The organism is Sphingomonas faeni (assembly GCF_024273235.1).
Classification (GTDB): Bacteria; Pseudomonadota; Alphaproteobacteria; order Sphingomonadales; family Sphingomonadaceae; genus Sphingomonas; species Sphingomonas faeni_A.
Window position 1 is genome coordinate 57,672 of the sequence record NZ_JANBVH010000013.1, and the last position, 56,616, is coordinate 114,287.

General features: G+C 66.0%; 53 protein-coding genes and 1 tRNA gene (1 of these 54 cut by a window edge). 36 read left to right on the forward strand and 18 right to left on the reverse strand.

The genetic code is table 11. From position 1 onward, the window contains the following. Nucleotides 1-161 precede the first annotated feature (161 nt). The 5 genes from rpsA (at nt 162) to NLI89_RS09120 (ending at nt 4,762) form a co-directional block, all read left to right on the forward strand. Nucleotides 162-1,880 (forward strand): 30S ribosomal protein S1, encoded by a 1,719-nt coding sequence (gene rpsA / locus NLI89_RS09100; RefSeq protein WP_055879635.1) that lies wholly within the window; start codon nt 162-164, stop codon nt 1,878-1,880. Between the two features lie 170 nt (nt 1,881-2,050). After that, nucleotides 2,051-2,329, forward strand: a complete 279-nt coding sequence (locus NLI89_RS09105; RefSeq protein WP_187502770.1) for an integration host factor subunit beta — start codon at nt 2,051-2,053, stop codon at nt 2,327-2,329. A 131-nt stretch (nt 2,330-2,460) separates the two neighbouring features. After that, nucleotides 2,461-2,544 (forward strand) — tRNA-Leu (locus NLI89_RS09110). 109 nt (nt 2,545-2,653) lie between these two features. After that, a complete protein-coding gene (locus NLI89_RS09115) occupies nt 2,654-4,234 on the forward strand; it encodes a site-specific integrase (RefSeq protein ID WP_254686752.1) in 1,581 nt (526 codons plus the stop codon). A 132-nt stretch (nt 4,235-4,366) separates the two neighbouring features. Continuing rightward, nucleotides 4,367-4,762, forward strand: coding sequence for a hypothetical protein (locus tag NLI89_RS09120; protein ID WP_254686753.1), 396 nt, complete (start codon nt 4,367-4,369; stop codon nt 4,760-4,762). 105 nt (nt 4,763-4,867) lie between these two features. On the opposite strand, the gene NLI89_RS09125 is transcribed toward NLI89_RS09120, so the two are convergent. Together NLI89_RS09125 and NLI89_RS09130 are read right to left on the reverse strand one after the other, a co-directional pair. Beyond that, on the reverse strand, nt 4,868-5,602 hold the full coding sequence (locus NLI89_RS09125) for a hypothetical protein (protein ID WP_254686754.1): 735 nt from the start codon (nt 5,600-5,602) through the stop codon (nt 4,868-4,870). Beyond that, on the reverse strand, nt 5,599-6,315 hold the full coding sequence (locus tag NLI89_RS09130; protein ID WP_254686755.1) for a recombinase family protein: 717 nt from the start codon (nt 6,313-6,315) through the stop codon (nt 5,599-5,601). The genes NLI89_RS09125 and NLI89_RS09130 overlap by 4 nt, the downstream gene beginning before the upstream one ends. 128 nt (nt 6,316-6,443) lie before the next feature. Here NLI89_RS09130 and NLI89_RS09135 point away from each other — a divergent pair, with 128 nt between their 5' ends. The 8 genes from NLI89_RS09135 to NLI89_RS09170 all read left to right on the forward strand — a co-directional run bounded on the left by NLI89_RS09135 (nt 6,444) and on the right by NLI89_RS09170 (nt 16,558). Continuing rightward, the gene (locus NLI89_RS09135; RefSeq protein WP_254686756.1) at nt 6,444-6,716 is read left to right on the forward strand and encodes a hypothetical protein; all 273 of its coding nucleotides are present in this window, start codon (nt 6,444-6,446) and stop codon (nt 6,714-6,716) included. 739 nt (nt 6,717-7,455) lie between these two features. Then, complete coding sequence (locus NLI89_RS09140; RefSeq protein WP_254686757.1) at nt 7,456-8,265, forward strand: discoidin domain-containing protein; 810 nt, start codon at nt 7,456-7,458, stop codon at nt 8,263-8,265. 88 nt (nt 8,266-8,353) lie between these two features. After that, on the forward strand, nt 8,354-10,768 hold the full coding sequence (locus NLI89_RS09145; protein WP_254686758.1) for a hypothetical protein: 2,415 nt from the start codon (nt 8,354-8,356) through the stop codon (nt 10,766-10,768). Between the two features lie 723 nt (nt 10,769-11,491). Then, nucleotides 11,492-13,006 (forward strand): ABC transporter substrate-binding protein, encoded by a 1,515-nt coding sequence (locus tag NLI89_RS09150; protein WP_368077258.1) that lies wholly within the window; start codon nt 11,492-11,494, stop codon nt 13,004-13,006. Nucleotides 13,007-13,011: 5 nt separating this feature from the next. Continuing rightward, nucleotides 13,012-13,437: a DUF4112 domain-containing protein gene (locus tag NLI89_RS09155; protein ID WP_254686759.1), complete on the forward strand. Its 426-nt coding sequence runs from the start codon at nt 13,012-13,014 to the stop codon at nt 13,435-13,437. A 144-nt stretch (nt 13,438-13,581) separates the two neighbouring features. Continuing rightward, nucleotides 13,582-14,307 carry a response regulator gene (locus NLI89_RS09160; RefSeq protein ID WP_254686760.1) on the forward strand — a complete coding sequence of 242 codons (726 nt, stop codon included), beginning with the start codon at nt 13,582-13,584 and terminating at the stop codon, nt 14,305-14,307. Next, nucleotides 14,304-15,677, forward strand: a complete 1,374-nt coding sequence (locus NLI89_RS09165; protein ID WP_254686761.1) for a sensor histidine kinase — start codon at nt 14,304-14,306, stop codon at nt 15,675-15,677. Before NLI89_RS09160 ends, NLI89_RS09165 begins: the two co-directional genes overlap by 4 nt. Before the next feature lie 89 nt (nt 15,678-15,766). Next, nucleotides 15,767-16,558 (forward strand): EF-hand domain-containing protein, encoded by a 792-nt coding sequence (locus NLI89_RS09170; protein WP_254686762.1) that lies wholly within the window; start codon nt 15,767-15,769, stop codon nt 16,556-16,558. A 112-nt stretch (nt 16,559-16,670) separates the two neighbouring features. Here the strand turns inward: NLI89_RS09170 and NLI89_RS09175 are convergent, their stop codons facing one another. Beyond that, nucleotides 16,671-17,291 (reverse strand): hypothetical protein, encoded by a 621-nt coding sequence (locus NLI89_RS09175; protein WP_254686763.1) that lies wholly within the window; start codon nt 17,289-17,291, stop codon nt 16,671-16,673. Nucleotides 17,292-17,326: 35 nt separating this feature from the next. After that, on the reverse strand, nt 17,327-17,512 hold the full coding sequence (locus NLI89_RS09180) for a hypothetical protein (protein WP_187502775.1): 186 nt from the start codon (nt 17,510-17,512) through the stop codon (nt 17,327-17,329). 204 nt (nt 17,513-17,716) lie between these two features. Between NLI89_RS09180 and NLI89_RS09185 the strand changes: the two genes are divergently transcribed. Beyond that, the gene (locus tag NLI89_RS09185; protein ID WP_254686810.1) at nt 17,717-19,012 is read left to right on the forward strand and encodes a glycoside hydrolase family 130 protein; all 1,296 of its coding nucleotides are present in this window, start codon (nt 17,717-17,719) and stop codon (nt 19,010-19,012) included. Between the two features lie 171 nt (nt 19,013-19,183). Here the strand turns inward: NLI89_RS09185 and NLI89_RS09190 are convergent, their stop codons facing one another. Next, nucleotides 19,184-19,792: an isochorismatase family protein gene (locus NLI89_RS09190; protein WP_254686764.1), complete on the reverse strand. Its 609-nt coding sequence runs from the start codon at nt 19,790-19,792 to the stop codon at nt 19,184-19,186. 82 nt (nt 19,793-19,874) lie between these two features. Here NLI89_RS09190 and pncB point away from each other — a divergent pair, with 82 nt between their 5' ends. After that, nucleotides 19,875-21,179, forward strand: a complete 1,305-nt coding sequence (gene pncB, locus NLI89_RS09195) for a nicotinate phosphoribosyltransferase (RefSeq protein WP_254686765.1) — start codon at nt 19,875-19,877, stop codon at nt 21,177-21,179. A gap of 134 nt (nt 21,180-21,313) precedes the next feature. Here pncB and NLI89_RS09200 read toward each other — a convergent pair whose 3' ends face one another. Both NLI89_RS09200 and epsC read right to left on the reverse strand, forming a co-directional pair. Then, complete coding sequence (locus NLI89_RS09200) at nt 21,314-21,652, reverse strand: DUF2794 domain-containing protein (protein WP_254686766.1); 339 nt, start codon at nt 21,650-21,652, stop codon at nt 21,314-21,316. A 13-nt stretch (nt 21,653-21,665) separates the two neighbouring features. Then, on the reverse strand, nt 21,666-22,358 hold the full coding sequence (gene epsC / locus NLI89_RS09205; protein WP_254686767.1) for a serine O-acetyltransferase EpsC: 693 nt from the start codon (nt 22,356-22,358) through the stop codon (nt 21,666-21,668). A gap of 173 nt (nt 22,359-22,531) precedes the next feature. On the opposite strand from epsC, the gene NLI89_RS09210 reads away from it, so the two are divergent. After that, complete coding sequence (locus tag NLI89_RS09210; RefSeq protein ID WP_439144498.1) at nt 22,532-23,299, forward strand: sulfite exporter TauE/SafE family protein; 768 nt, start codon at nt 22,532-22,534, stop codon at nt 23,297-23,299. Nucleotides 23,300-23,435: 136 nt separating this feature from the next. Here the strand turns inward: NLI89_RS09210 and NLI89_RS09215 are convergent, their stop codons facing one another. Together NLI89_RS09215 and NLI89_RS09220 are read right to left on the reverse strand one after the other, a co-directional pair. After that, on the reverse strand, nt 23,436-23,954 hold the full coding sequence (locus tag NLI89_RS09215) for a carboxymuconolactone decarboxylase family protein (protein ID WP_254686769.1): 519 nt from the start codon (nt 23,952-23,954) through the stop codon (nt 23,436-23,438). A gap of 145 nt (nt 23,955-24,099) precedes the next feature. After that, nucleotides 24,100-24,645, reverse strand: a complete 546-nt coding sequence (locus NLI89_RS09220) for a peroxiredoxin (RefSeq protein WP_128454213.1) — start codon at nt 24,643-24,645, stop codon at nt 24,100-24,102. A gap of 147 nt (nt 24,646-24,792) precedes the next feature. Here NLI89_RS09220 and NLI89_RS09225 point away from each other — a divergent pair, with 147 nt between their 5' ends. The 3 genes from NLI89_RS09225 to NLI89_RS09235 all read left to right on the forward strand — a co-directional run bounded on the left by NLI89_RS09225 (nt 24,793) and on the right by NLI89_RS09235 (nt 27,343). Further along, the gene (locus NLI89_RS09225; protein ID WP_128454212.1) at nt 24,793-25,695 is read left to right on the forward strand and encodes a hydrogen peroxide-inducible genes activator; all 903 of its coding nucleotides are present in this window, start codon (nt 24,793-24,795) and stop codon (nt 25,693-25,695) included. Nucleotides 25,696-25,940: 245 nt separating this feature from the next. Beyond that, on the forward strand, nt 25,941-26,564 hold the full coding sequence (locus tag NLI89_RS09230; protein ID WP_254686770.1) for a fasciclin domain-containing protein: 624 nt from the start codon (nt 25,941-25,943) through the stop codon (nt 26,562-26,564). A gap of 137 nt (nt 26,565-26,701) precedes the next feature. After that, nucleotides 26,702-27,343: a fasciclin domain-containing protein gene (locus tag NLI89_RS09235; protein WP_254686771.1), complete on the forward strand. Its 642-nt coding sequence runs from the start codon at nt 26,702-26,704 to the stop codon at nt 27,341-27,343. A 108-nt stretch (nt 27,344-27,451) separates the two neighbouring features. On the opposite strand, the gene NLI89_RS09240 is transcribed toward NLI89_RS09235, so the two are convergent. From NLI89_RS09240 to pgsA, 3 genes are read right to left on the reverse strand one after another with little or no spacing between them, the layout of a single operon-like run. After that, nucleotides 27,452-27,901, reverse strand: a complete 450-nt coding sequence (locus NLI89_RS09240) for a molybdenum cofactor biosynthesis protein MoaE (RefSeq protein WP_254686772.1) — start codon at nt 27,899-27,901, stop codon at nt 27,452-27,454. Further along, nucleotides 27,898-28,158, reverse strand: a complete 261-nt coding sequence (gene moaD, locus NLI89_RS09245; protein ID WP_254686773.1) for a molybdopterin converting factor subunit 1 — start codon at nt 28,156-28,158, stop codon at nt 27,898-27,900. Before moaD ends, NLI89_RS09240 begins: the two co-directional genes overlap by 4 nt. Nucleotides 28,159-28,160: 2 nt before the next feature. Then, a complete protein-coding gene (pgsA, locus tag NLI89_RS09250; RefSeq protein ID WP_128454207.1) occupies nt 28,161-28,712 on the reverse strand; it encodes a CDP-diacylglycerol--glycerol-3-phosphate 3-phosphatidyltransferase in 552 nt (183 codons plus the stop codon). 114 nt (nt 28,713-28,826) lie between these two features. On the opposite strand from pgsA, the gene NLI89_RS09255 reads away from it, so the two are divergent. Then, nucleotides 28,827-30,152 (forward strand): MFS transporter, encoded by a 1,326-nt coding sequence (locus NLI89_RS09255; RefSeq protein ID WP_254686774.1) that lies wholly within the window; start codon nt 28,827-28,829, stop codon nt 30,150-30,152. 101 nt (nt 30,153-30,253) lie between these two features. Here the strand turns inward: NLI89_RS09255 and NLI89_RS09260 are convergent, their stop codons facing one another. Further along, nucleotides 30,254-30,418 (reverse strand): hypothetical protein, encoded by a 165-nt coding sequence (locus NLI89_RS09260; protein ID WP_254686775.1) that lies wholly within the window; start codon nt 30,416-30,418, stop codon nt 30,254-30,256. 195 nt (nt 30,419-30,613) lie between these two features. Here NLI89_RS09260 and NLI89_RS09265 point away from each other — a divergent pair, with 195 nt between their 5' ends. Together NLI89_RS09265 and NLI89_RS09270 are read left to right on the forward strand one after the other, a co-directional pair. Next, nucleotides 30,614-31,732, forward strand: coding sequence for a DUF47 family protein (locus NLI89_RS09265; protein ID WP_254686811.1), 1,119 nt, complete (start codon nt 30,614-30,616; stop codon nt 31,730-31,732). A gap of 297 nt (nt 31,733-32,029) precedes the next feature. Beyond that, nucleotides 32,030-33,028, forward strand: coding sequence for an inorganic phosphate transporter (locus NLI89_RS09270; RefSeq protein ID WP_254686776.1), 999 nt, complete (start codon nt 32,030-32,032; stop codon nt 33,026-33,028). Between the two features lie 115 nt (nt 33,029-33,143). Here the strand turns inward: NLI89_RS09270 and NLI89_RS09275 are convergent, their stop codons facing one another. Then, nucleotides 33,144-33,590 carry a phasin family protein gene (locus tag NLI89_RS09275; RefSeq protein ID WP_368077259.1) on the reverse strand — a complete coding sequence of 149 codons (447 nt, stop codon included), beginning with the start codon at nt 33,588-33,590 and terminating at the stop codon, nt 33,144-33,146. Nucleotides 33,591-33,721: 131 nt separating this feature from the next. On the opposite strand from NLI89_RS09275, the gene NLI89_RS09280 reads away from it, so the two are divergent. The 7 genes from NLI89_RS09280 (at nt 33,722) to NLI89_RS09310 (ending at nt 42,877) form a co-directional block, all read left to right on the forward strand. Then, the gene (locus NLI89_RS09280; RefSeq protein WP_254686777.1) at nt 33,722-35,023 is read left to right on the forward strand and encodes a UDP-glucose dehydrogenase family protein; all 1,302 of its coding nucleotides are present in this window, start codon (nt 33,722-33,724) and stop codon (nt 35,021-35,023) included. A gap of 64 nt (nt 35,024-35,087) precedes the next feature. Further along, complete coding sequence (locus NLI89_RS09285; RefSeq protein WP_254686778.1) at nt 35,088-35,702, forward strand: TetR/AcrR family transcriptional regulator; 615 nt, start codon at nt 35,088-35,090, stop codon at nt 35,700-35,702. Between the two features lie 353 nt (nt 35,703-36,055). After that, nucleotides 36,056-36,454: a hypothetical protein gene (locus NLI89_RS09290; RefSeq protein WP_254686779.1), complete on the forward strand. Its 399-nt coding sequence runs from the start codon at nt 36,056-36,058 to the stop codon at nt 36,452-36,454. Then, nucleotides 36,451-37,728 carry an efflux RND transporter periplasmic adaptor subunit gene (locus NLI89_RS09295; RefSeq protein WP_439144499.1) on the forward strand — a complete coding sequence of 426 codons (1,278 nt, stop codon included), beginning with the start codon at nt 36,451-36,453 and terminating at the stop codon, nt 37,726-37,728. Before NLI89_RS09290 ends, NLI89_RS09295 begins: the two co-directional genes overlap by 4 nt. A gap of 174 nt (nt 37,729-37,902) precedes the next feature. Continuing rightward, complete coding sequence (locus tag NLI89_RS09300; protein ID WP_254686780.1) at nt 37,903-41,082, forward strand: efflux RND transporter permease subunit; 3,180 nt, start codon at nt 37,903-37,905, stop codon at nt 41,080-41,082. A gap of 11 nt (nt 41,083-41,093) precedes the next feature. Next, the gene (locus tag NLI89_RS09305; RefSeq protein ID WP_254686781.1) at nt 41,094-42,503 is read left to right on the forward strand and encodes an efflux transporter outer membrane subunit; all 1,410 of its coding nucleotides are present in this window, start codon (nt 41,094-41,096) and stop codon (nt 42,501-42,503) included. Nucleotides 42,504-42,586: 83 nt separating this feature from the next. Next, nucleotides 42,587-42,877 (forward strand): hypothetical protein, encoded by a 291-nt coding sequence (locus NLI89_RS09310; RefSeq protein WP_254686782.1) that lies wholly within the window; start codon nt 42,587-42,589, stop codon nt 42,875-42,877. Here the strand turns inward: NLI89_RS09310 and NLI89_RS09315 are convergent. After that, entirely contained in the window at nt 42,868-43,131 is a 264-nt protein-coding gene (locus NLI89_RS09315; protein ID WP_254686783.1) for a hypothetical protein, read from the reverse strand. The two genes, NLI89_RS09310 and NLI89_RS09315, sit on opposite strands and share 10 nt — an antisense overlap. Before the next feature lie 121 nt (nt 43,132-43,252). Here NLI89_RS09315 and NLI89_RS09320 point away from each other — a divergent pair, with 121 nt between their 5' ends. Together NLI89_RS09320 and NLI89_RS09325 are read left to right on the forward strand one after the other, a co-directional pair. Then, entirely contained in the window at nt 43,253-43,417 is a 165-nt protein-coding gene (locus NLI89_RS09320; protein ID WP_254686784.1) for a hypothetical protein, read from the forward strand. A 63-nt stretch (nt 43,418-43,480) separates the two neighbouring features. Further along, complete coding sequence (locus NLI89_RS09325) at nt 43,481-44,527, forward strand: lactonase family protein (RefSeq protein WP_254686785.1); 1,047 nt, start codon at nt 43,481-43,483, stop codon at nt 44,525-44,527. Here NLI89_RS09325 and NLI89_RS09330 read toward each other — a convergent pair. The 3 genes from NLI89_RS09330 to NLI89_RS09340 form a co-directional block, all read right to left on the reverse strand. After that, nucleotides 44,520-44,795 (reverse strand): hypothetical protein, encoded by a 276-nt coding sequence (locus NLI89_RS09330; RefSeq protein ID WP_254686786.1) that lies wholly within the window; start codon nt 44,793-44,795, stop codon nt 44,520-44,522. The genes NLI89_RS09325 and NLI89_RS09330 overlap by 8 nt on opposite strands. 200 nt (nt 44,796-44,995) lie before the next feature. Next, nucleotides 44,996-48,382 carry an autotransporter outer membrane beta-barrel domain-containing protein gene (locus tag NLI89_RS21995; RefSeq protein WP_254686787.1) on the reverse strand — a complete coding sequence of 1,129 codons (3,387 nt, stop codon included), beginning with the start codon at nt 48,380-48,382 and terminating at the stop codon, nt 44,996-44,998. Nucleotides 48,383-48,607: 225 nt separating this feature from the next. After that, nucleotides 48,608-48,757: a hypothetical protein gene (locus NLI89_RS09340; protein WP_254686788.1), complete on the reverse strand. Its 150-nt coding sequence runs from the start codon at nt 48,755-48,757 to the stop codon at nt 48,608-48,610. Nucleotides 48,758-49,091: 334 nt separating this feature from the next. On the opposite strand from NLI89_RS09340, the gene acnA reads away from it, so the two are divergent. The 5 genes from acnA to pstA form a co-directional block, all read left to right on the forward strand. Next, the gene (gene acnA / locus NLI89_RS09345) at nt 49,092-51,776 is read left to right on the forward strand and encodes an aconitate hydratase AcnA (protein WP_254686789.1); all 2,685 of its coding nucleotides are present in this window, start codon (nt 49,092-49,094) and stop codon (nt 51,774-51,776) included. A gap of 659 nt (nt 51,777-52,435) precedes the next feature. Continuing rightward, nucleotides 52,436-53,662, forward strand: a complete 1,227-nt coding sequence (locus tag NLI89_RS09350; protein WP_254686790.1) for an ATP-binding protein — start codon at nt 52,436-52,438, stop codon at nt 53,660-53,662. 46 nt (nt 53,663-53,708) lie between these two features. Continuing rightward, entirely contained in the window at nt 53,709-54,779 is a 1,071-nt protein-coding gene (locus NLI89_RS09355; protein ID WP_254686791.1) for a substrate-binding domain-containing protein, read from the forward strand. Nucleotides 54,780-55,101: 322 nt separating this feature from the next. Then, entirely contained in the window at nt 55,102-56,478 is a 1,377-nt protein-coding gene (gene pstC, locus NLI89_RS09360) for a phosphate ABC transporter permease subunit PstC (RefSeq protein WP_254686792.1), read from the forward strand. Next, on the forward strand, nt 56,471-56,616 hold the beginning of the coding sequence (pstA, locus tag NLI89_RS09365) for a phosphate ABC transporter permease PstA (protein ID WP_254686793.1). It continues 1,153 nt past the right edge of the window; the window shows 146 of its 1,299 coding nt (coding positions 1-146); it begins with the start codon at nt 56,471-56,473; its stop codon lies beyond the right edge, outside the window. Before pstC ends, pstA begins: the two co-directional genes overlap by 8 nt.

A 56,616-nucleotide genomic window follows, 5' to 3' on the forward strand; every position in this document is an offset into this window, starting at 1 on the left:
GACCCTCGAGTCTCACGCGCCGTTTTCGCATTCAGCGTCTACGTCCTCCGCAGCCTCGTGCCGTCCGGATGCCGCGCCGGCGTTCGGTCGTCGCGGCAACGAAGGCCAAGACCAGCGGACCCAACCGCTTGGCCGGAAACAGACTAGGATTACTGAATTCTATGGCAACCCAGGTAATGCCGACCCGCGACGATTTCGCGGCGATGCTGAACGAAACGCTCGGCGACGCCGACAGCTTCGAGGGCCGCGTGGTGCATGGCACCGTGACCGGCATCGAGAACGACATGGCCGTCATCGACGTCGGTCTGAAGTCGGAAGGCCGCGTGCCGCTTCGCGAATTCGCAGCGCCGGGCCAGAAGGCTGACCTCAAGGTCGGCGACGAAGTCGAAGTCTATGTCGACCGCGTCGAGAACGTCCACGGCGAAGCGATGCTCAGCCGCGATCGCGCCCGTCGCGAAGCCGCATGGGACAAGCTGGAAACCGAATTCTCGAAGACGACCCGCGTCGAAGGCGTGATCTTCGGCCGCGTGAAGGGTGGCTTCACCGTCGACCTGAACGGCGCCGTCGCGTTCCTGCCCGGCTCGCAGGTCGATATCCGCCCCGTGCGCGATGTCACCCCGCTGATGGACATCCCCCAGCCGTTCCAGATCCTGAAGATGGACCGCAAGCGCGGCAACATCGTCGTGTCGCGTCGCGCCGTTCTCGAAGAGACGCGCGCAGAGCAGCGTTCGGGCCTGATCCTCAGCCTGGCCGAGGGCCAGATCATCGACGGCGTCGTCAAGAACATCACCGATTACGGTGCGTTCGTTGATCTCGGCGGCATCGATGGCCTGCTGCACGTCACCGATCTCAGCTACAAGCGCGTCGGTCACCCGAGCGAAGTCCTGAACATCGGCGACACCGTCAAGGTGCAGATCATCCGCATCAACAAGGACACGCAGCGCATCAGCCTCGGCATGAAGCAGCTGGAGAGCGATCCCTGGGATGGCGCGATGGTCAAGTATCCGGTCGGCGCCAAGCTCACCGGCCGCGTCACGAACATCACCGAATATGGTGCGTTCGTCGAGCTGGAAGCGGGCATCGAAGGCCTCGTCCACGTGTCGGAAATGTCCTGGACCAAGAAGAACGTCCATCCGGGCAAGATCGTGTCGACCTCGCAGGAAGTCGACGTCATGGTCCTCGAAGTCGATTCCGAGAAGCGTCGCATCTCGCTCGGCCTCAAGCAGGCTCAGGCCAATCCTTGGGAGGCCTTCGCTGCCGCTCATCCGATCGGTTCGACCGTCGAAGGCGAAGTCAAGAACGCGACCGAGTTCGGTCTGTTCATCGGCCTCGACAACGACGTCGACGGCATGGTCCACATGTCCGACATCGCATGGGGTGTTTCGGGCGAGGACGCGCTCAACCTGCATCGCAAGGGTGAGACCGTCGAGGCCGTCGTGCTCGACATCGACGCCGAGAAGGAGCGTATCTCGCTCGGCATGAAGCAGCTCGAGCGCGGCGGGCCATCGGCCGGCGGCATCGCAGCAGCGGGCGACAAGCTGAACAAGAATGCGATCGTTACCGTGACCGTTCTCGAAGTCCGCGACGCGGGCCTCGAAGTGCAGCAGGGCGACGATGGCGCGACCGGCTTCATCAAGCGCACGGATCTGGGTCGCGATCGCGACGAGCAGCGTCCGGAGCGTTTCCAGGTCGGCCAGAAGTTCGATGCGATGGTCACCGGCTTCGATCGTTCGAAGAAGCCGACCTTCTCGATCAAGGCGATGCAGATCTCGGAAGAGAAGCAGGCCGTTGCACAGTACGGGTCGTCGGATTCCGGCGCGACCCTCGGCAACATCCTGGGCGAGGCTCTCAAGGCTCGCACGGAAGCCGAGAAGAAGTAAGGTTAACCCTTTGTGAATGGAAAAAGCCCGGCATGTGTCGAACATGTCGGGCTTTTTTCTGTCCGGGGCACTTTGGTTTTTGACTGAACCGGAATAAGTGCTAATGCCTCGCAGGTTGACCTGTATCAACTTTCACCAACGCGTATATTCAAAGATGGGCGGGGGCTCGAATGATCCGATCCGAATTGGTCCTGAAGATCGCCGAGGCGCATCCGGACCTTCAACCGAACGAAGTCGAGCTGATCGTCAGCACGTTCTTCGACGAGATTTCCAAGCGACTGGCCGCCGATGGCCGGGTCGAACTACGCGGTTTCGGCGCCTTCTCGACGCGCGCACGCGATGCCCGCACCGGCCGCAACCCCCGCACCGGCGAAGTCGTCGATGTCGAGGCGAAGCGCGTCCCGTATTTCAAGCCCGGCAAGGAAATGCGCGCGCGCCTTAACGTGTGATCGCCGCCGTGTGAGCGATACCGTGTGAGTGATACCGCCCCGGACGCCGCGCGTATGGGGCACAGGAATATGCTGCCGACCGATCGAGATGGGTTGACCCGGCGGGCGACCTCGTCTTGTTGGCACTGTGTGCGGACGTGGCGAAACCGGTAGACGCAGGAGACTTAAAATCTCCCTCCCTAGGAGTGCGGGTTCGAGTCCCGCCGTCCGCACCAACCCACCTCCAAGGGCCTGAAAATCCTTAGAAACGGCAGAATACCGTGGCTTTCGTGTCTCTTCCGGTACAGGAAAGAGGTACAAAGCGGGCCGATGAGAATAATTGTCATGCACATCGCAGAGAACGCGAAGACGGGTAGATTGAGCTACCGCAGGGCCTATCCGACCGCACTGCTACCCTTCATTCCGGCTAGCAGCTCCGGGAAGACGTCTGCCGAGTTCAAAGTTTCGCTGGCGACCAAGGACCCACGATCGCAGGAGTTCGACCACAGGCGCCGCGCCGCGGAGGCCCGGTTCGACGCCATCGTCGCCAAGGCCACTAAGGCCGCCACAGGCACCTTCGACATCCTCGACGCGCCCCGGCTGGCCTACCTGGGCAAGGTATTCGAGATCGACCTGCTCAAGCGCGACGCCGCCGCCCTGTGGAATGAAGGGCCCGCACGGGCACACAGGCGCCGCGAGGGCTGGGAAGAGAAGCTAGGCGACTTCCAACGTTGGCAAGGCGAAGGCGCTTCGGAAGCCATAGAGGATTGGTGGTCCCACTCGGCAATCGCGCTGCTCGATACGGAAGGCCTAGTGATCGACCCAGCGGGTGACAACCTGGGCCTGCTCTGTCGGGAACTCAACGCTTCCGCCCTTCGCGCCGCTCCCGTCGCCCTTGCCCAGCTCAACGGCGAAACAGTGTCCCTCCCAGCCCCGCCAGCGCCTGTGGGCCACAAGGAGCGCTCGGCACCTGGGACGTCCCGCCTGCCCCTCCTGGAGACCTTCGACGCCTACACCAGAGCGGCAGGCATGACGCCTCTTACCGCCCAGGACTGGCGCCGCCACATCGTGCATCTCAAGGACTTCCTGGGCCATGATGACGCCGCGAAGATCACGACCGACGATTTGATGCGGTGGCGCGACGAACTACTGAAGGACGGCACGCGGCAGGCAAACACGGTACGGGGCAGATACCTCGGATCAATAAGGGCGATGTTGAGCTGGGCTGTGTCTGAAAGGAAGCTGCCCGTTAACGTGGCGCTCAATATCAAGGTGCATGGCAAGGAGAAGCCGGAACTTAGGTCAAAAGACTTCACGGATGATGAGGCCCTTCGAATACTTACGGCCTCCCTTATACCTCCGGCAAATAGAATACTTCCGACCTATGCACTGTCCCGCAGATGGGTTCCGTGGCTATGCGCCTACACCGGAGCAAGGGTGAATGAGATAACGCAGCTCCGCGGCATAGATGTTACCGAGGAAAAGGGTATCTGGGTCATCCGCATTACACCCGAGGCTGGAACCCAAAAGAGCATGAAGGCGCGGTTTGTTCCTCTGCACACCCACTTGATAGACCAAGGCTTCCTGGAAGTCGTCAAGTCCTCCGGCGACGGACCGATGTTCTATGACCCTAGTCGTCAGAGGGCCCCGTCAGCGACGAACCGGCATATTAAGAAGGTAGGCGAGCGCTTGGGTGCCTGGGTCCGCGAAGAGGTCGGGATCACTGATAAGGGAGTCGCCCCTAGCCACGGATGGCGCCACAGGTTCAAGACGGTCGCCCGTGCGGTCCACATGTCGGGAGAGGTGCGCGACGCGATCCAGGGCCATGAACCCCGGACCGAAGGCGAGGCCTATGGCAGTATGCCCATCCCCACTATGGCCGCCGCCATTGCCCTCCTGCCGCGCTATGCGGTGCCCGGTGTCTGAAGGGCCGCCCCCAGGCTCGACCCTACTGGCGATGCTCCACAAATGTACAACCCTCTCGACTCTCTCCGCGCCCTCCAAGTAATTGAGGACTACCGGCTGCGCGATCGGCTACCCCGGAGAGCGAGGTTCGGCATGGCACGACGGAAGGCAATCATTGCTCCTTTAGACGCTCGGCAACGCTCCGGGCTCGCCAAGGCCGCCGCACACCTTGAGCAATCCCGACTGGAGATCGGCGTCAACTCCCCCGTTCGCCGCTTGCAGGTGCTTATGAAGCTTGGACTGCACGGCCCGATGTCACGAGTTCAACTCGCCGCCTACCTCGACGCCGACGATGGTTGCGTAATGAACGACCTCAAGGCGCTCGGTGTCACGGACCGCTACGGCCAGCCCGGCCGCCAGCTAGTAGATGAGCGGTGGGAAACTGCCGAAGAACTCCGGTTCATCTACTCGCTGACCCCGGCGGGGCGAGAGGCATTGGGGCGGCTTGTTGGCTCTACGTCGGCAGACAGGCAAACGCCTTCAATATAACAAACCCTGAAGTGACAATGTTGTCACCAGTGGATGCCGAGAACCGCAGTTTTCCGCCACTCCTGTCCCGTACACCCATGACAAGCTCGCAGGCCCTTGCCGTCCCTAAATGTCCAAGGGGAAGACGGCGGGCTCCGCGAGCTTCTTCAGGGCCTCTCCGCTCTCCAAGGCCTCGACCAGCTTCCTGGCGGTGCCTAGCAGGGCCCCTTGGTCATCGCTGGGGAGAGAATGAAACAGCCTCTCGAAGGCCGCTAGGTGGAGTTCAGCCTCCTCCACCCTTTCGGACACCAAGGCCTCGTCACTCTCGTCGGCATCATCCCCGCGCTGCCACGGTTTGAACTCCGGCCCCTCGGCAAGCTCAAGCCCCATCGCCTTCAGCTTCTTCCGGATGGCTTCCCGGCTGTAGACATGATCCACCTCCGCAGCGATCACCCTGGAGGACTTCAGGCTCCCGAGGGTGTCTAGGTGACCGCCCGCCCCGGTGAAGTCTTCCCACACCTTCAGCTTGTCGGCTTGGCTCAAGCTCAACCCGTGCGTGGCGTTGGCGAGCCGCGCTTCCTCCCGCGCCTCCTTCAGGGTCATGCGGGCCACCTGGGCCTTGATGCCCGTCGAGCCGAGCGCCTCATGGGCGGCGTAGCGGTGGAACCCGTCAACCAGGTACAGCGCCTTCCCAATGGCCGCGACCTTGACGGACGGGAGGACCTTGCCGTCTTCTAAAGCGAGTTGGAGCTTGGCGGCGTGCGCACGATTGATCCCCTTGGCGCGGAGCTGGAAGTCTGGACGGAGCTTTACGTCCTCCAAGGCCAGCACGCGCTCCTGCCACTGCTTGCCCGCCTTCACTTGCTGGACACCTCGACGCCAGCGGCCACCTGTGGGTCCAACCGGGCCATGAGGTTCCGCACTGACGACGCGTGCCACCTCCCGCCCCGTGGGGTGAGGATACCTTCCTCATTCAAGGCCGCCGCAAGGCCCCCGAGGGACGCAACGCCACCCGCCTGGAGCCGCTGGATGACGGGACGGAGCTGGTCGGCCCTGGACGTGGCATTGGCGGACACGGCGGCGATGGCGGCCCCTGTGCCCTTCCCGGCCCTGCGGAACGCTGCCGCCCCGTTCGGGTTACCCAGGCGGACACCCCGAGCCTTAGCGACCTTCAGTGCCGCCGTGGTCCGCTGGGAGATCAATTCGCGCTCCTTCTGGGCTAGCATGGCCATGATGCCGACCGTGAAGTTATCCGCGTGTGGCATGTCAGCCGCGACGAACTGGACACCGCTCTCCTGGAGGGTGAGGAGGAAGCGGGCATTGCGTGACAGCCGGTCCAGCTTGGCGATCACCAGACGGGCGCCGGTCAGCTTTGCTTGGTCGAGGGCCTTGGCCAGCTCGGGGCGATCGTTCCGACTGCCGCTCTCCACCTCGACGAACGGCGGCGCGATGATCGACCAGCCCCGCTCGGCACACAGGGCCTCCACGGCGACCCGCTGGGCCTCCAGGCCAAGGCCCGATGCCCCCTGCCGCAAAGTGCTCACCCGGTAATAGACCACTGCTCGCTCGATCACTTCGGGGCTCCGTTCAAATCCACCTGTCGTTCGTTAGGCGGATATGTATGGCAATGCAAGTGTCCATTCGACAGGTCCGCTTGCACGTGAAATGATGCCGCCCTGCTCCACTACTGGGTTCCAGAACCATGACCGTAAGCCGCTTCAAAACTCCGACCGAACAGCTCCAGTGGGAGGTGAACCATGCAATCCGCGAGGGTCACACAGTGCTCGCACAGTTCGGGATGCACCCCGGCCCCATCACGGTTACTGGAGTAGGGATACTCAATGACAACGTATGGGTTCGCTCGGGGGAGGATCGCTACATGATGACCATCGCGGCCTTCTCTGGCGTCATCTTCCTAGTGCCAGAAGCTGGCGAGGACGAGCGGGTACAGGTCGGGTTCGGCGCGTCCCAGTAAGGCGGCAGGGCCTCCAGGTCCCTCACTGTCCCCTTCAGGTGTATTGTCTAAGCACCACACTTCAAGGCTGTCAAATGTAGCTTCGGCCTAATGTCCCCCGCCGACCCGAGAGGCGACAGGCCGTACCGCAATGTCCGGCAGGGGCCCTCGCGCCTTCCGCCCCTGCCACTCGCTTCCGGCCTAGCTATCGACCGACCTGCCCCGCCTGCCACCGACCACACACCGAAGGAGGGTAACGATTGCAATCATCTAGGGTCCCCTTCCGCCCCTCGGGGGGAGCCCGCAGCCGCCGATACGGATTGCGGTTCGAAAGAGGCGGCTTCGCTGATGCGGCCACACCACCAGTCCCAGCCTGACTGCACGCGGTCCTCCCCAGGGAACCGAAAGTCCCGCCGAATATAATTCCGCTTCGGTCCTACCATCTGGGTCTCATACAGCCCGCCCAGACCCTTGCCGTCGCCAGCCGTTCACCCCGCCCCCATCAGGCCCCTTCCGAGGAAACAGGCGGGTCCCATCCGGGTATCTTGGGTCCCATTGGGTCCCATGCGCTCACACGGACAGCGCGGCCCGCTCCGCTGGCAGGGTGGAAAGACCGTTACCCATTCTGACAGACGGACCCGCCCCAGGCCCCCCCCCCTGCCGCCCTTTAGTGCTGACTTGCGGGCATCCTGCCGCCCGCTCCTCCTTCCCGAGACCTTCCGACTATGCCCGCAAGATCATCATCCGGAGGTCGCCGCTAATGGCCATCGACCTCGACAACACCCGCGCCGCGCTCGCCAAGCTCCTGCCGTTTCGACGGCGGGTGCGCCCAGGCGCTCCGGCGTCCTTCGGGCCCTTCCTGGACGGCGAGTTCCAGCGGATCGACACGGCAACCGCCGACATCGTTTCTGCCCTCAAGACGCTCGACCCGGCGCTCGCATACCTTGCGGGCCTCGAAGAGGGAGGCGGCGGCAGCGATCCCGTGCCGGGTCCTGAAGGTCCTGAAGGCCCGAAAGGCGACAAGGGCGATCCGGGCGCCGACAGCACGGTTCCCGGCCCCATAGGTCCTCAAGGGCCACAGGGTTCTCCGGGCGTAGGTGGGGGTGGTGCCGCGCCGACTTCCGCCTGGGCCTTTGGCTGCGGAGAACGTAGGTTCCTCGTTGAGGCCACTGCGGATGGCAATGTTGGTAACCCTGGCCAGTCACTGTCGTCCATCGCCATTAACGACTTCTGGTGGAACGCGGGTGGCGGAGATAAGTTTGTAACATTCGACTTCCCAGCTCCTATCTTGCTCACTGGGCTCGCTACCCAGCAGGACAACAGTACCGCCAATGGATCGTGGACGTTAGAAGGCTCGCTGGATCGAACTCTATGGACTCCAATAATCACCGACTACGTAATGGGCGGCGTATCGTATGGTCCGAGGTTTACCCCCAGCGGCTTCCTATACGCCCGCGAGTTTATCAACGTCACCAGATACTCCATCTACCGCCTCCGGTTAAACTCCGGGTCAGTGACGAATACGAGTCCCTACGTCTCGCAGTTCCTTTTCAAATGCGAGCCAATCTAGCCACACCGGGAGGTCACAATGGGCCTCCAATCCTTCCTCCTTCCCGAAGACCTTACCCATGCCCGAAAACATCCCCACATCGGGACACATGACCCCCGCCGACGAAGCGGCCTACCGAGCCCTCGCCGCCGACCCGAAGTCCACCGCCAGCGACCTCCAGTCCTTCGTGGCCCAGCGCGGCCTCCAGCTCACCAACGAAGCCGCCGCCGACTTCATCGCCTCCCGTGCCCAGCCCGGTGCCCGCGTCGGCGGACCCGTTTCATATGAGGTCCAGGCGCCGAACGGTGCGACCTATGAAGTCGAAGCCCCCGCAGGGACCACAGAGGCGGAGGTGCTGGCGAAGGTCAAAGCCAACATCGGCAGTATGATCGACCAAGGCGCCGCCGAGAGCGAGATAGACACCTACCTTCAGTCGGAAGGCCTCAACACCACCGACCTGGGAGGCACCTCACAGCCACCCCGCGCCAACGCCAGCTTCCTCCAGTCCCTCTCCGCCACCGCAGGCGAGACCCTGGACGGCGTGATCCCAGGCGCCGGAAGGTTCATGGCAGGCGCCGGGTCCGTAGTCGGCAACGGCATCGCCGCAGGGCTAGGTCGGAGTGAGTTCAATCCTAGCGCCGCCTTCGCAGACGGACAGGCCTCCAGCGACGCGGACAAGGCCCAGCTTGAAGCCGATCACCCGAGCGTCGCGACGGGCGCCCAGTTCGCGGGCCTCGCCGGGTCCTTCGCACTCCCAGTCGCTCGCGTCGCCAAAGGCGCAGGCATGGCCGCCCACACGGTCAACGGGGCTCTCTCCGGCGCTGGGTTCGGTGCGCTCTCCGGGGCCCTCAACGACACGGGGGACGGACGGTTGACGAACGCGGCCCTGGGCGCAAGCGTCGGGGGAGTCCTGGGGGCCGCCGCCGCGCCGATCGCGAACAAGGTCGGGCAGACAATATCAACGACCCGCCGCAACATCCCCGGTGTCAACGCCGCCCTTACCGGCCTGGAGAACATCCCGAACCGTCTGCGTGGCCTGCCGCTCACTCCACCGTCTGCCAACGCACACGCCCAGGCCGAAAGGACCCTAGCGAGGGAAATGGAAGGATCGACCATCCAGACCGGCATGGGAACCGGGGACGTCCAGGCCACCCCCGCCAACGTCGCCACAGAGCTGGACAGGCGCCACGCCCTTGGTGTTCCCGCGATGGCCGCCGACGTCACCCCGGTCACCCGCGCCGCCGGTACTTGGGCGGCTGAAGGCACCGGCCCAATGGCAACCCGCGCCCGCGCAGCTATGGCCACCCGACAGGCGCAGGCGGCCTCTAGAGCCCGAGAGCATATCGCCGCCGACCTGGGGCCCGCCGTCGATCCCATCGCAGAGGTAGAAGCGATCAAGCATCGTGCTGCCACCGCATCGGCTCCAGGATACGCCCAGGCCTATGCCCAGCCGATGGTCATCACCCCGGAGATCGAGGGGATCATGCAGACCCCAGCGTTCCAAAGCGCCCTCCCGCAAGCTGCCGCGAACATCCGCAATGGCATGGGCGACCCGCAGGCTCTCGGGTTCCGCATGGACGGAGACGGCAACCTTTCCGGTATCGACACTCTCTCCACGGAGGGGTTCGATCAGGTCATTCGGGCCATGAAGGACGCGGGCCGCACAGCGGGCGAGATCAACCCGATCACAGGGCGAGTGACGAACAACACCAACTCGATCCACATCAACAACCGGGCGCGTGACCTCCAGACCGAACTGGGCAACCAGAACGGCGTCTATCGCGACACGGTGGCGAACTATGCGGACGAGATGGCGCTAACGGACGGGATGCGGCGTGGCGCCGACGTCGCCAAGTTGAGCGGACCCGAGATAGCGGCACAGATGCGAACAATGCCGCAGCATGCCCAGGAAGCGTGGACCGCAGGCGCCCGCACGGTCCTTGCCGACAGCGCGACCACCACCGGCCTCAACCCCGGTGCCGACGTGTCCCAGCGCATCCGACAGGACCTCGGGTTGTCCGGCGCGGGCCTCCACGCCGCCGATGGGGACACAGCGAAACTCCAGGCCATTGAGGCCATGTCGGGACGCCCCGGCGCCCTTAGCCGTTTGGACGATCGACTGGAGGCGGAGGGGCAAGCCTACCAGACCTTCGCCGGGACCGGAGGCGCCCGCCAGCCTGGAGGGGACCAAGGGGCCTCGGGAGCCCTCGGGACCGCTGTCGAGATCGGCAGGAAGGTAGCGACCGGCAACACCATCGGCGCCTTGAGCACGGCACTGCTTCGGGGGAACCCCAGGGGGACGGCAAGCTACCGGGGGGACGTCCAGGAGAGAATGGCGGAACTCCTGACCGCCTCAACGCCCAGAGGCTCCCGAGCGGCTATGGATGCCCTCGCGGACCGCAGCGTCATCGATCGGACAAACCTCGGTGTCCTCTCGACCCGAGCGAACCGTATGGCCCTGGTGGGCGCTCTCCAGTTCACTGGCCAAAACGCAGACCCGAGCCCTATGGATGAATACGAATAGGACTAGCTCACTCGGCACCTAGAACCTCAAAGCCCCTTGGCCCCTCACCGGGCCTTGGGGTTCTCTTTTCGACGCCCGCCAGGGCACGGTTCTGCATGGTGCTCCACAAGGCCTTGGAGGCCTCGCCAGACTCGGCGATTAAAGAAGTCGTGGGCAGGTGCCCGAAGGCGGGCATACAGCGCCCAGCGACTCTCTGGGAGGCTTGCCCCCTCGACAGTGGCGAACCTAGTGCATCAAGGGCGTGCGGTTCTTCAACGCGTATGCGACCATCATGTGGACATCCACGAGTAACTCTTCGACCCGAGCCGTCCGCTGGACGTTCCCCTCTCGCAGCAGCTCGACCAAAAGGGCGCTGATAGTGTGGAAAGTAGAAATGGCATCCTCGTCTGTCAGCTCCCTACAGTCGTCGGGACCCTCCCCCTCGCCCGTCAAGCCGCCCAGGCCAGGATGGCCCTCATGTCCTCCGTGCTCATTACGACCCGCTCCCAGGCCTTTGTAGTCTCGTTGAGCTGATCGACCGCCACAAGCCCGTCGCCCAGGTTGTGGACCCGCTCGCCCCCGGCAAGGCTCAATGAGAGGGAGTCGTTAACCGACACTACGCTTACAACTTGAGCCATGATTAGTTATCCCGCGTTGGGACGGCATTGTCGCCCCGCGCCTCCTTGATTGCACGGGCCGAAAAGAGGTACAAGATGGAGGTCGTCGATTGACGGTGAAGAGAACGTGAAGCTCGGTTTTCTGCGGGTTACAGGGGCATCGGGGAAGTCTCCCGCCGTCCGCACCATTCGGGCTGCCCTGCTGGCTGGCGGCATCGCGGTGTCCGCCGCCGCGCTGAGCGGGTGCGATCGCCGGCCCGATACCGGGGTGGTCGTCGCCAGCGCGATCGGCGCACCGCCCCGCGTCGCCGATGCCAGCCGCGTCCTTCTCGACACCCCTTCCCGCCTGATGATGGACTCCACCGCGCAGGGGCTCGTGCGGTTCGATGCCGCCGGGCAGATCGAGCCGGGCCTTGCCGAGCGCTGGATCGTGATCGACGGCGGCATGAGCTACATCTTCCGCCTGCGCGAGGGCGACTGGGGCGACGGTACGCCGGTCACCGCGGACCAGGTGGTGACGATGCTGGAGCGCCAGATCGGGCCGAACTCGCGCAATCCGCTCGCGCCGTTCCTGACCGCGATCGACGAGATCGTCGTGATGACGCCGCAGGTGATCGAGGTCCGGCTGTCCCGCCCTCGCCCCGATCTGCTGAAGCTGTTCGCGCAACCCGAGCTCGCGTTGCTGCGCCTGCGCCCCTCGGGCGGGAGCGGTCCGTTTCGCGTCCTGCGCCGTGGCCGTGCGCCGCTGTTGCGCCCCGCCTTCGATCCGAACCAGGCCGATCCAGACGACCAGCGCGAGGCTAAGCCCGAGGAGGACGTACGGCTGATCGGCGAACGTGCCGCGCGCGCGATCGCGCGGTTCGCCAATCGCGATTCCGATCTGGTCAGCGGCGGCAGTTTCGTCGACTGGCCTTTGCTCGCGACTACCGACATCGCCGCGGGCAACGTCCGCGTCGATCCCGCGGTCGGCCTGTTCGGTCTGGCGATCGTTCGCCGCGACGGGTTCCTCGCCGACCCTGCCAACCGTGCCGCGGTGGCCGAGGCGATCGATCGCACGGCGCTGACCGCGGCGATCGCGCCCGCCTGGGATCCCGCCGATCGGATCCTGCCCGACATCCTCGATTCCGCCGCGCTGCCACAGGTCCCCGCCTGGACGCTGCTGACGCAGGACGAACGCCGTGCCGCAGCCAGGCAAAGGGTCGCGGCCTGGACTGGTGGACCGATCGCGCTGCGGATCGCGCTGCCGGCAGGTCCCGGCGCCACGCTTCTCTATGCGCAGGTCGCCGCATCGCTGATCGCGGTCGGAATCACGCCGGTACGCGTCGGCATGCGCGATGCCGCGGACCTGAAGCTGGTCGATGCGGTCGCGCCCTATGACAGTGCGCGCTGGTATCTGGCGACCGCGTGCGTGGTGTGCGGCGAGGTGGCGCAGGCCGCTCTCGACGCAGCGCGCGAGGCACCCACGCTGGCCGAGCGCGGGGCGCGGATCGCGGCGGCGGATGCGGCGCTGAACGAGGACGTCGCGTTCATCCCCCTCGCGCGTCCGCTGCGCTGGTCGCTGGTGTCGCCACGACTGCGGCAATGGCAGGCCAACCCGCGCGCGTGGCACCCGTTGAACCGGCTGCGCGCCGATACCAACTAATGGCGATGAACCCTCGCGTCACCCGCATCGCCTCCGGCTCGATCCTGGAAACACTGCCGATGGGCAAGGACGCGCTGTCCGTCCGCCGCCGCGTCGAGGCGATGGAGCGCGTGATGGAGGGGCTGTTCGTCATCCCCGGCACCAATCGCAAGGTCGGCATGGACGTCGTGCTCGACCTGATCCCGTTCGCCGGCAGCACGATTGCGGCCGCGATCGGCGGATGGATGGTCTGGGAAGCGCGCAACATCGGCATGTCGAAGCTCCAGATGGCGCGGATGTTCGGCAATGTCGGCGTCGACTGGGCGCTCGGCATGATTCCATTCGTCGGCGCGGTCCCCGATTTCTTCTTCCGCTCGAACACGCGCAACCTGCGGATCATCAAGCGCCATCTCGACAAGCATCATCCGTCGACGACCACGCTCGAGGGATAATCGCGCAGCCCTGTTCGCAGGCGGGCCCATTCGCAGGTGGCGACGTCTGCGCTTTTCATCGTCGCGCGGTAGGCATAGCATCGTTGCCTGTCGGGCATCGGGCGCAGAAACATACCGAACACATGCCCGGATTAGGATCGCGCCATGTATCCCAATTCCGTTCTTCCCGATGCGGCCAAACCCGTGTTGCTGGTGGTCGACGACGACCAGATGATCCGCACTCTGCTCGCCGAGAGCCTCGGCATGCACGGCTATCAGGTCGAAACCGCCACGAATGCGCGTGACATGGATGCCGTCCTGGCACGGCGCAGCGTATCGCTGATCCTGCTCGACGTCATGATGCCCGGCGAAGACGGCCTGTCCGTATGTCGTCGGTTGGCGGGCGTCGGCGCACCGCCGGTCGTGCTGCTGAGCGCACTGGGCGACGAACCCGATCGGATCCTGGGCCTCGAGATCGGCGCCAGCCATTACCTGTCCAAGCCGTGCAGCCCACGCGAGATCCTGGCGACCGTCCGCGCGGCGCTGCGGGCACGCGAAATCCAGGATGCGGGCGAGAGCCGGTCGTTCGGGTTCCTCGGCTGGCGAGTGGATTTCGCGGCGCACGAGTTGCTCGATCCCGAGGGCACGCTGATCGACCTGACCGATGGCGAGTTCGCCGTCCTGCGCGTCTTCGTCGAGCGGCCGCGCCGCGTGCTGGCGCGCGATGCGCTGCTGGAGGCGGCACGCGGCCCCGATACCGAGGCGTTCGATCGCGCGATCGACGTCCAGGTCAGCCGGTTGCGCCGCAAGCTCCGGTCCCGCGGCGACGAGATCATCCGGACGATCCGCAACGAAGGCTATTTCTTCGTCCCGCGCGTCGCGCGCCAGTGACGACCCTGCTGACGCCGGCCGGCGCTTCTCCGGTGAAGGGCAGCATGCAGCGTCCTTGGCCGCTGTTCCTGCGCATCTTCGCGCTGATGCTCGGCACGGTCATGCTGGTTCAGGTCCTGAACTTCGCGGTCGTGCTGCTGATTCCGCCGCCGATGCCGGTGATCTTCACCGCCAACCGCGTCGCCGCGGTCGCGCGAACCGGGCATGATCCGGGCGGATTGCTCAAGGCGGAACTGTCGTCCGGCCCGCCGCGGCCGAGCGACAATCCGCGCGACAGCCGGCTGGCCGCGTCGATCGCGACCGATCTAGGGCTGGCCCGCGACAAGGTGACCGTGGATACCGAGCGGTCGGCGATGCCGATGTTCGCCGGTGCGCTTCGTCCGCCGCTGCCGATGGGCATGGGTCGCCGACAGCCACCGCCCCCGTCGTTCGACAACGCGCTGTTCGGCCCCTTCGTGGTCTCGATCGAGGCGCCGAACGGCCGATGGCTGGTGATACGCCCGTCGCGCAACACGGTCGGGCCGTGGCGGATGCGGATCATACTCTGGTTCCTTGTCGCGATGGCGGTCGCCGCGCCGATTGCCTGGGCTCTGGCGCGCCGCGTCGCAAAGCCGATCGGTCTGTTCGCTGCCGCCGCGGAACGGCTCGGTCGCGATCCGCGCACCGATCCGCTGCGCGTGTCGGGCCCCCCGGAGATCGCCGAGGCCGCGAGCGCCTTCAACCTCATGCAGGAGCGGCTGAACCGGTATGTCGAGGACCGGACGACGCTGATCGCGGCCGTCGCGCACGATCTGCGGACGCCGTTGATGCGGCTGTCGTTGCGGCTGGAAAAGGCGCCCGACGACATTCGTGCCTCGAGCGAAGGCGACATCCAGGAAATGAGCCAGCGGATCGGCTCGGCCATGGCGTTCGTCCGCGACATGACCCGCCATGTCCGCCGGCAGCGGCTCGACCTGCGATCGCTCGCCGAGAGCGTCACCGACGACTTTGCCGACCGTGGTGATTCCGTCGTCCTGCACCCGGGCGCAGCGCTGACGATGGAGGGCGATGCGCCGTCGTTGAAGGCGGTGCTCGCCAACCTGGTCGGCAACGCGGTCAAATATGCCGGCCATGCCGATGTGCAGCTTCGTCGCGAACGCGGCCTCGCGATCATCGAAGTGTCGGACACCGGCCCCGGCATGGCGCCGCAGGACTTGGCGCGGGCGTTCGAGCCCTTCTTCCGCGCCGAACAATCGCGCAACCGCGATACCGGCGGCAGCGGGCTTGGCCTTGCCAGCGTTCGCGCGGTGGCCCGCGGGCATGGCGGCGACGCGACCATCGCCAACCGCCCTGGCGGCGGACTCGTCGCGGTGGTGACGCTGCCCGTCTGAGTTAGCCGTCTGAGCGGACCGTCTGAGCCGGACACATCGCGGCAATGATCGGCGTGTCTGACGCACGATCCGGCAGCAGGGAGTTTTGCATGCGTATCGTCCTAATGATCGGCGTCGCCGCCATGGTGGCGGGATGCGCCACGCAGGATTCGCGGCATGGCGGACCGGGCGGCGCGTCCGGTCGTGGTCCCGGCAACGGTCCAGCCCGTGGCCCAGAGCATGGCCCAGAGCGTGGCAGGGGCCAGCTTTTCATCAGTCCGATGGGCGAACCGTTCCGCGCATCGGCGCGCGCGGGGGCGGCACAGGATCTGTGGTTTACCGGCGCGGATGCCGATGGCGACGGACGGATCACGCTGGCCGAATTCCAGCACGACGCCACGCGGTTCTTCGCGGTGCTCGATCGCGGCAAGGACGGCGAGATCGATCCCGACGACATCGCCTTTTATGAAAACGTCCTGGTGCCCGAGATCCGCGTTGCGTCGGGCGGGCGTGGCTCCGGGCCCGAGGGCGGCGGACCGCGCGGTGGACGCGGCGGGCGCGGTCGCGGCGGTCCCGGCGGTGGTGGAGCTGGCGGCCAGGGCATGCAGTTCGGCAGCGGCGACGGCAACGGCAAGAAGAGCGCCGTCGTCCACGAGCGCCTCGGCGCGGCCCGTTTCGGATTCTTCGACCTGCCCGAGCCGGTGATCGCGGCGGACGTCAATCTCAACCGGGGGATCGATCCAGGCGAGTTCGCCAAGGCGGCAACGACGCGGTTCGCGGCGCTCGACCGCAACCGGGACGGCGCGCTGACCCGCGGCGAACTGCCACGCGCCGGTGGCGAGACGTGGCGGAACGGCTCGGACCTGCCGGTCGTCCCGCCACCGGAACCGCGCGAGCCCTGACGTAGCTCCGGTTCCCGACGACGACCGTCGCCGACACTCGTTATCGCCGTTCTCGTAGTAACCGGAACGACGAAACCAAGTGCCGCGCGACGGTGCGGTCACGCTCGCCGGATCAAGGCCGCGGTGGCATGTTGCCCATCGGCGGGCGGGGACCGTCTCCTCCCATTCCCATCGGGCCCATTCCCATCGGCCCCGGCCCCATCGGCCCCGCCCCCATCGGACCCGGACCCATCGGACCGAACCCCGGCCCCCTGCCGTGCCGCACCCGCATCAGCGCCTCGAACGCGCGACGCTGGGTCGGATCGAGCGAATCGTAGAAGGTGCGTGCGGCGGCGATGCGCTTCGCATCCTCGGCCGAGCGCCGCGCCGCATCCTGCGTCATCCGGTCGAGTTGCTGGGCGAACCCGTCGGTTGGCGGCATCGTCTTCGGCCCGTCCTGCCCCGGCGCACCGGGCATCGGAGCACCGGGCATCGGCCCGCGCCATGGCGGCGGGGGCGGCGTCATCGATGCGAGGAACGCCATCAGGGCCGGGCGTTGATCCGCGCGCAGGTTCAGCAGCAGGGCGGTATCGTCGGCCTCGCGCGCCTGCATCTGCGCCTGCATCTGGGCGATCATCGCCGGCGTCGGACCGGGGCCTCTACCGCCCATATGGTCCTGCGCACGCGCCGGCATCGACACCGCCAGCACCGCGGCGCCCATCAACGGCCCCGCCCATCTCGTCGTCGTCTTCATGGTGATAGTCCCCTCGTGTTGACGCGGTCGCCGGCTCAGCCGAGCAATCCGGAAACGATCCATCGGCGACTGACCGCGGACTTGACGATCGTCGCGCCGCACCGCCGGCAGGCCGAGCGCTGGATCGGCTCGTCCTTGATGTCGCGGTGCCGCGACCGCGGCGTGTGACGGCCGAGCGCGCAGGCGGCCGATGGTCGCGTTCGCGCACCTGATGTCTGCATCTCCAACGTCTGCCCCCGTCCGCCTCGATCGCCGAAAGATCGGACCCGCGATCTGGCCGTCAAACTTGTCCCCCGTATTTCGGCCACATTGCACACGCCCGCGTGACGCCGTTTTCATGTAGCCATGCCGCCGGTTTCGGCGTTCATGGCGGACCCGAGCGCGGTGTCGTCGCCCCGTGTCTCGCCGCCACAGTGGAGCCGATCATGGCCGAAGCCGATCTCGTCACCTTCTCCAACATCCAGCTGCGCCCGGATCCGTCGCGGACCGTGATCCGCCCGTTCAACATCGAATATCCCGGGCCGTTCAAGGTCGAGGGGCATCCCCGCGCCGAGCGCGTGATCGACCGCGTGCTGTCGCTGACGCACGACGAGCTTCATGCCGAACGCGAGCGCGTCACCGCATCGCTGGACGAGCGCCACCGCGACGTCGACGACCTGCTGCTCCACCGTTTCGGTGAGGTCATGGCAGTGGTGCACGACACCCGCGAGATCACGCGCGACCAACAAGTCCTGATCGGCGCGTATCTGAGCGGGGAATATTCGTTCGAAGCCGCCGCGCTGTTCAACCCGAGCATGGTGCTGCATCCCGACCAGACCGGTGCGCCCGACGACGGTCTCCGCTTCATCCTGTCGCTGCGCGGGATCGGCGAGGGTCACGTGTCGTCGGTCACGTTCCGCACCGGCCGCTGGTCGCCGCAGGACGGCTTTTCGGTCGATCCCGCCAGCCGGACCGCAGTGCCGCCGCGGATAGCACCGACCGACCGCGGTGCGACCGATGGCGGACCGACCCAGTTGAATTGCAGCGGCAGCCGCGAATTATCGGAGACGGTGATCTTCCCGATCCTACCGAGCCAGCGCCAGGGGATCGAGGATCTGCGCCTCGTCCGGTTCGAGGATGCCGGCGAGGTTCAGTATCTCGGCACCTACACCGCGTTCAGCGGGTCCGAGACGCGCTGCGAACTGCTGCGGGGAGAGGACTTCAAGACGTTCGAGATGCAGCCGATGCGCGGCGCGGTCGCGGCCACCAAGGGGATGGCGCTGTTCCCGCGCAAGATCGACGGGCGCTTCGCGATGCTCGGGCGGCAGGACAACGAGAATATCTGGTTCCTCAGCTCGGACGACCTGCTGACCTGGGAGGGCGGCACCAAGATCGTCGAGCCGAAATGGCCGTGGGAATTCATCCAGATGGGCAATTGCGGCTCACCGATCGAGATCGACGAAGGCTGGCTGGTGCTGACCCACGGCGTCGGCAGCGTCCGAAATTACTGCGTCGGCGCGTGCCTGCTCGACCGGGACGATCCGACCAGGCTGCTCGCACGGATGACGGAGCCGCTGATCGTGCCGAGCCCGAAGGAACGCGACGGGTATGTGCCGAACGTCGTCTACAGCTGTGGCGGGATCGTCCATGACCGCACGCTGCTGCTGCCGTTCGGCGTGGCGGACAATTTCGCCTCGTTCGCGACGGTGGACGTGGGACGATTGATTGCGGCCATGGCGTGATTTGGGCGGCACTTCATCGATCCTCCCCCGCCAGGGGGAGGTGGCGCTGAAAGCGACGGAGGGGGAGGACACGGAACGAGCGTGGTCGCCTACCTCCCCCTCCGTCAGGCTACGCCTGCCACCTCCCCCTTGCGGGGGAGGATCGTTCAGAGAATACCTAGTCGCTATGTCCTATTCGGCAAACTCAGTCCGTTGGACGACGAGTGCCGCACCAGCGAAATCCTCCGTCGCGACCGCCTCGATCTGGCGCTCGATACCGCGCGTAAGCCCAGCGGGCACCGTCACCGCAAAGCCGCGCGCGATCAGGCCTTCGACGGCCCAGCGGACGCAATAATCCGCCGCGACGCCGATCACCGTCACGTCCGTGACGCCGCTCGCCGCCAACCCCGCGAAGAACTCCTCCCGCGGTGTCGTCGGTCGGTCGGAATCCCGCGCGTCCTCGATCGCCAGGTCCGGCTCGGCCCACATATCGAACACCCCCTTCTCGATCCGCCACGCTGGAATCGCCGCATCGATCAGTGCCACGTCGAGCATGTTGCGCCACCCTTGCGTGCCGCGAACGCAGTGGATCGGAAACATCGCCGCCTCGGGCGATGCGGCATAGGTCTCGACGAAATGCGTATCGAAGGTGAAGAGAACGCCCGTCGTATCCTCGGGCTTCAGCGCCGCCAGCCACGCCTGCATCGGCGCGACCAAGGCCGCCGCTCCGGCCACGCTCAGCGCGCCCTCGCCCGCCATGAAATCCCACTGCGTATCCACCACGACCACGAACCGCGCCATCGCCCGTCTCCTTTGGCCGCTGCTTGACACACTCGCGTCTTCTCGGACACCCGCAGCACTCGCAACGCAGGAGCCCGCGCGCATGGCCGTGACCGATATCGCCACCCGGACGTATAATCACAATTTCCGGCTCGATCCGATCGTGCGCAGCCTGCTCGATACCGATTTCTACAAGCTGCTGATGTTGCAGATGATCCGGCACGCCTATCCGGACGTCACCGCCACCTTCGCACTGATCAACCGGACGAAGACCGTGCGGCTGGCCGAGATCGTCGACGAAACCGAGTTGCGCGCGCAGCTCGATCACGCGCGGACGCTGCGGTTCGCGAAGAAGGAGCTGATCTGGCTTGCGGGCAACAGCTTCTACGGCAAGCAGAAGATGTTCGGGCCCGAGTTTCTCGCCTGGCTCGCCGAGTTCCAGTTGCCGGCATACGATCTGCGCCAGGTCGACGGGCAGTATGAGCTGCATTTCGAGGGGCCGTGGAGCCACACGACGATGTGGGAGATCCCCGCGCTGACGATCATCAACGAGCTGAAATCGCGCGCGGCCCTGCGCGACCGCGGGCGGTTCGCGCTCGACATCGTCTACGCGCGCGCCAAGGCCAAGCTGTGGGAAAAGGTGGAGCGCCTGCGCGAGCTGCCCGACCTCGTCCTGTCGGATTTCGGCACGCGGCGGCGGCATGGGTTCCTGTGGCAGCGCTGGTGCGTCGAGGCGCTGAAGGAAGGGCTCGGCGACCGGTTCATCGGCACCTCGAACGTGCTGCTGGCGATGGATGCCGACCTCGAGGCGATCGGCACCAACGCGCACGAACTGCCGATGGTGACCGCCGCGCTGGCCGAGAGTGATGCCGAACTCGCCGAAGCGCCGTACCGCGTGCTCGAGCATTGGCGGCAGCATTATAACGGCAATCTGCTGATCGCGCTGCCCGACGCGTTCGGGACGACCGCGTTCCTGCGCCACGCGCCGCACTGGCTGGCGGAGTGGACCGGTTTCCGTCCCGACAGCGCGCCGCCGATCGCGGGCGGCGAGCAGATCATCCGCTGGTGGGAGGAGCAGGGCGTCGATCCGAAGACCAAGCTGCTGATCTTCTCCGACGGCATGGACATCGACACGATCGAGCAGACCTATCGGCATTTTCATGGCCGCGTGCGGATGAGCTTCGGCTGGGGGACCAACCTGACCAACGATTTCCGCGGCTGCGATCCGGACGGCGCGGCGGCGCTGGAGCCGATTTCGCTGGTCTGCAAGGTGATCGCGGCGAACGGGCGACCGGCGGTGAAGCTGTCGGATAATCCGGCGAAGGCTACCGGGGAACCGGCGGAGATCGAGCGCTACCTGCGGGTGTTCGGGGAAGCGGACAGGGCGAGCGCGCCGGTGCTGGTGTGAGGGCGTAATTCTGCTCCCCTCCCTGGAAGGGAGGGGTTGGGGGTGGGTCGGTTTCCGTATTGGGCGACATTGCGGCACGAGCCGACCTACCCACCCCCAGCCCCTCCCTTTCAGGGAGGGGAGCAACATACTCCCTAGTCCTCGACCAGTTTCATTAAACGCCGCTCGACCGGAGCCAGCACCGGGCCCAGTTCGTGCCCGCGTTTCACCACCGCGCCGGCTTCGCCGATCAGCGCCCACATGCCTTGCTTGTTGCGCAGCGCCGGGCGCTTCTCGATCCTGAACTCCGGGCGTTCGGCGGCGCGACGGAAGGCAGCGAAGACTGCGGCGTCCTTGCCGAGATCGATCGCATAGTCACGCCAATGGCCGGCGGCGACCATCCGGCCGTAGAGATCGAGAATCCGATTGAGTTCGAGGCGTTCGAAGCCGACCTGCGTCGCCTTGGACGGTGTCGGGAACGGCACGACGCCCATCAGTTCGCCACCCTCATGCTCGGTCGCGCCGGTCCTCTGGACGATCTTCGGCGAGCAGTGCGTCGAGACGCTTGCGCATCGTCTCCAACTCGCAGCGCATGAGCTCCATTTTCTGCGTGGCAGGGTCGAATGCTTCGCTGCACGGCGTACCGTAAGGCACGAATCGCGGCATTTCGGGTGCGTTGCCGCCCTCGATCGTGGTTGCACGCGCGGGAATGCCGACCACCGTCGTGCCCGCCGGCACGTCGCGCGTGACGACCGCGTTGGCACCGACGCGCGAGCGCTTGCCGAGCGTGATCGGGCCGAGCACCTGCGCGCCCGAACCTATGATCGCGCCGTCGGAGATGGTCGGGTGGCGCTTGCCCTGGACGCCGTTGTCGGGACTGGTGCCGCCCAGCGTGACGCACTGGTAGATCGTGACGTCATCGCCGATCTCCGCCGTCTCGCCGATCACCACGAAGCCGTGGTCGATGAAGAAATTGCGACCGATCGTCGCGCCCGGATGGATGTCGATCGCGGTCGTGAAGCGCGACCAGTGATTGACGCACCGCGCGAGGAAATACAGTTTCGCCTTGTACAGGCGGTGCGCGATGCGGTGATAGCCGAGCGCCCAGACGCCCGGATACAGCATGATCTCGGCGCGCGAATGGGGGGCCGGATCGCGGGCGCGGATCGAATCCAAATAGGCCAGTAATCCGCTCGACATGCGCAGTCCCCTTCGCGATGTCCGTATCTAGGGTATCGAACGGCCGATTTCCAGAACCGGGTCCGCAAGGGGATCGGAGGCGGCTTCTCCTCGTTGGGATCGGGGTAAAGCCTATCTTTGTTGTGGGATAAGCCCGCGCGTTGCAGTTTGGGTTCGACAACGAGGGAATGCCGATGTTCGACCTGACGACCTTGAGCTTCGAGACGCTCCTGCCCTTCATCCTCGTCGGGTTCGCGGCGCAGGTCGTCGACGGTGCGCTGGGTATGGCGTTCGGCGTGATCTCGAACACGCTGCTGCTGTGGGTGGGCGTGCCGCCAGCCGCGGCGTCGGCGGGGGTGCATACCGTCGAGACGTTCACGACCGCGGTGTCGGGGATCAGCCATGTGCTGCACAAGAACGTCAACTGGACGCTGTTCCTGCGGCTGATGATCCCGGGTGTGATCGGCGGCGTGCTGGGCGCATACGTGCTGTCGAACATCGACGCGAGCACGGCGAAACCGTTCATCCTCGCGTATCTGACGTCGATCGGCGTGTATTTGCTGTACCGTGGGCTTCGCTATCCGCCCAAGCAGAAGGAGCCGAAGATCGTCGAGCCGCTGGGGCTGGTCGGGGGGTTCCTCGACGCGGCGGGCGGTGGCGGCTGGGGGCCGGTGGTGACGTCGAACCTGCTCGTGCAGGGCGCGGCGCCACGGACCACGATCGGGACGGTCAATACCGCGGAGTTCTTCCTGACCGCGACGATTTCCGCGACGTTCATCACGCAGCTCGGCTGGGCGGCGTTTACGCAGGCTACGGTGGGACTGCTGATCGGCGGGGTGCTGGCGGCACCTTTCGGGGCGCTGCTGGCGAAACGCGTGCCGGCGAAGACGTTGATGGTGATGGTCGGCGTGATCCTAACGATCACGAGCCTGTTCGGGCTATACCGCGCGATCTGGCACTGATTTTTAATTCTTGCCCCTCCCTGGAAGGGAGGGGTCGGGGGTGGGTCGGTTTCCGTATCAGGCGACGTTGCGACACAAGCGGGCCTACCCACCCCCATCCCCTCCCTTTCAGGGAGGGGGGCTTTCCGTCTTCAGGTCAAAGCGTCGCGTGGACTGTCGCAACCGCGGCCATCACCGCGCCGATCCGCACCGACGTCTGGATCGCTTCCGCGGTAACGCCGGCCTTCTTCAAAATCTGCTCGTGGCTGTCGATGCACATGCCGCAGCCGTTCATCGCCGACACGGCGAGGCTGAACAGCTCGAAATCGACCTTGTCGATGCCCGGCTGGCCGATCACGTTCATGCGCAGCTTGGCCGGCATGTTGCGATATTCCTGGTTACCGGCGAGGTGCGTGAACCGGTAATAGACGTTGTTCATCGCCATCACCGCAGCCGCCGCACGCGCTGCATTGGCAGCCTCGGGCGAGAGTTTCGGTGCGCATTCGGCTTCGGCGGCCTCGACCAGTGGCTTGTAGCCCGAGCCATGCGCGCAGGTCAGCAGCAGGCCGTATTTGCGCTGGTCGCTGAGGTGCGTCTCGTTGAGGAGCGAACCGACGTTGAGACGGATGTCCTTGGCGTATTCGGGCAGCGTGCCCGCGAATTCCTTGAGCGACATGATCTTCTTTTTCTTCCTCCCCTCCCGCTGGCGGGAGGGGACCGAGGGGTGGGCCCGCGCTCACCATGAACGAATGCGTCCGGGGAGCGCGCGGGCCCACCCCCTGCCCCCTCCCGCGAGCGGGAAGGGGAAAGAAGAGTTTTACTTACGCAGCCAGCTGGAGGACGTCGTCGCCCTTGTTCCAGTTGCACGGGCAGAGCTCGTCGGTCTGCAGCGCGTCGAGTACGCGGAGCGTCTCGGCGGGGTTGCGGCCGACGTTCAGGCCGTTGACCTGGACCGCCTGGATGACGTTGTCCGGATCGATGATGAAGGTCGCACGGAACGCGACATGCTCGTTCTTGTCGACGATGCCGAGCGCGTCGGCGAGCTTGGCGCCGTTATCCGCCAGCCACGGGAAATCGGCTGCGGCCAGATCCGCGTCCGACTTGCGCCAGGCGAGGTGGACGTGCGCGGTGTCGGTCGATGCGCCGATGAGCACGGCGTCGCGGTCCTCGAAATCGCTGCGGATGTCGCTGTAGCCGACGATCTCGGTCGGGCAGACGAAGGTGAAATCCTTCGGCCAGTAGAACAGCACCTTCCACTTGCCCGGATACGCCGTCGTCAGATCGAGCGTCTCGCCGGCGGGCAGCGCGGCAACGCCCTGCTGGACGGGAATGGTCATCGATGGGAACTGATCGCCGATGGTCAACATGATGGAAGCCTCCTGAAAAATCTTTGGCTCCAGGCATCCTCACAGGCGGCGGGTATCCCGCTCGTTCGTTGTGCAATGCGGTATATGGGGACTGGTGTTATCGATCCAACGGTCTATTTATCATCCGATGATCGATTGAGGCGATTAATGGCAGCCACGTACCTACCCACGTTAAAACAGTTGCAATATCTGGTCGCGCTGAAGGACCATGGTCATTTCGGGCGCGCGGCGGAGGCGTGCTTCGTGACGCAGTCGACGCTGTCCGCAGGCCTGCGCGAGCTGGAAACGCTGATCGGCGTGGTGCTGGTCGAGCGTACGCGGCGGGTCGTGCGGTTCACCCCGCTGGGTGATTCGATCGCCGACAAGGCGCGGCGCGTGCTGCGCGAGGCGGAGGAACTGGGCGACATGGCGCGCGCCGCCGGCCAGCCGCTGTCGGGCGACATGCGGATGAGCGTCATCCCGACGATCGCGCCGTTCATGCTGCCCAGGATTTTGCCGCGGTTGCGAAAGGATTATCCCGACCTGAAGCTGTTCCTTCGCGAGGAGCCGAGTGGTCCCGCGTGCGAGGGTCTGCACAATGGCCGGACCGATTGCGTGCTGCTCGCCCTCCCCTATGCCTGCGGGGAGGTCACGTCGGAGACGCTGTTCGAGGATCGGCTGTTCGTCGCCTATCCGTCGGGCGAAGTGCCGTCGGCGCTGCCCGCGATCCCCGCGTCGGCGATCGACGAGACGCGGCTTCTGCTGCTCGAGGACGGGCATTGCCTGAAGGATCATGCGCTCGGCGCGTGCAACCGGCCCGAACTGCGCGCGGAGGCGACGATGCTGGGGACGTCGCTGCATACGATCGTGCAGATGGTCGACAACGGGCTCGGCATCACGATGCTGCCCGAGATGGCGCTGAAGGCGGGTATCCTCGACAACACCAACATCACCGCGCGGCCGCTCGACGAGATCAACGCGGTGCGGCGGATCGCGCTGGTCTGGCGTCGGGCGAGCCCGCGGGAGAAAGACTTTAGGCTGATGGCGAAGGCGCTGGCCGACGTTCAATAGACCCCGCTTCTGCCCCCATCCCTGAAAGGGAGGGGTTGGGGGTGGGTCGGGTTCCGTATCGGGCGACGTTGCGACACAAGCAGGCCTACCCACCCCCAGCCCCTCCCTTTCAGGGATGGGAGACCGTTGCGCTTCAGGCCCGCCCGTTCAGTTCCTGGACATCCGCCCACCCCGAGATTGGCACGGGTGCGCAACCAACTCGGCGTTCGATCGTATCTTTCGAACTTCCCGCTGGAGACCCGATGATGTCGAAGACGCTTCCGCTACTGCTGATGACGAGTGCGCTGACACTCGCTGCGTGCAGTGGCAAATCGAAGGACGACGTGGCGAGTCCGTCGACCAACCCCGCGCTGGCGGTGCCGAACGGCCCTCCCGCGGTCGCCAATCCCACCGTCGGCGGCGTGCCGATGATGGCCACCCGGACGATCGTCGACAACGCGTCCGCCGCCCCCAATCTCTCGACGCTGGTCGCTGCTGTGAAGGCCGCCGATCTGGTCGGCACGCTGTCGGGTCCGGGGCCGTTCACGGTGTTCGCGCCGACCAACGACGCGTTCGGGCGGCTCGCACCGGGGATGGTCGACACGCTGTTGAAGCCCGAGAACAAGGCCTCGCTCACCAAGGTCCTGACCTATCATGTCGTGCCAGGCGCGATCACCGCCGACGACCTGCGCCAGCGCATTGCGGCCGGCGGTGGGACGGCGACGTTGACCACGGTCGAGGGCGATCCGATCACCGCGACGCTGGTCGGCGCGGTCATCACCCTGACCGACGTCAACGGCAACAAGAGTTATGTCGAGACCGCAGACGTGCGCCAGTCGAATGGCGTGGTGCATGTCGTCAACGGCGTAATCGTGCCGAAATTGAGCTGATCGGCACGACTGTCGGGCTCGGTTCGTCGCATCGATGGCGCGGCTGGTCCGCCAAAACATTGAAGACGGGCCGATCTCATACCTAACTTTTTCGTTCGAGTTTCTAATCGTCCCATCAATTATATTTGGAGTCGCACATGACTGTTAAGACGAACCTTCTGATTGCTGCCGCATCGAGCATGATCTTCGCCGCTGGTGCTACCGCACAGACAACGACGACGCCTGCGGCGCCCGCAGCACCGGCGCAGACGGCGCCAGCCACCACCGCCACGCCGCAGGCAGCGCCTGCGACTGGGGCTCCGGCCGCACCGACCGCCGCGCCGACGACGACGATCGCCGCCGCGCTGCCGACGCTGCCGAACCGCGCGACGCTGACCAAGCTGGTGACGGCGGCCAAGCTCGAGACGACGCTGGCAGGCCCCGGCCCGTTCACCGTGTTCGCGCCGAGCGACGAGGCGTTCACCCGCCTGCCGGCCGGCGCACTCGATACGCTGCTGAAGCCCGAGTCGGCGCCGACGCTTGCGACGATCATCAAGTATCACGTCGTTGCCGGCGCAGTGACCTCGGACCAGCTCAAGGCGCAGATCACCGCCGGCGGTGGCAAGGCGACGCTGACCACGCTCGCGGGCCAGCCGCTGATCGCCTCGCTGGGCCCGAACGGCAACATCGAGCTGACCGACACCGCCGGGATCAAGTCGTACGTCGACACGGCCGACATCAAGGAGACGAACGGCGTCGTCCACTTGACCAACGGCATGAGCGTTCCGAAGCTCGGCTAATGGCATTGCGGGCCGCAGCCTTACAAAGGCCGCGGCCCGTTTCTTGTTTCTCCGCGAAGGCGGGGACCCAGTCTGGGTTCCCGACTTCGCGGGAGAGCATTCTTTAGTTTAGCTCTGAGGCTGATCCCAGCGTGCAGCTGCCGTGTGATCGCCATCGCGCGCTTCGACCCAGCTCGCTTCAGCCCCTCGCGTTTCGCGCTTCCAGAACGGCGCGTCGGTCTTCAAGCGATCGATCAGATACGCACAGGCTTCCAGCGCCGCGCCACGGTGCGCCGCCGTCGCCGCGACGAACACGATCCGCTCGCCCGGCTGCATCGGCCCGACCCGGTGGACGATGATCGCCGCGCTCAGCCCCCAGCGTTCGATCGCCCCCTCGGCAACCTTCAGCAACGCCGCTTCGGTCGCCCCGGGATAATGTTCGAGCTCGAGCGTACCCACGCCATCATCCGCGCGGACGAGCCCGGTAAAGGTCGCCACCGCCCCGGCCCCGGCCGCTTCGGCGCGCGTCATCTCTGCCGCGATATCGATCGGCGAATGCCGGACCGAGATATGGATCATCCGCCGGTCACCGGTGGGAAGATCGCGATCTCCTGCGCCCGACCGATCGGCGTATCGAGCGGCACGAACTCCTGATCGACCGCCGCGCGCAACCGCGAGCGATTCTCGAACGCTTCGGCATGGCCGGCACTGGTTTCCGCCAGCCAGTCGACCAGGTCGGCGACCGTCGCGACGCTCGCGGGCGGCTCGACCATCTCCTCGCCCGTGCCGATGCGCTCGCGCACCCAGGCGAAATACACCATCCGTATCGTCGCCATCGTCAGTCCATGTGCTTCAGGCCGACGCGGAGATAATCCCACCCGGTCAACACGGTAAGGACGGCCGCGCCCCACAAGGCGACGATACCGACATTATGCACCCAGACCATCTCGGGCACCGCGCCGCCGAGGATGATCCCGCCGAGCGACACGAGTTGCAGCGTCGTCTTCCACTTCGCCAACTGCGATACGGGAACGGACACCTGCACCTGCGCCAGGAACTCGCGCAGCCCCGACACCGCGATCTCGCGCAGCAGGATTACGAGCGCGGCGATCACGTGGACGCCGGGAATATCGCGCGTGCCGACCAGGATCAGGATCACCGCGGCGACCATGATCTTGTCGGCGATCGGATCGAGGAAGATCCCCAGCCGCGATACAGCGCCGCTCGACCGCGCGAGATAACCGTCGAAATAATCGGTGATGCCCATCAGGCAGTACAGCACGAAGGCGATGCCGTAGCCCGCCTCCCAGTCGGGCCACCACAGGAACCAGACCAGCAGGGGCACCGCGACGATCCGCGACAATGTCAGGAGGTTAGGCAAGCTCAGCACCCACCACCTCTATACCGGTCGGCCGCGCGGCGAAACCGGTTTAAACGTTGGCGTGAGCATGACGCTGGGCTAAGGGTTTGGCGTATTTTCGCAACGATCTGGGCGATTTCTCGCATGCTCAATGCCCTCGGGTTGCTGAAGCAACGTCGCTTCCTGCCCCTGTTCACCACGCAGTTTCTCGGCGCGTTCAACGATAATCTGTTCAAGACTTCGATGGTCCTGTTCGCCACCTATGCGGTCTTCAACGACCCGAAAATGGAGGCGAACTTCAACGCGCTGGCGACGGGACTCGGCATCCTGCCGTTCTTCCTGCTGTCCGCGCTCGCCGGGCAATTGGCGGACAGCCACGACAAGGCGCGGATCATCCGGATCGTGAAGACCGTCGAGATCGGCATCATGCTGCTCGGCGCGACCGGACTGATGGTCGCGCGCGCCGGACATCCGTCGCTGGGAATCGGGTTGATGCTCGGCGCGGTGCTGTGCCTGGGTGTCCATTCGACGTTCTTCGGGCCGATCAAATACGCGATCCTGCCGCAGCATCTGAAGCCCTGCGACGTGCTCGGCGGCACCGGGCTGGTCGAGGCGGGGACGTATCTCGCGATTCTGCTCGGCACCGTGACTGCCGGCTGGATCCCGATCGAGGGCGCCGCCGCCGGCGTGCTGATCGTCGCGCTGGTCGGCTGGTTCGCCGGCCGGCAGGTGCCCCCCGCGCCGCGCGAAGGACCGCCGCTGAAGCTGGACTACAACCCGTTCACCGCGTCGTGGCGACTGATCAGCGCGACGCTGCACATCCCGCGGCTGTTCCTCGCGATCGTCGCGATCAGCTTTTTCTGGACGATCGGCGCGGTGCTGATCATCGTCTTCCCGCCGCTGGTCAAGAACGTGCTGACCGCCGACGAGCGGGTCGCGAGCTTCGTGATCGCGGTGTTTTCGGTCGGCGTCGCGATCGGCTCGGTGGTGATCAACACGATGCTGCGCGGGCGGATCTCGGCGAAGTTCTCGCCCGCGTCGGTGATCGCGATGGGCGGCTTCGTCGTGCTGTTCTCGTTCCTCGCGCGGACCTGGACGCCGGCGCCGGCCGGTCAGTTTTACGACTGGGCGGGGTTCATCCGCCAGCCCGGCGCGATCCCCGTGCTCGGGACGTTGCTGGCGATCGCGATCACCGGCGGGATGTTCGTGGTGCCGCTCTATGCGTTCCTGACGACGACCGTCGAGAAGGACCAGACCGCGCGCACCGTGGCCGCGAACAACGTCGTCAATTCGGGTGCGATGACGATCGGCTCGATTTTGGTCATCGGCATCACCGCGATGGGCGTCTCGCCGGAGGACATGCTGTTCCTGGTCGCGGCGATGTGCCTCGTCTCGGCATGGCTCGCGCAGAAGCTGCACCGCGCGTGCGACGACGATGTCGGCGGGTGCTTGCCGACGTTAAGACGGTAGCCAGTTCTCCCGGCCACCCTCTTCCGTTCGTGCTGAGCGAAGTCGAAGCACCTTCGCCCGGGACTAGCCCTTCGACTTCGCTCAGGGCGAACGGAATACCCTCAAAAAAAAAAGCTGTAGAAACAGGTGAAGAACGCCGCGAAGCTCAGGAAAAACAGCTTCACGTCCTGATCGTCGTTCTTCGCCGCCGCGACCACCGGCGGCGGCAACGACCGGCGCAGCGGATGACGGGCGGCTTCGTTGGTGAGGACTAGGCGTCTGGTCATGATGCAAACGTTAACGCCGCGTTTACTAATTCGACCAGTCGCAAAAATGGTTAAATCGGCCCCGTCCGGGAATGGGACGGAATCGCGCCGGCAACCGCCCGCCCGAGACCGCCGGCCGCCCCCTGTGCATGCCGCACCCCGCCGTCTAAGCTGCCTCCCATACCCCGCGACTCCGCGGCCAGAAGGACCCGAATTATCCAGCAGATTGCGGCACTTCCCTATGTGATCGACGCCGACGGCCATGCCCGCGTCATGCTGATCACCTCGCGCGACACCGGTCGCTGGGTGATCCCCAAGGGCAATCCGATCGTCGGGCTCGCCAGCCACGAGGCCGCCGCGCAGGAGGCGTATGAGGAAGCCGGCATCCGCGGCATCCCCTGCCCCACCGCGGTTGGCGAATTCGGTTATCGCAAACGCCGCCGCACCGGCCGCTACCGCGACATGATCGTGACGGTTTTTCCGCTCGCGTTCGTCGAACAACTCGACGACTGGCCCGAGCGCCATCAGCGCGAGACGCGCTGGTTTACGCTTGATCGCGCCGCGGACGCTGTCAATGAGCCCGGCCTGAAAGCGCTGATCGCGGCTTTCCGCGAGCCGCCGATCCCGGCGTCGCTCGCGCAACGTATCTTACCCGTCGTGCGCAAGAGTGCGAAAAGGAGAATTCCGATGCTGGGCTGGTTCCAGTCGCTGATGCCGAAGCAGGGGCGGTTCTTCGAACTGTTCGACGCGCATGCCGCGACGTTGGTCGCCGGCGCCGATGCGCTCGCACGGCTGCTCCACGGCGAAGGCTCGATCGAGGGCCAGATCGCCGAGATCGTCAAGCGCGAGCACGAGGCCGACGATATCACGCGGGAGGTGTTGCAGGACGTCCGCCGCGTGTTCGTGACGCCGTTCGACCGCAGCGCGATCACGGATTTGATCGGCGTGATGGACGATGCGATCGACCAGATGAACGGCACCGCCAACGCGATCGCGCTGTACGAGGTGACCGAGTTCTCGGCCGAGATGCGCGACATGGCCGGCATCATCGTCGAGGCCGCACGGATCACCGCCGAGGCGATCCCGCTGCTCCGCTCGCTCGGCACCAATGCGGGCCGGCTGCATGACCTGACCGCGCGGCTGATCCAGATCGAGGGTCATGCCGACGACATCCACGACACGGGCCTCCGCGCGCTGTTCCAGGCCTCGAAGATCAGCGCGGACCCGATGACCTTCATCATCAACCGCGAGATCTACAGCAGCCTGGAAAAGATCGTCGACCGCTTCGAGGACGTCGCGAACGAGATCCAGGGGCTGGTCATCGACCATGCTTGATGTGTGGCACTCCGAGGATGCTCCCCCCCGGCGAAGGCCGGGGCCCAATTGGGGGACGACAATAACGAAGGGCGGCGCGCCGTCACTGCAACCTCTCCACTTGGGCCCCGGCCTTCGCCGGGGTGGTGCCTGTGGGCGAGCGACCACGCTCGGAGCGACCGCGTCTGCTCCCCTCCCTGGAAGGGAGGGGTTGGGGGTGGGTCGGCCCGAGACGGAGCGCAACGCCCGCCCCACACCGACCCACCCCCTGCCCCTCCCTTCCAGGGAGGGGGGCCGGACGGCGCCTGGAGTGGCAGCATGATCCTCTCCCTCCCCCTCCTCATCGGCCTTATCGGCATCGCGCTGCTGTTCGACTTCCTGAACGGCCTCCACGACGCGGCGAACTCGATCGCCACGGTGGTCTCCACGCGCGTCCTCAAGCCCCAATACGCCGTCCTCTGGGCAGCCTTCTTCAACTTCATCGCGTTCGCGGTGTTCGGGCTCCACGTCGCGCAGACCGTCGGCACCGGGATCGTCCAGGCGCATGTCATCGACGCACAGGTGATCTTCGCCGCGCTGATCGGCGCGATCGCGTGGAACGTCATCACCTGGGTGCTCGGCATCCCGTCGAGCAGCAGCCACGCGCTGATCGGCGGGCTGCTGGGTGCCGGCATCGCCAAGATCGGCTTCGGCGCGATCGTCTGGAGCGGCGTGATCAAGACCGTCCTCGCGATCTTCGCCTCGCCCGCGATCGGCCTCATGCTCGCACTCGTACTGGTGCTCGCGGTCGCCTGGACCAGCCTGAAGCTCACCCCGCTCGGCGTCGACAAGCGCTTCCGCAAGCTGCAGTTGATCTCGGCCGCGCTCTATTCGCTCGGCCACGGCGGCAACGACGCGCAGAAGACGATGGGGATCATTGCCGTGCTGCTCTACTCGCAGGGCCTGCTCGGCGGCGAATTCCACGTGCCGCTCTGGGTCGTGCTGTCCTGCCAGGCGGCAATGGCGCTCGGCACGCTGTCGGGGGGCTGGCGGATCGTCCACACGATGGGCTCGAAGATCACCCGCCTCACCCCGGCACAAGGCTTTTGCGCGGAGACCGGCGGCGCGATCACGCTGTTCGCGGCGACGTTCTGGGGCATCCCGGTCTCGTCGACGCACACCATCACCGGCTCGATCGTCGGCGTCGGTGCCGCGCGGCGCCTGTCCGCGGTCCGCTGGAACGTCGCGAGCAACATCGTCGTCGCCTGGACGCTGACCCTGCCCGCCGCCGGGTTGATCGGTGCAGGAACGTACCTGCTCGTCGGGTTGTTCGTCTAAGCACCGATATCTTTAAGGTCGATCGCCGCCGTCTCCGTCATATCGACGGAGCGGCGGCGTTCTTGCTCGTCCGTACGCCGCTCCACCCCGAGTAACGCGACAGTGGCGATACCGCCTATTTCGGTCCGTCGCCGCGCAGGGGCGCCACCGCATCCTTGCCGAACTTCATGATCAGTTCGCCGATCTCGCGCGCCTGGCTCATGCTGCGCTGGCTCTGCTCGCGCAGATAATCGCCCTGGATCTTCATCACTTGCGTGAGGTCCTTGGCGCTGGCGGCCTCGCGCATGGCCGCGAATGCCTCGCGCGCATTCTGCTCGGCCTGGTCGATCATCGTCTTGCCGATCGTCGCACCGCCCTCGGCGATCTTGCCGCCGGTTTCCTTCAGCGCCTCGCCAGCGCGCTTCGCTGGATCGACGACCTTCTCGGAGAACGCATCGCGCGCCTTTTCGGTATTCTCGCGCATCGTGTCCGCGGCCCCCTTGGCTGCATCCGCCGCGCGGTCGGTCGCCGCCTTGCTCGCCTTCGCACCATCGTCGACCGCCCGCTTGAAGTCGTCCGCCATCGTCTCGCTCCTCTATTGCGCCACCATCTGGTCGAAGTTTCAACCGGTATGGCCGGCTTTGGTTGCGCCCGCCAGCTTGCACGCGCGCGCTTTAGTCTCGATAGGTCGCGCGGCTTTTACGGGGAACGTCCATGCGCATCACGATGATCGGTTCTGGCTATGTCGGCCTGGTGTCCGGCGCCTGCTTTTCGGATTTCGGGCATGACGTGATCTGCGTCGACAAGGATCAGTCGAAGATCGACGCGCTGCATGCCGGCCGCATGCCGATCTTCGAGCCCGGCCTCGACCAGCTCGTCGCGTCCAACGTCGCCGCGGGCCGGCTGACCTTCACCACCGATCTCGCCAGCGCGGTCGCGGGCGCCGACGCGATCTTCATCGCGGTTGGCACGCCGTCGCGGCGCGGCGATGGCCACGCCGATCTGAGCTATGTCTTTGCCGCGACCGAGGAAATCGCCGCCGCGGTCACTGGCCCGACCGTCGTCGTCACCAAGTCGACCGTCCCGGTCGGCACCGGCGACCGCGTCGAGGCGATCCTGCGTGAGAAGCGTCCCGAGATCGAAGTCGCGGTCGTCTCCAACCCTGAATTCCTGCGCGAAGGCGCTGCGATCGGCGACTTCAAGCGTCCCGACCGCATCGTCATCGGCACCGAGGACGACCGCGCAAAGCAGGTGATGCGTGACGTGTACCGTCCACTGTACCTCAACGAATCGCCGATCCTGTTCGTAAGCCGCCGTACGTCCGAGCTGATCAAATACGCGGCCAACGCGTTCCTGGCGACCAAGATCACTTTCATCAACGAGATCGCGGACCTGTGCGAGGCGGTCGGTGCCGACGTGCAGGACGTGTCGCGCGGCATTGGGCTCGACAACCGGATCGGCAAAAAATTCCTCCACGCCGGGCCCGGCTATGGCGGCTCGTGCTTCCCCAAGGACACGCTGGCACTGCTCAAGACCGCCGAGGATTATCAGACCCCAGTCCACATCGTCGAAGCGGTGGTGAAGGTGAACGACAGCCGCAAGCGCGCGATGGGCCGCAAAGTCCTGCACGCGCTCGGCGACAACCCGCGCGGCAAGACGGTCGCGCTGCTCGGCCTGACGTTCAAGCCGAATACCGACGACATGCGCGATGCCCCCAGCCTTGCGATCGCGACCGCGCTTGCGGATGCGGGCGTGACGGTGCGCACGCACGATCCGGAGGGCATGGCGCCGGCCAGGGCGATGATGCCCGACCTCGTCTATTGCGCCGACGCCTATGATGCAGCCGAGGGTGCGGACGCAGTGGTGATCGTGACCGAATGGGACGCGTACCGCGCACTCGACCTCGCGCGGTTGAAGCGTGTGATGGCCGGGCCGGTTATGGTCGACCTGCGCAACGTCTATCAGCGCGCCGACGTCGAACAGGCCGGGTTCGCCTACACGGCGGTCGGTCGGTGAGCGTCCCCGGCAACATATTCCAGTCACTGGACCTTTTGCGCTTTTACCCTATATACCGAACGGTATGAATAGGCTTTGCACGCTCACCGCCCCCAAGGGCCGCCCCCGCGAGTTCGATCTCGACGAAGCGCTGGCGGGTGCGTTGCGCGTGTTCTGGCGCAACGGCTACGAAGGCGCGTCGATGGCCGAACTGACCGCCGAGATGGGGATCACCAAGCCCAGTCTCTACGCGGCGTTCGGCAACAAGGAGGCGCTCTTCCATAAGGCGCTCGACCTCTACGAACGCGAGAAGCTCGCCTATATGACCTCCGCGCTCGACGCGCCGACCGCGCGCGCCGTAGCGGAAAGGCTTCTCCGCGGCGCGTTGCAGATGCAGATGAGCACCTGCGATCCCAAGGGGTGCCTGAGCGTTATCAGCAGCGTCGCATGCAGCGCCGAAGCCGAGCCGATCAAGGCCGAGGTCGCCAAGCGTCGCGCGTCGTCCGAAGCTGCCCTGATGAAGCGGTTCGACGAGGCTAAGGCCGCAGGCGAGTTCCCTGACGGCCTCGAGTCGCATGCATTGATGCGGTACCTCTTCGCGATCATGCAGGGGCTGTCGATCCAGGCCGGTTCGGGCGCGACTTGCACCGAGCTCAACCAACTCGTCGAGACCAGCCTGTCGGTGTGGCCGACCAAGTAAATCCGTTGGCACTGCCGACATAAAAGTCACGCTTCGTTACGGTCGCGATAAAAAATACCGGCCGGTACAAAAGTCTGTTGACTAGATGAACCCCAGGTTTATATACCGACTGGTATCGAAGCTCCCTCCTACTTCGGAGGGGGCAACCGGGGACACAAACCCATGACCACGGTTACAACCTAACCCAGAACGGATGGCTTCGGCCGACCGGACTCTCGAAAATTCAAGCGGGCAAGCGCGGCCCGAGGATGTGCCGGCAACGACCGCGCACGCCTTGCGATCAGCTGACGTAGGTGGACCGTTCACCGACGAAGGTCGGCGCTTGCCCGAAAAATCAAAAGGGGGACAATCCCATGGCTTATCTCGACCTCCACAACATGTTCGCCTCGCCCGTCGCCAGCCGCGCGCAGACGGTGACGGCGCCTGCCCCGACCGGCTTTTCCGCGCTCGAATGGAGCGTCATCGCGCTCGCCAAGCGCGACACGTTGCGCAGCCTGTCCGGCCCGAGCCGCATGTCGCGGGCGATGGGCAGCCTGTTCGGGCTCAGCACCGCATCGCGGCTCGCCGACCCCCGGCTCGAGGCCCTGCGGCGGATGGCGGTGTACGCCTGGCGCCGCGGCTTCGCACTGCCGATGGCCGAGATCCAGAACTTCCTCGCCGCCGGCTTTGCCGAGGCCCAGATCGAAACGCTCGTCGAGAGCGTGACCGGCATGCGCGTCGGCGCACAGCAGAAGCGGAGCATCGCAGCGTGAACCAACTTACCACGATCACGGCTGCGAACGACGCCGACGTCGCATCGTCGCCGCCCACGGACCGTCATCGACGGCCCGCATGGCAGCGCGGCGCGATGGTGCTCGTGCCGGTCGCGCTGCTCGGTGCGGTCGGCGTGAAGATGTTCGACACGCCGGATGCGGCGATGGCGGCGCCCCCGCCCGCCGCGGTCACGGTCGCCTCGCCGCTGGTCCGGCAGGTCAACGAGTGGGACGATTATGTCGGCCGGTTCGCGCCGAGCCGGACGGTCGATATCCGTCCGCGCGTCGCGGGCGAAGTCACCGGCATCCACTTCCGCGACGGCGAGATCGTCAGCAAGGGGCAGTTGCTCTTCACGATCGACTCCCGGCCATTCGCGGCGGCTTTGGCCGAGGCGCATGCCAACGTGGCAAGTGCCAAGAGCGCGCTGTCGCTGGCGCGTACCGATCTTGGTCGCGCACAACGGTTGGTCGCCGACGAAGCGGTCTCGGCCGGCGAAGTCGATGCCCTTCGCGGCAGGCTCGAAGCAGCCCAGGCCGCACTCGCAGCCGCTCAGGCGCGCGAACGCGCCCGCGCGCTCGACGTCGGCTTCACACAGGTTCGCGCCCCGATCGGCGGTCGCATCTCCGATCGCCGTGTCGATGCCGGCAACCAGGTCGCAGGCGGTGAAGGTACCGGCGGCACCGTGCTGACCACGATCAACGCGCTCGACCCGATCTACTTCACCTTCGACGGCTCCGAGGCTTTGTACCTCAAGACGCAGCGCGCGCGTCAGCCGGGTGCGGCCCCGGCGGCGGTGGAGATCCAGTTGCAGGACGAGACCGAGCATCGCTGGAAGGGCAAGCTCGACTTCACCGACAACGGGCTCGACCAGCGTTCGGGCACGATCCGCGGTCGCGCGGTGCTTGCCAACCCGGGCTATTTCCTGACGCCGGGGATGTTCGGCAACATGCGCCTCGCGAGTGCGGGAACGCGGCAGGCTCTGCTGGTGCCCGACGATGCGGTGCAGACCGATCAGGCGCGGAAAGTCCTGCTGACGATCGATGCGAAGAACGTGGTGAGCCAGAAGCCGGTCGAACTCGGGCCGGTGGTCGATGGGCTGCGGATCGTGCGCTCGGGGATTGGGCCTAACGACCGGATCATCATCCAGGGCACGCAGATGGCGATGCCCGGCGCGACCGTCGCGCCGAAGGTCGGCCGGATCGTGGTGGCCTCGGGTACGACGGCGCCGGCCTCGGTCCAGCCCATCTCGGGCGAGGCCACGCTCGCGAAATAGCTATCCACCCCGGCGAAGGCCGGGGCCCAAATGGGATAGCGTTTCGATTCAATCACTACGGTTCGCCCAATTGGGCCCCGGCCTGGGTTTCCATCGAAGTAATACTTCGATGAGGCCCTGTCGCCGGGGTGGTGTTGGGGCGTGTCCGTCGCTCTTCTTTCGAGGACACAAACCATGCGCTTCTCGCGCTTCTTCATCACCCGGCCGATCTTCGCGGGCGTGATCGCGGTGATCATCACGATCGTCGGTGCGATCGCCTACATGACGCTGCCGGTGTCGCAATATCCCGACATCGTGCCCCCCACCGTCACCGTCAGCGCGACCTATCCCGGCGCCTCGGCCGAGACCGTCGCCGAGACCGTCGCCGCGCCGATCGAGCAGGAGATCAACGGCGTCGACAACATGCTGTACCAGTCGTCGCAATCGACCGGCGACGGCAGGGTCACGATCACCGTCACCTTCAAGATCGGCACGGACCTCGATGCGGCCCAGGTGCTCGTCCAGAACCGGGTCGCGATCGCCGTCCCGCGGCTTCCGGAGGACGTCCAGCGTCTCGGCGTGGTGACGCGCAAGACGTCGCCCGACTTCCTGATGGTCGTCAACCTCGTCTCGCCCGACAATTCGCTCGATCGCGGGTACATCTCCAACTACGCACTGACGCAGGTCCGCGATCGCCTCAGCCGCATCGACGGCGTCGGCGACGTGCAGCTGTTCGGCGCGCGCGATTATTCGATGCGCGTCTGGATCGATCCCGGCCGCGCCGCCGCGCTCGACCTCACCGCCGGCGAGATCGTCGCGGCGTTGCGCGCGCAGAACGTCCAGGTCGCCGCCGGCACGCTTGGCCAGCCGCCCTATGACAAGGGCAACAGCGCGTTCCAATTGAACGTCGAAACGCAGGGTCGCCTGACCGATCCCAAGCAGTTCGCCGACGTCGTCATTCGGACCGACGCGCAAGGCCGCCAGGTCCGCGTCTCCGACGTCGCGCGCGTCGAACTCGGCGCGCAGGATTACGGCGCCAACACCTATCTCAGCGGCAAGCCGACGGTCATCGCCGCGGTCTTCCAGCGGCCCGGCTCGAACGCGCTCGGCGCGGCACAGGCCGTCACCGCCGAGATGGAAAGCATGTCGAAGCGCTTCCCCAAGGGTCTCGAATACAAGGTCATCTACAACCCGACCGAGTTCATCGCCCAGTCAATCGACGCGGTGAAGCATACCTTGTTCGAGGCGATGATCCTCGTGGTACTGGTGATCCTCGTCTTCCTGCAGAAGTGGCGCGCGGCGATCATCCCGATCGTGGCGATCCCGGTCTCGCTGATCGGTACCTTCGCGGTGCTCGCCGCCGCCGGGTACAGCCTCAACAATCTGTCGCTGTTCGGCCTCGTCCTCGCGATCGGCATCGTCGTCGATGACGCGATCGTCGTGGTCGAGAATGTCGAGCGCAACCTCGAACACGGGCTCTCCCCCTTGGAGGCGGCGCGCACGTCGATGGACGAAGTATCGGGCGCGCTGGTCGCGATCGTGCTCGTGCTGTGCGCGGTGTTCATCCCGACCGTGTTCCTGACGGGCCTGTCAGGCGCCTTCTACCGCCAGTTCGCGGTGACGATCTCGACCGCGACGATCATCTCGTTGCTGATCTCGCTGACGCTGTCGCCCGCGCTCGCCGCGATGCTCCTCAAGCCCACCGCACCCGCGGACTCCGGCAACCGCGTGACCCGCACATTGCGGCGCGCAGGCGATGCCTTCAACCGCGGGTTCGAGCGGATGGGCAACGCGTATGCCCGCCTCACCCAACGTCTCGTCACCGCGCCGAAGCGGATGATGGTCGCCTATGGCGCGCTGATCGCCGTCACGGTGGGCGTGTTCATGGTCACGCCGTCCGGCTTCGTCCCCGCGCAGGACCAGGGCTACTTCCTGACCGTCATCCAGCTTCCGCCGGGCTCCTCGGTCGAGCGCACCGACGCGGTGATGCAGAAGGTCGCGAAACGCATCCTGCCGCTCGCCGGCGTCAAGGGCGCGGTCATGCTCGCAGGCTTCGACGGCCCGTCGCAGACGCTCGCCCCCAACTCGGCCGCTGCCTACATCCCGCTAAAAAGCTTCGAGGAACGCAAGAAACTCGGCGTCACCCTCGCCAGCATCATGGCGGAATCGCAGAAGGCGACCGGCGACATCACCGAAGCGCGCCTGCTGATCGTCCCGCCGCCTTTGATCCAGGGCATCGGCTCGGCCGGCGGCTACCGTCTGATGGTGCAGGACCAGGGCGGTCACGGTTACGGCGAACTCGGCAAGACGTCGTACGCGCTGATCGGCCAGGCCAACCAGACCCCGGGTCTCGCGCAGGTCTACACCTTCTTCGACACCGCCACGCCGCGCATCTTCGCCGACGTCGACCGCGCCAAGGCCAACCTCCTCGGCGTTCCCCCGGAACGCGTGTTCGAGGCGTTGCAGGTCTATCTCGGGTCGGAATTCGTCAACGACTTCAACCTGTTGGGCCGCACCTTCCGCGTCACGGCCCAGGCCGATGCACCGTTCCGCAACACCACCGCGGATATCGCCAACCTCAAGACGCGCTCCAATTCGGGCCAGATGGTCCCGGTCGGCTCGGTCTCGACCTTCAAGGACAAAACCGGTCCGTACCGCGTCGTCCGCTACAACCTCTTCCCCGCGGTCGAGGTCGATGGCGACACCGCCAAGGGCTATTCGTCCGGCCAGTCGCTGGTCGCGATGGAGAAGCTCGCCGATGCATCGCTGCCCGCCGGCTACGCGCATGAATGGACCGGCATCGCCTACCAGCAGAAGGCGGCGGGCAGCACCGCCGCGCTCGTCTTCGGCATGGCCGTGGTGTTCGTCTTCCTCGTGCTCGCCGCGCAATATGAGAGCCTGACGTTGCCGCTCGCGATCATCCTGATCGTGCCGATGTGCCTGTTGGCCGCGATGACCGGCGTGAACCTGCGAGGTATGGACAATAACGTCCTCACGCAGATCGGCCTGGTCGTGCTGATTGCACTCGCCGCGAAGAACGCGATCCTCGTGGTCGAGTTCGCCAAGCAGGCCGAGGAACAGGACGGGCTCACCCCGGTCGAGGCCGCGGTGCGCGCGGCGAAGGACCGGTTGCGGCCGATCCTGATGACGAGCTTCGCGTTCATCCTCGGCGCGGTGCCGCTGGTGATCGCCGAGGGCGCGGGTGCGGAACTCCGCCAGGCGCTCGGGACGGCGGTATTCTTCGGGATGATCGGCGTGACCGGCTTCGGCCTGCTCTTCACCCCCACCTTCTATGTCGTCGCAAGGGCGCTGGCGAAGCGGTTCGAACGCCGCCGCCCAGCTGCACCCGCCACGACCCTACAGCCAGCCGAATAGGACCCAGCATCATGAAGTCCGCCCTCCTCGCGAGCCTCTCGGCGCTGACGCTCGCCGCCTGCGCCGCCGGCCCCGACTATGTCGCGCCGATCACCCCACCCAAGGCGGCGGCGTCGTTCGTCACCGCGAATGCTGCGACCGTTACGACGGCGCCGGATAACGACTGGTGGCGGATGTACCGCGACCCGGTCCTCGACGGCCTCGTCGCGGACGCGCTCGCAGCGAACACCGACCTCCGCGTGGCAGTCGCCCGCCTCGACAGCGCCCGCGCGTCCCTGCGCGGCGCCAAGACCGACCGCGAACCGCAGGTGAACGCCGGCGCGAGCGGCAACTATTCCCGCACCTCACAACTCCAGAACCTCCCAGGTTTCGACCGCCAGCGCGCTACCTATGACGTCGGCCTCGACGTCAGCTACGAGGTCGATCTCGCCGGCCGGGTCCGCCGCAACGTCGAAGCCGCACGCGGCGACGTCGGCGCAGCGCAAGCCGATGCGGACGCCGTCCGCGTCTCGATCGTCGCCGCCACCACGCGCGCCTATGTCGACGCAGCCTCGTCCGCCGAACGCCTCGCGGTGGCCCGGCGGATCGTCGACCTGCTCGACAAGTCGAACACGCTGACCGGGAAGCGGGTCGACGCCGGTCGCGCCGCTCGCCTCGACCAGGTCCGGATCGCAGCCCTGCGCGACCAGCGCGCCGCCAACATCCCGCAGATCGAGGCCGAGCGCCAAGCCGCGCTCTTCCGCCTCGCCACGCTCACCGGCCGCACCCCGCAGGACCTGCCCGCAGCCGCCGGCGCCCGCACCACGACGCCGCGCCTCGACCAGCCGATCCCGATCGGCGACGGCGCGACATTGCTCGCCCGCCGCCCCGACGTCCACGCCGCCGAACGCCGGCTTGCGGCGGCGACCGCGCGGATCGGCGTCCAGACCTCGCAACTCTATCCGCAGATCTCGCTCGGCGGTTCGATCGGCTCGACCGCGCTCAGCGTCGGCGACATCTTCACCGGCGGCCCGATCCGCTGGCTGCTCGGCCCGCTTTTGAACTGGTCGCTCAACCAGTCCGCCGCCCGCGCTCGGATCGCCGGTGCCGAGGCCGACACCCGCGGTGCGCTCGCCAATTTCGACGGCAGCATCCTCACCGCACTCGAGGAAACCGAGACGGCACTCTCCAACTACGCGCGCGAACTCGATCGCCGCACGCAGCTCCAGTCCGCACACGACAACGCCGCGACCGCCGCCCGCATCACCCGCGCCCGCCAGCGCGAAGGCCAGATCGACTTCCTCGACGTCCTCGACGCGGAACGGACGCTGGCCGACACCGACACGGACCTCGCCGCCGCCGACGCGCGGATCGCTGGCGCGCAGGTCGACCTGTTCCGGGCATTGGGGGGCGGCTGGCAGGCCGCGCCCAAGCCCGCCTGACGATCTGATCAGTGGGTTAACCAACTTTTGAAACACAGCAGCAACTAAAGTACATCAAGCCAAGCGGGACGTTGGAGAGTATCATGACCGACCAGGGCGTAACCGAGACCGAGAATACGCAGGCTTGGCGCGCGCAAGTTCGATATCATCAGGACCGTGCCGCGCAGGAGCAAGTGCTCGCGCGCCGGTCCCGGTCCGACGCGGCACGGACGGCGCACAGCGTGCTGCGTGAGCATCACCTCCAACTCGCCGCATCGGCCGAGCTGGTCGCAACGATGCGCGATGCCGAGCCACCGCAGAGTTCCGCGCTCCAGCATACCGGTTGGCTGATGCGCGAGAGTTACGGCGAAAAAACGCGTAACGATCAGTCCTGATCGATATCCGCCTTGCCGAGATTGATGCCGTCATAAAGCGCCAGCAGCGCCGTCACTTCCGCAACGACCGTCTCCTGCTCCTCACGCCACCGCGCGGTCGCATCGTTCGACGGCACGCCGTTCTGACCGTCATGCAGGGTGAAACCCTGGTCTATCAGCCAGATAGCGTCGGTAGCCCGCGAACGCTGTCGTCGCAGGTGATAGACCCATTGCTCGATGATCCCCGAAGGAACCAGTCTATCCAGATCGCCCATGCGTTCCGGTAGGCCAACGCCTTAGCCAATGCCAGCCTGTGCGACGCGCTTTCGGAAGCAAATTTCGATTCTAACCGTCTCGGGACATGTGACGGCAACATCGCGGGTTCAGGACAGAAGCATGGTCCTTCTCCCAACCCCCGCGGTCATCGAACGCCGCATGGATGATCAATCCGTGCTTGCCCGCCGCGCACCGAATGCGGGTGTCGCGCGGATGCACGAGGAACTTGCCGCGCTGTACCGGGAACAGTTGATCGCGGTAATGCGCGCCTCAACCGCCGACTGAAACGCCATGCTTGGCCATGGATCGCGTGCGACGCCGCCGTAATTCGCCGCTAGACGCGCTGTCATGACCAGCACTGCTTCCCCGCCCGCCCCGCTCTGGATCGGCACCTATGCCGGCGGTGGTGGGACCGGCCTGTATCCCCTGACCGAAGAAGGCGGCGCACTGGGGGTCGGCCCCGCGTATCCCGAGGCGCTCAACGCCTCGTTCGGCGCCTACGCGTCCAGGTTCGATCTCCATTACCTCGTCGACGAACGCCAGGAGGGCGCACTCGGCTGCTATCGTCGGACCGACGCGGGATGGATCCGTGTCGGGCAAGTCGCGACCGGCGGCGGCGCACCGTGCCACGTCGCGCTCGATGCCACGCAATCCTGGGTGGCCATCGCCCATTACGAGACCGGCAGCACCGCGCTGTTCCGGCTCGATCCAGCCGATGGCCTGCCGATCGCACCGCCCGTCGTTCACGCCAACATCGGCCACGGGCCCGATCTCGACCGCCAGCGATCGCCGCACGCGCACTGGGTAGGCTTCGGCCTGGACAACCAAATGCTGTACGTCACCGATCTGGGAACCGACGAAGTGCTGGCGTTCGCGTTCGACGCGGACCGGGGCACGCTTGCAACGCCGCATACCGCGTTCGCCGCGCCGCCGGGTTCCGGTCCGCGGCATATGCTGTTTCACCCGAGCCACCCGCGCACGGCCTATCTCGCCTGCGAACTGTCGAGCACCGTCGTCGTGCTGGATCTCGAAGACGCAACGCTGCGCCACCGCGCCATGGTGTCGACACTTCCGGCCGATTGGCAGGGCGCGAACATCCTGGCGCATGTCGGCGCGAACGCGGCCGGCGACCGCCTGTACGTCTCCAACCGCGGGCATGACAGCATCGCCGTCTTCGCGCTCGACGCACACGGCGACGCGACACCGATCCAGCATATCGCCAGCGGTGGCACGTCGCCGCGGTTCTTTCTGCTCTTGGAAAACGAGGGTCGGATGATCGTCGTGCACGAGCGGGATCACCGCGTCACGATCCTGGACATCCTGCCGGACGGGACGCTCGCCCCGACCGGTCTTGCGGCCACCGTTCCCGGCGCCGCATTCGCGTTCGTCAGCTGACGCTGGCGATCAGCAGCGTGAGTTCGTTGCGAACCGGGTCGACGTCCATCCGCATCGGCTTCAGGGCACGGCGCTTGACCGGATAGGATGCGCGAACCGCATCGCACAGGTCCTTGACCGGTACCCGGACGCAGGCACCCTCATCGCAGACGAGGCGCGGCGTGGAGACGGATCGCACGCAGGTTGCAGGCGTATCGGCCAAGGCGGGCGCGCCGCTCGACAACAGGCATAGTGCTACGGTCCGCAAAGCGGTGTTCTTGATATTCATGGTTCTGAGCCCCCCACAGGCAGTTCGTGTTTGGTGAAGCCAGCGTTAGGGGCAAAGTGGTTTCGATAGTGTTTCGATCATTGCCGCATCGTCGAACGGCTGCGCGGTCATAAGGAAAACACAGCTTTTCTGCCTGTTCCGCGGCGACCGGCGCTTGCGCCGGCCGCCACGGATGCCTGTCGTCCGGGCGTTTCGGTCGATCAGAAGCGGATCTTGATCGACCCCTTGTACGACTGGTTCGACACGTCCTTGCGCTCGACAGTGGTGTCAGCACCGACCGAGATGTCGACGCTGTCACCGACCAGCGTCAGCCCGGCGCTGATCTCACCCCAGTTCTTGTCCTGCCCGGCCAGCGCGAACAGCGCGTTCGGTCCGATCCCACCGACGAAGTTCGCGCCGAACGCGCCCGGCGTCGACTGGAAGTCATGGACGTAGTTCGCCGCTGCATAGGGCCTTATCGAACCGCCGCCGCTGAGCGACAGCCCAGCGCGGCCCTGCAGGCTGTCGAAGCTGTCGCGATCGACGAACAGTGCCGGTCCGCCACCATTCTCGATCGACTTGCCGAAGCCGATATGGCTTGCACGAAGCGACACGCGCGGGCCGACCTTGAGCATCGACAGGTCGAACGCCTTGCCGAGCCCGACCTCGCTGACGACGGTCAGCGCGTTGTCGGTGCCGCGCAGGCGGTAGTTGGTGCCGACGAAGCCGACGGTGCGATCGGTCTTGGCGACGAACGCGCCCGCGCTGAACTGCGTGTCGAGAACGATGCCCGATGCGGTCTCCAGCTTGCCGTACAGCGTTCCCTGGAACAACTCGCCCTTGGCGCGCTGTGCGATGCCCGCGGTGGTGCCGTCGGTGTTGGTGTACGAGAACGAGAAGCCGATCACGCCACCCTCGCCTGCCTGCTTCTCAAGCCCGGCCGCCGCGAAATAGCCGTCGAACTTGTCGTGCCCGCCGAACGGATTGGTCCCCGGCATCGACCGGCTTTTGCCATCGATGTAGCCGCCCGCGATGAAGCCGCTCATGTCGTCGGGCAGGCGACCCTGCTGCAACACGGTGCCGCTCGAATCGCTCATCGTGTCCTGCCCGCCGGGAAGGTCGCTCGCCATCAGCGACGCGACCTGGACCGGTTTGCCGATCAGCGCGAGCGTACCGCCGAGCCCGCCACGCGTATCGATCTGCGCGATATGATCACGGTAGAAGCGCGACATCGTGTCGATCGAGGCAATGCCGAGGCTCGACTTGAGCGTTTCGGCCCGCGGCGCGAGGCCCTCCAGCGTCGAGCGGATCGTCGCCGCGTTCTGCAGATCCAGCGAACCGTACACGCCGCTCAATGCCGCATAGTTCGACCGGTTCTGGTCGAGCAGCTGTGCGTAAGCGCCCTGCACCGGCGTTCCCGCGACGACGTTGCGGTATTGGCCGGCCAGAATCCGCACCTGCACCGCGTTGGTGCTGTAGACATAGCTCGGCGTCAGGATCGCGCTCAGCGGCGTGGCGGCGGCGAACGAGCCGCTGATCCCACCCTGCGCGGTCACAATCGTGTACAGGTCGTTATACCGGATGGTCTGGCCCGCGACCGGTGCGAAGCCGACGCGACCGCCAAGGTTGGCAATGCCGTTGGTCGCCGCACCCGCTGCATTGAATGTCGTAGCGACGAAGGCGAGCTTGTCGGACGTGCCGTTCGGCCCGAGGTCGACGAGCAGGTTCGTCCCCGAGGCAAGCACGCCGTTCCCGGCTACGGTCAGCGTGCCGATCGTGCCAGTGGTACCGGGCGCGATCACCCCCGCGACGCTGGTGAAGAACGGGGTGTTGATGCGGCCCGATCCGGTCAGCAACCCGGCCAGCATGAAGTAATCCCCGGGGCTGGAGATGACGCCGTCGTTCTGGACGGTGCCGGTCACCTGGTTGATCGTCATCAGGCTGGTCAGCGACCCCGCCGAGGTCACCGCGAGCTTCGCCGCGCTGCCCGCGACGGTGAACTTGTCCACCGTCACCGCCGAGCCCAGCGTGGTCGTGCCCGCCGCCGACAGCGTCACGTCGTAATAGCGCGCGCTCCGCTGGATCGTCCGATCCGGATCGATGTTGTTCGGCACGAAGTTGGTCGCGCCCGGCAGGCCGTTCGCCAGCGTCGGCGACAGCACCGCCAACGCTGGGCCTGCGGCAGGGGTCGGCCCATTAGCCACCGGCACGCCGTCAATCGTCTCGACGCCTGTCTTCACATCGAGACAGTCGGTCCGGAAACAGACCTGTCCAAACTTGTTACCATCGCCCGCGATGCCCGCCCCAACGGTGGTGGGAACGCCGTTCACGAGCTTGCCGTCGACGATGATCTGGTAGTTCGGATCGAGCGCGGTCACCCAGTGCGACGCGTCGGTCCACGATCCGTCGCCGGCCTTGGCCTGGGCGTAACGATAGGGGTTATTAGCGGCGATATAGTCGGCGAACAGATACAGCGGCTGATAGAAACTCGCGGTCCCATAGGCACCGAACGGCGTCTGGTTGTAGAAGCGATTGCCGCCCGACAGCACGCCGATCACGACCTGCTTGGCGAAAGTCCGGTCTAGGATCAGCGGCCCACCCGAATCTCCGCCAGCAGTCGTTCCCTCATTGGGGAGCGCGTTGTCCTTGAAGAGGTTGAAGTCAAACGGGCTGGCCGCTGCCGTACCACGCCGCGGATCATCGAAATCGAGCTGGTACAGGTTCTGCGGCATCCCGTCGGTCGAGCCGTACAGGAACCCGTTGAGGTCGTCGAACGAACCGAGCAAACCGATGGTGTTCTCGGCGATGCGACGGCGGTAATCGATACCGTTGGTGTCGCCGACCAGAGTCCCGCCCTGTCCGCTGCGGCCATAGCCGGTGATCGTCACGTGATAGCCGGTGCCGGTCGTGTCGTTGATCACAGCAGGTGCCGGCAGCGCCGAGAGCAGCAGCGCCCAGGTCGGCACGTTGGCGGCCGGCGTATCGAGCGTGGCGATCGCTACGTCGGCTTGCAAGAAGTTCTGCGACAGACCCAGCTTCAGCGAGTCGGCGTTATAGACCACTTGGTTGACGTTATAGAGGAAGTTGGCGGTGTTGGTCTTGTATTGCTGCGTATTGACCGCGCCGCTCGTCGTGGTCGGCAGGAACCAGTCGATCACCGCCGGCCGATTATTTTGCGCGAAACCGAACGCGATCGGGATACCGCCGCCCTTCGATCCATAGTCCCAGGGGTTCTGCGCGCCCGTGCCGGCCCCGTTCTCGTTCACGCAATGCGCAGCGAAGATGACGGTCCGCGGGTTGATCAACGTACCCGTGCAGATCCCCAGGCCGCCGCCGCCAGAAGCGATCGTCATCTGGCCGACGCCGTTGACGCCGCCGGCAATGTCCTGCGCGGTGGTCGGCGTACCGGGTGCACTGATGACGATGCTCGGCGCGGTATCGAACTCGGTCGGATTGAGCGTGCTGCCAAAGGCCATCACATCCGGCGCGGTCGGACGATCCTGCGCGACCGCGCTTTGCGGGACGATCGACGACGCAATCAAGGCAGTCGACGTCAACAGGCAAGCACGGACGTGGCGTGCCAGCAGGCGCAAGGAAGCGGTCTTCATCATGATCCCCCAATATGTGCCGCCCCGTCCGGGACGTTCACCATATCGGCAAACGTATTCTCACCATTTTGGGAACGCAATCAACGAACTGCGCGCTCGCTGGATACTGCAACAATCCGTCACAATCGCGCCAAATTTACCACACATGGTGCGGGCCCTGATACTTCCGTAAGGTCCACAGTGCAGCGGGGACGCTAGGCGGGGACCGCGAAGCTTAGCCTCTGGTCAGCTATCCCGGGCACGATCGCGATCGATCTCGTCGAGACAATGCGCGAGCAATGCCGCGACCAGATGGCACAAGCGCGCGTCGGCGATCGACAGGGCGCGTTCGATGGTTTCGCGCAGGAGCGCCATGTCGTCATTGTCGGCTGCCATGCGGCCCGTCTCGGCATTTCGCTAACTGCGAGCAATGTGCTGGATCAAACTGCTTCGTCTTATACCAGGTTAGGAAGCAGGGCCGCGGATGCGCGCGGTCGACGCCGAAAGGATATGGCTGGCACCCGCCTGGAACCTCTAAATCCGACGGATACCGATCGAGCAGGCCAATAACCGCGATCATCAATACCGGCACCCTTCCCCGAAGCCCTCCCCCTTGCTAAGGCCCCTCCGGTAACAGCATTTTTCGCTCGGTCCCCGACGCGCCCGCGTGGCCTATATGGCTGCTTTCCCCTCGGCGCCCGGCGGCCCGACGCCCACGGGAAGGACCCCTATGACTGCCATTGGCCAGGATACCCTCAAGACCCGCACCAGCCTGTCGACCGGCGGCAAGTCGTACGACTATTACAGCCTTGCCAAGGCGTCCGAGCAGCTCGGCGACATCAGCCGCCTGCCGTTCTCGATGAAGGTCCTTCTCGAGAATCTGCTCCGCTTCGAGGACGGCGTGACCGTCACGCGCGACGACATCCAGGCGATCGTCGATTGGCAGAAGGAGCGTCGCAGCGACCGCGAGATCCAGTATCGCCCCGCGCGCGTGCTGATGCAGGATTTCACCGGGGTCCCTTGCGTGGTCGATCTCGCCGCAATGCGCGACGCGATGACCAAGCTCGGCGGCAACCCCGAGAAGATCAACCCGCAGGTCCCCGTCCACCTCGTCATCGATCACTCGGTGATGGTCGACGAGTTCGGCACCCCGCAGGCGTTCCACGACAACGTCGATCTCGAGTACGAGCGCAACATCGAGCGCTACGAGTTCTTGAAGTGGGGCAGCAAGGCGCTCGACAATTTCCAGGTCGTCCCCCCCGGCACCGGCATCTGCCACCAGGTGAACCTCGAATATATCGGCCAGGCCGTCTGGTCTTCGGCCAGCTCGGGCGAGCACGGTGACGGCACGATGATCGCGTATCCCGATACGCTGGTCGGCACCGACAGCCACACGACGATGATCAACGGTCTCGGCGTACTCGGCTGGGGCGTCGGCGGGATCGAGGCCGAGGCCGCGATGCTCGGCCAGCCCGTGTCGATGCTGATCCCAGAAGTCGTCGGCTTCAAGCTGACCGGCGCGCTGAACGAGGGCATCACCGCCACCGATCTCGTGCTCACCGTCACGCAGATGCTGCGCGCCAAGGGCGTGGTCGGCCGCTTCGTCGAGTTCTTCGGCCCCGGCCTGTCGTCGATGACGCTCGCCGATCGTGCGACGATCGCCAACATGGCGCCCGAGTACGGCGCAACCTGCGGCTTCTTCCCGATCGACGACAAGACGCTCGACTATATGCGCCTCACCGCGCGCTCGGACGAGAATGTCGAGCTGGTCGAGGCCTATGCCAAGGCCAACGGCTTCTGGCGCGACGAGAACGCCGAAGACCCCGTCTTCACCGACACGCTCGAACTCGACATGGGCACCGTCGTCGCCTCGCTTGCCGGCCCGAAGCGCCCGCAGGACCGCGTCAGCCTCAACAAGGTCGACGAGGTGTTCAACAGCGACCTCCACAAGCTGTACCACAAGGAGCAGCCCGCCCGCGTCGCGGTCGAGGGTCGCGAGCATGACATCGGCGACGGCGACGTCGTGATCGCCGCGATCACCAGCTGCACCAACACCTCGAACCCGTCGGTGCTGGTCGCCGCCGGTCTCGTCGCGCGCAAGGCCAACGCGCTCGGCCTCAAGTCGAAGCCCTGGGTGAAGACCTCGCTCGCCCCCGGTTCGCAGGTCGTGACCGACTATCTCGACAAGGCCGGCCTCACCGCGGATCTGAACGCGCTCGGCTTCAACCTCGTCGGTTATGGCTGCACCACCTGCATCGGCAACTCGGGCCCGCTCGCGCCGGCGATCTCGGCTGCGATCAACGAGAACGACCTCGTCGCCGCGTCGGTCCTCTCGGGCAACCGCAACTTCGAGGGCCGCGTGTCGCCCGACGTCCGCGCCAACTTCCTCGCCTCGCCGCCGCTCGTGGTCGCCTATGCGATCAAGGGCACCGTCACGACCGACATGATCGAGACGCCGCTGGGTCAGGGTTCGGACGGGCAGGACGTGTATCTGCGCGATATCTGGCCGACCAACGAGGAAGTCCGCACGACGATGGACGCCAACATCGACGCCGGCATGTTCGGCGCACGCTACGGCGACGTCTATGCGGGCGACGCCAAGTGGCGCGAGATCGACGTCACGGGCTCGGACACCTACGCATGGCGCGCAGGCTCGACCTATGTCGCCAACCCGCCCTATTTCGAGGGCCTCAGCATGACGCCGTCGCCGGTGCAGGACATCATCGACGCCAAGCCGCTCGCGATCCTCGGCGATTCGATCACCACCGATCACATCTCGCCGGCCGGTTCGATCAAGGCCGACTCGCCTGCTGGTCGCTTTCTCCAAGAGCATCAGGTCAGCAAGGCGGACTTCAACAGCTATGGCGCACGCCGCGGCAACCATGACGTGATGATGCGCGGCACCTTCGCCAACATCCGCATCAAGAACGAGATGGTCCCCGGCGTCGAAGGCGGCATGTCGAAGTACGACGGCGAAGTCATGGCGATCTACGACGCCGCCATGCGCTTCAAGCAGGACGGCACGCCGCTGGTGATCGTCGCGGGCAAGGAATACGGCACCGGCTCGTCGCGCGACTGGGCGGCGAAGGGCACCAATTTGTTGGGCGTCCGCGCGGTCATCACCGAGAGCTTCGAGCGCATCCACCGTTCGAACCTGGTCGGCATGGGCGTGCTGCCGCTGCAGTTCGCGGAAGGCACCGATCGCAAGACGCTCGGGCTCGACGGCTCGGAGACGTTCACGATCCTCGACGTGGCGAGCATCCGCCCGCGCCAGGACGTCACCGTGAAGATGACCCGCGCCGACGGGTCGAGCGAGACGTTCCAGACCAAGTGCCGGATCGATACCGTCAACGAACTGGAATATTTCCTCAACGGCGGCATCCTCCACTACGTCCTGCGCAAGCTGGCCGCGTAAGAGTTACGTCGTCCCGGAGCGATCTGGGGCGACGCTTACGCTGATGCCGACGCCTACTCCCAAGCCGTCAGCTACCCATAACAACCGTCATCCCAGCGAAAGCTGGGATATCCCCGTGAGGCGCACGTCGCCCACCACGAGGGATATCCCAGCGTTCGCTGGGATGACGTGTATTGGCGGGCGACGGACGGGCGATATTTTTCGTTGCCGTCATTCCAGCGAAAGCTGGAATATCCCGGTTTGGCGAGCGCCACCCACCACGAGAAATACCCCAGCTTTCGCTGGGGTGACGGCTATGAAGCGGCGCTACGGCCTTAGGCTCGTGACGGACCCAGGCGTGTTACGGAATTGTCCAACGGCATACGCGTGCCGATCGGGCACCATCCCGAACACGAAAAAGGCGGGGCGACCATGAAGGTCGCCCCGTAGTTCAGGGAGAAGACCGGGACAGGGGAGACCCGGTCAAGTCGCCGTCCACAGGGGGAGAGGGAGCGGCGACACACACCCTTTCGGCGCGATATGTTGCAGCGATATGTCGGCGTTGTGTGGGAGGGTATTTTTCCACGACGACCTGAATCCCCCGAGCGCGCGCCCTCGACCGAATTGGTGGTGACCATGATCCCCGATCCGTCCTAAGGGGCAATCCTGAGGGAGACACCATGCTGTCCGGATTTGGCCTGCGCACGTTCTGGGCGATCGTCGTCGTCGTCGTTGCGGCGGTGGCGGTGTTCGCGATCACGCGTGACGTCCAGGGGGCGATCGTGGCGCTGGTCGGCGGGATCGCGGCGGCGCTGGTCGCGGCGGGCACCGGCGACGAGGCCCCTGCCCCCACCGACACGAGCACGGCGACATCCTCCGTGCTCGATGACGTCCTCGATGCGATCGTCGCGCCGGTGCTGCTGGTGCAGGACGGCCGGGTGACCCTGGCGAACACGGCGGCGCGGACGTTGCTCGGCGCGCATATCCTGGGCGAGGATGCGCGGGTCGCGATCCGCCATCCCGCCGCCGCCGAGCGGCTCGGCACGCCGGGCCCGATCGATGGCGAGCGGCCGATCGAGCTGGTCGGGCTCGGCACGCGCGACCAGCGATGGGAGATGCGGCTGGGCGAAGCGTCGGACGGTCAGCGGATCGTCCACCTGATCGACCAGACCGGCAATTACGCGGCCGAGCGGATGCGGATCGATTTCGTCGCCAATGCGAGCCACGAACTCCGCACGCCGCTCGCGTCGATCCTCGGCTTCATCGAGACGCTTCGTGACGAGGCGGGCGAGGATGCGGAGGTTCGCGCGCGCTTCCTCAAGGTGATGGACGACGAGGCGCGGCGGATGCAGCGACTGGTCGAGGACCTGATCTCGTTGTCGCGCATCGAGGCGGAGAAGTTCCGGTTGCCCGACCAGGCGGTCGATCTCGCGCAACTGGTCGAGGACACGCGGGAGGAGCTGGCGGAGGCGGCGGGCGATCGGGGCCGCGACTTGGTCGCGACGATCGACCCGGATCTCGCCGCCGTCTCGGGCGACCGCGTCCAGCTGTCGCAGATGCTCCACAATCTGATCGGCAACGCGATGAAATACGGCCGCGCGGGCACGCCCGTGACGATCGAACTGAAGCGCGACGACGCCGGCATGATCCGGCTTTCGATCCGCGACGAGGGCGACGGGATCGCCGCGGTGCATATCCCGCGGCTGACCGAGCGCTTCTATCGCGCCGACGCCGGGCGCAGCCGATCGCTGGGCGGAACGGGTCTCGGGCTGGCGATCGTCAAGCATATCGTCGAGCGCCACCGCGGCCGGTTCGATATCGCCAGCCAGGTCGGCGTCGGGACGACCGTCTCGGTGATTCTACCGCCAGGAACCAAGGCTTCGAAAGTCGCTGTCATAAAAGGGTAACCCAACTGTCACACAGGATCGCCTTAAGTACCGCTAAGGCCGGTGCATGACGGGAATTCTGGTGCAGCGGTTCGTTCTTCTTGGAGTGTTGGCGGCGGCGACGGGCGCTCTGACCGCGTGCGTCGATCAGGCGAACGGCGGCGGCGCGGGCTCGCGCGACCAGATAACCGCGGTCGGATCGTCGACGGTCTATCCGTTCACGACGATGATCGCCGAGCAGCTTGTGGCGAACGATCCCGATGCGAAGGCGCCGGTGATCGAATCGACCGGCACGGGCGCGGGCATGAAGCTGTTCTGCGCAGGGGTCGGCGCGGCACACCCCGATATCGAGGACGCGTCGCGGCGGATGAAGGCGAGCGAATATAAGAGCTGTGCCGAGAACGGCGTGCGCGACGTCATGGAAATCCAGGTCGGGATCGACGGCATCGCCTTTGCCGAGGCGAAGAACGGCCCCAAGATGCAGCTGACGCCGACCGATCTCTACAAGGCGCTCGCCGCCAATCCGGGCGGCAAGGTGAACACCGCGCGGGTCTGGCGCGACGTCAATCCCGCGCTGCCCGCGGTGCCGATCCAGGTTTACGGCCCGCCGGCAACGAGCGGTACGCGCGATGCGCTGGCCGAGCTGATCCTCACCAAGGGGTGCGAGGACAGCGACCCGACCGCCAAGACGCTCGCCAAGTCCGATCCGGATGCGCACAAGGCGCTCTGCACGCGGGTGCGCGAGGACGGCGTGTATGTCGATGCGGGCGAGAACGACAATCTGATCGTCCAGAAACTGCAGTCGAACCCCAATGCGATCGGCGTGTTCGGCTACAGCTATCTCGAAGAGAATAAGAACGACGTGAACGGGGTGTCGATCTCGGGCGTCGCGCCGACCTACGCGTCGATCGCGGACAACCGGTATCCGGGGTCCCGGCCGCTCTATATCTATGTGAAGAAGGCGCACCTGACGGCGATTCCGGGACTGCGGAATTTGCTGAAGCTGTATGCGGCCAACTGGGGGGCGACGGGGCCATTGGTGAAGCGAGGGTTGATCGCGGCACCGGCGGAGATCCAGGCGCGGTCGGCGGCGATTATCGCGAATGAGACGGTGCTCGATCCGGCGGTGTTGTCGTGATGCGCGGCGTTATCGTGGTGCTCAGCCCACACAACCGCGCTCCCGTCCTAGTTCCCCCGCGAACGCGGGGGCCCAGGAGCCAAGCTCGATACCGGAACTTAGCTGGCCCCCCGCGTCCGCGGGGGAACGGGAATTTTGCGTCGATAACATCACCCAATAGCACCACCACCCCGGCGAAGGCCGGGGCCCAGTTGGGCACCGTCGGATTGGTGAGCGCTGCGTTCAATTACCTCGACCTTTCCAACTGGGCCCCGGCCTCCGCCGGGGTGGTACCTAATGACGTGGTGGACACCGGCTCGGTGGCAGTCGGGGAGCACATCTAATGTCCGCCATCGCCCTCCTCTTCCTCGTCCTCGGCCTAGGCCTGATCGGCTGGCTCACCGCACGCGTTCGCGCCACGCGCTTCCGCGCCGGCAGCACCGTGCGGTTCAGTTCGCTCCCGTCGCACCACGGCTGGTTCGTCGCGCTGTGGACCGCCGTTCCCCCGCTGATCTTCCTCGTCATCTGGTCGATGACCTCACCCGCGCTCGTCACGGACACCGTGCTCTCGACGCCCGCCGCGATGCAGCTCCCACCGCCCGGCTTCGATCGCGCGTCGATCCTGTCCGAAGCGCGCAGCCTTGCCGAGGGGCGCAGCTTCGGCGCGTTCCACGGGCTTTCCCGCACGCTCGCCCCCTCCTACGCCGCCGCGCAGACGCGCTACGACTGGATCGCCACTGCCCTGGCGCTGCTGCTCGCCTTTGCCGGCGGCGCCTTCGCGTTCACCCGCGTGAAGCCCGGTTTCGGCGCGCGGACGCAGGTCGAGCGAGTGGTGATGCTGATGCTGCTTGGCGCATCGCTGATCGCGATCCTGACCACCGTCGGCATCGTCGCGTCGCTGCTGTACGAATCCGCGCGGTTCTTTCACGTAGTGCCGATCACCGACTTCCTGTTCGGCACGCACTGGAGCCCGCAGGTGATCGACGGCCGCGATCCCGGCGCGTCGCTCGGCGCGGTGCCGTTGTTCTGGGGCACGTTCTTCATCGGCGCGGTGATCGCGATGATCGTCGCCATTCCTTTTGGTTTGATGAGCGCGATCTACCTCACGCAATATGCCGCGCCGACCACGCGCAAATGGATGAAGCCGATCCTCGAGATGCTCGCGGGCGTCCCGACCGTCGTCTACGGCTATTTCGCCGCGCTGACCGTCGCGCCCGCGGTACGCGACTTCGCGGTCTCGATCGGGATCAGTTGGGCGTCCTCCGAGAGCGCGCTCGCCGCCGGCCTCGTGATGGGCATCATGATCATCCCGTTCGTCTCGTCGATGGCCGATGACTCCATCGCCGCAGTCCCGTCGTCGATGCGCGACGGCAGCCTGGCGATGGGCGCGACGTCGTCGGAGACGATCCGCCGCGTGTTGCTCCCGGCCGCCCTCCCCGGGGTCGTCGGCGGCGTGCTGCTCGCCGTGTCGCGCGCGATCGGCGAGACGATGATCGTCGTCATGGCGGCCTCCGGCGTCGCGACGCTGACGCTCAACCCCTTCGCCAGCACCACCACCGTCACCAAGCAGATCGTCGACCTGCTGACCGGCGAGGCCGAGTTCGACAGCCCCAAGACGCTCGCCGCGTTCGCGCTCGGCCTGACGCTGTTCGTCGTCACGCTCCTCCTCAACATCGTCGCGCTCCGCGTCGTCAAACGGTACCGCGAAGCCTATGAGTGACACGCTCGTGCCCCAGATCCCCACGACGAATGCCGAGCCCGTGCGTCGCGTCCCGACCGACTGGACGACGCAGGCGATGCAATCGCGCATCCGCCGCCGCTACGCGTCCGAGCGCCGCTTCCGCTTCGCCGGGCTCGC

Excerpts from the sequence above, each read along its gene's own strand:
- rpsA (WP_055879635.1), top strand. The coding sequence starts at position 162 with ATGGCAACCCAGGTAATGCCGACCCGCGACGATTTCGCGGCGATGCTG.
- NLI89_RS09105 (WP_187502770.1), top strand. The coding sequence starts at position 2,051 with ATGATCCGATCCGAATTGGTCCTGAAGATCGCCGAGGCGCATCCGGAC.
- NLI89_RS09115 (WP_254686752.1), top strand. The coding sequence starts at position 2,654 with ATGCACATCGCAGAGAACGCGAAGACGGGTAGATTGAGCTACCGCAGG.
- NLI89_RS09120 (WP_254686753.1), top strand. The coding sequence starts at position 4,367 with ATGGCACGACGGAAGGCAATCATTGCTCCTTTAGACGCTCGGCAACGC.
- NLI89_RS09135 (WP_254686756.1), top strand. The coding sequence starts at position 6,444 with ATGACCGTAAGCCGCTTCAAAACTCCGACCGAACAGCTCCAGTGGGAG.
- NLI89_RS09140 (WP_254686757.1), top strand. The coding sequence starts at position 7,456 with ATGGCCATCGACCTCGACAACACCCGCGCCGCGCTCGCCAAGCTCCTG.
- NLI89_RS09145 (WP_254686758.1), top strand. The coding sequence starts at position 8,354 with ATGACCCCCGCCGACGAAGCGGCCTACCGAGCCCTCGCCGCCGACCCG.
- NLI89_RS09155 (WP_254686759.1), top strand. The coding sequence starts at position 13,012 with ATGAACCCTCGCGTCACCCGCATCGCCTCCGGCTCGATCCTGGAAACA.
- NLI89_RS09160 (WP_254686760.1), top strand. The coding sequence starts at position 13,582 with ATGTATCCCAATTCCGTTCTTCCCGATGCGGCCAAACCCGTGTTGCTG.
- NLI89_RS09170 (WP_254686762.1), top strand. The coding sequence starts at position 15,767 with ATGCGTATCGTCCTAATGATCGGCGTCGCCGCCATGGTGGCGGGATGC.
- NLI89_RS09175 (WP_254686763.1), bottom strand. The coding sequence starts at position 17,291 with ATGAAGACGACGACGAGATGGGCGGGGCCGTTGATGGGCGCCGCGGTG.
- NLI89_RS09180 (WP_187502775.1), bottom strand. The coding sequence starts at position 17,512 with ATGCAGACATCAGGTGCGCGAACGCGACCATCGGCCGCCTGCGCGCTC.
- NLI89_RS09185 (WP_254686810.1), top strand. The coding sequence starts at position 17,717 with ATGGCCGAAGCCGATCTCGTCACCTTCTCCAACATCCAGCTGCGCCCG.
- NLI89_RS09190 (WP_254686764.1), bottom strand. The coding sequence starts at position 19,792 with ATGGCGCGGTTCGTGGTCGTGGTGGATACGCAGTGGGATTTCATGGCG.
- pncB (WP_254686765.1), top strand. The coding sequence starts at position 19,875 with ATGGCCGTGACCGATATCGCCACCCGGACGTATAATCACAATTTCCGG.
- NLI89_RS09200 (WP_254686766.1), bottom strand. The coding sequence starts at position 21,652 with ATGGGCGTCGTGCCGTTCCCGACACCGTCCAAGGCGACGCAGGTCGGC.
- epsC (WP_254686767.1), bottom strand. The coding sequence starts at position 22,358 with ATGTCGAGCGGATTACTGGCCTATTTGGATTCGATCCGCGCCCGCGAT.
- NLI89_RS09210 (WP_439144498.1), top strand. The coding sequence starts at position 22,532 with ATGTTCGACCTGACGACCTTGAGCTTCGAGACGCTCCTGCCCTTCATC.
- NLI89_RS09215 (WP_254686769.1), bottom strand. The coding sequence starts at position 23,954 with ATGTCGCTCAAGGAATTCGCGGGCACGCTGCCCGAATACGCCAAGGAC.
- NLI89_RS09220 (WP_128454213.1), bottom strand. The coding sequence starts at position 24,645 with ATGTTGACCATCGGCGATCAGTTCCCATCGATGACCATTCCCGTCCAG.
- NLI89_RS09225 (WP_128454212.1), top strand. The coding sequence starts at position 24,793 with ATGGCAGCCACGTACCTACCCACGTTAAAACAGTTGCAATATCTGGTC.
- NLI89_RS09230 (WP_254686770.1), top strand. The coding sequence starts at position 25,941 with ATGTCGAAGACGCTTCCGCTACTGCTGATGACGAGTGCGCTGACACTC.
- NLI89_RS09235 (WP_254686771.1), top strand. The coding sequence starts at position 26,702 with ATGACTGTTAAGACGAACCTTCTGATTGCTGCCGCATCGAGCATGATC.
- NLI89_RS09240 (WP_254686772.1), bottom strand. The coding sequence starts at position 27,901 with ATGATCCATATCTCGGTCCGGCATTCGCCGATCGATATCGCGGCAGAG.
- moaD (WP_254686773.1), bottom strand. The coding sequence starts at position 28,158 with ATGGCGACGATACGGATGGTGTATTTCGCCTGGGTGCGCGAGCGCATC.
- NLI89_RS09255 (WP_254686774.1), top strand. The coding sequence starts at position 28,827 with ATGCTCAATGCCCTCGGGTTGCTGAAGCAACGTCGCTTCCTGCCCCTG.
- NLI89_RS09260 (WP_254686775.1), bottom strand. The coding sequence starts at position 30,418 with ATGACCAGACGCCTAGTCCTCACCAACGAAGCCGCCCGTCATCCGCTG.
- NLI89_RS09270 (WP_254686776.1), top strand. The coding sequence starts at position 32,030 with ATGATCCTCTCCCTCCCCCTCCTCATCGGCCTTATCGGCATCGCGCTG.
- NLI89_RS09275 (WP_368077259.1), bottom strand. The coding sequence starts at position 33,590 with ATGGCGGACGACTTCAAGCGGGCGGTCGACGATGGTGCGAAGGCGAGC.
- NLI89_RS09280 (WP_254686777.1), top strand. The coding sequence starts at position 33,722 with ATGCGCATCACGATGATCGGTTCTGGCTATGTCGGCCTGGTGTCCGGC.
- NLI89_RS09285 (WP_254686778.1), top strand. The coding sequence starts at position 35,088 with ATGAATAGGCTTTGCACGCTCACCGCCCCCAAGGGCCGCCCCCGCGAG.
- NLI89_RS09290 (WP_254686779.1), top strand. The coding sequence starts at position 36,056 with ATGGCTTATCTCGACCTCCACAACATGTTCGCCTCGCCCGTCGCCAGC.
- NLI89_RS09300 (WP_254686780.1), top strand. The coding sequence starts at position 37,903 with ATGCGCTTCTCGCGCTTCTTCATCACCCGGCCGATCTTCGCGGGCGTG.
- NLI89_RS09305 (WP_254686781.1), top strand. The coding sequence starts at position 41,094 with ATGAAGTCCGCCCTCCTCGCGAGCCTCTCGGCGCTGACGCTCGCCGCC.
- NLI89_RS09310 (WP_254686782.1), top strand. The coding sequence starts at position 42,587 with ATGACCGACCAGGGCGTAACCGAGACCGAGAATACGCAGGCTTGGCGC.
- NLI89_RS09315 (WP_254686783.1), bottom strand. The coding sequence starts at position 43,131 with ATGGGCGATCTGGATAGACTGGTTCCTTCGGGGATCATCGAGCAATGG.
- NLI89_RS09320 (WP_254686784.1), top strand. The coding sequence starts at position 43,253 with ATGGTCCTTCTCCCAACCCCCGCGGTCATCGAACGCCGCATGGATGAT.
- NLI89_RS09325 (WP_254686785.1), top strand. The coding sequence starts at position 43,481 with ATGACCAGCACTGCTTCCCCGCCCGCCCCGCTCTGGATCGGCACCTAT.
- NLI89_RS09330 (WP_254686786.1), bottom strand. The coding sequence starts at position 44,795 with ATGAATATCAAGAACACCGCTTTGCGGACCGTAGCACTATGCCTGTTG.
- NLI89_RS21995 (WP_254686787.1), bottom strand. The coding sequence starts at position 48,382 with ATGAAGACCGCTTCCTTGCGCCTGCTGGCACGCCACGTCCGTGCTTGC.
- NLI89_RS09340 (WP_254686788.1), bottom strand. The coding sequence starts at position 48,757 with ATGGCAGCCGACAATGACGACATGGCGCTCCTGCGCGAAACCATCGAA.
- acnA (WP_254686789.1), top strand. The coding sequence starts at position 49,092 with ATGACTGCCATTGGCCAGGATACCCTCAAGACCCGCACCAGCCTGTCG.
- NLI89_RS09350 (WP_254686790.1), top strand. The coding sequence starts at position 52,436 with ATGCTGTCCGGATTTGGCCTGCGCACGTTCTGGGCGATCGTCGTCGTC.
- NLI89_RS09355 (WP_254686791.1), top strand. The coding sequence starts at position 53,709 with ATGACGGGAATTCTGGTGCAGCGGTTCGTTCTTCTTGGAGTGTTGGCG.
- pstC (WP_254686792.1), top strand. The coding sequence starts at position 55,102 with ATGTCCGCCATCGCCCTCCTCTTCCTCGTCCTCGGCCTAGGCCTGATC.